General features: G+C 36.7%; 51 protein-coding genes and 3 pseudogenes (1 of these 54 running past the window's edge). 12 read left to right on the top strand and 42 right to left on the bottom strand.

Annotation, left to right across the window (positions count from 1 at the left end; all coding sequences use genetic code 11):
* The 9 genes from PG766_RS10250 to PG766_RS10210 all read right to left on the bottom strand — a co-directional run.
* Positions 1–791 carry the 5' portion of a site-specific integrase gene (locus PG766_RS10250; RefSeq protein ID WP_111919587.1) on the bottom strand. It extends 412 nt beyond the left edge of the window, so 791 of the gene's 1,203 nt are visible here — the first part of the coding sequence; the start codon lies at positions 789–791; its stop codon lies off the left edge, out of view.
* An 82-nt stretch (positions 792–873) separates the two neighbouring features.
* Positions 874–1,080, bottom strand: a complete 207-nt coding sequence (locus PG766_RS10245; RefSeq protein ID WP_111919586.1) for an excisionase — start codon at positions 1,078–1,080, stop codon at positions 874–876.
* Between the two features lie 301 nt (positions 1,081–1,381).
* Positions 1,382–4,375 carry a DEAD/DEAH box helicase gene (locus PG766_RS10240; protein ID WP_270590783.1) on the bottom strand — a complete coding sequence of 998 codons (2,994 nt, stop codon included), beginning with the start codon at positions 4,373–4,375 and terminating at the stop codon, positions 1,382–1,384.
* Positions 4,375–5,349, bottom strand: coding sequence for a hypothetical protein (locus tag PG766_RS10235; RefSeq protein WP_270590782.1), 975 nt, complete (start codon positions 5,347–5,349; stop codon positions 4,375–4,377). Before PG766_RS10235 ends, PG766_RS10240 begins: the two co-directional genes overlap by 1 nt.
* 89 nt (positions 5,350–5,438) lie before the next feature.
* A complete protein-coding gene (locus PG766_RS10230; protein WP_270590781.1) occupies positions 5,439–6,905 on the bottom strand; it encodes a PcfJ domain-containing protein in 1,467 nt (488 codons plus the stop codon).
* A 589-nt stretch (positions 6,906–7,494) separates the two neighbouring features.
* Positions 7,495–7,743 carry a hypothetical protein gene (locus PG766_RS10225; RefSeq protein WP_147344965.1) on the bottom strand — a complete coding sequence of 83 codons (249 nt, stop codon included), beginning with the start codon at positions 7,741–7,743 and terminating at the stop codon, positions 7,495–7,497.
* A gap of 89 nt (positions 7,744–7,832) precedes the next feature.
* Positions 7,833–8,156, bottom strand: coding sequence for a hypothetical protein (locus PG766_RS10220; protein ID WP_021740638.1), 324 nt, complete (start codon positions 8,154–8,156; stop codon positions 7,833–7,835).
* A gap of 28 nt (positions 8,157–8,184) precedes the next feature.
* Positions 8,185–9,294: a DNA polymerase III subunit beta gene (gene dnaN, locus PG766_RS10215; protein ID WP_151165072.1), complete on the bottom strand. Its 1,110-nt coding sequence runs from the start codon at positions 9,292–9,294 to the stop codon at positions 8,185–8,187.
* A 284-nt stretch (positions 9,295–9,578) separates the two neighbouring features.
* Positions 9,579–10,292 (bottom strand): hypothetical protein, encoded by a 714-nt coding sequence (locus PG766_RS10210; protein WP_118145129.1) that lies wholly within the window; start codon positions 10,290–10,292, stop codon positions 9,579–9,581.
* Positions 10,293–10,677: 385 nt separating this feature from the next.
* On the opposite strand from PG766_RS10210, the gene mgtA reads away from it, so the two are divergent.
* Together mgtA and PG766_RS10200 are read left to right on the top strand one after the other, a co-directional pair.
* Positions 10,678–13,341 carry a magnesium-translocating P-type ATPase gene (mgtA, locus tag PG766_RS10205; protein WP_334304425.1) on the top strand — a complete coding sequence of 888 codons (2,664 nt, stop codon included), beginning with the start codon at positions 10,678–10,680 and terminating at the stop codon, positions 13,339–13,341.
* Between the two features lie 12 nt (positions 13,342–13,353).
* Positions 13,354–13,533 carry a hypothetical protein gene (locus tag PG766_RS10200; protein WP_270590780.1) on the top strand — a complete coding sequence of 60 codons (180 nt, stop codon included), beginning with the start codon at positions 13,354–13,356 and terminating at the stop codon, positions 13,531–13,533.
* 145 nt (positions 13,534–13,678) lie between these two features.
* Here PG766_RS10200 and PG766_RS10195 read toward each other — a convergent pair whose 3' ends face one another.
* From PG766_RS10195 to PG766_RS10125, 15 genes and pseudogenes are all read right to left on the bottom strand, one after another.
* Entirely contained in the window at positions 13,679–13,978 is a 300-nt protein-coding gene (locus PG766_RS10195) for an AAA family ATPase (RefSeq protein ID WP_270590779.1), read from the bottom strand.
* A 126-nt stretch (positions 13,979–14,104) separates the two neighbouring features.
* Positions 14,105–16,483 carry an ATP-binding protein gene (locus tag PG766_RS10190; protein WP_270590778.1) on the bottom strand — a complete coding sequence of 793 codons (2,379 nt, stop codon included), beginning with the start codon at positions 16,481–16,483 and terminating at the stop codon, positions 14,105–14,107.
* Positions 16,480–17,112: a hypothetical protein gene (locus PG766_RS10185; protein WP_270590777.1), complete on the bottom strand. Its 633-nt coding sequence runs from the start codon at positions 17,110–17,112 to the stop codon at positions 16,480–16,482. Before PG766_RS10185 ends, PG766_RS10190 begins: the two co-directional genes overlap by 4 nt.
* Positions 17,113–17,114: 2 nt before the next feature.
* Positions 17,115–18,668, bottom strand: coding sequence for a hypothetical protein (locus PG766_RS10180; protein WP_270590776.1), 1,554 nt, complete (start codon positions 18,666–18,668; stop codon positions 17,115–17,117).
* Between the two features lie 597 nt (positions 18,669–19,265).
* Positions 19,266–20,519 (bottom strand): SEC-C metal-binding domain-containing protein, encoded by a 1,254-nt coding sequence (locus PG766_RS10175; RefSeq protein WP_270590775.1) that lies wholly within the window; start codon positions 20,517–20,519, stop codon positions 19,266–19,268.
* Positions 20,520–20,542: 23 nt separating this feature from the next.
* The gene (locus PG766_RS10170) at positions 20,543–21,052 is read right to left on the bottom strand and encodes a YkgJ family cysteine cluster protein (RefSeq protein ID WP_270590774.1); all 510 of its coding nucleotides are present in this window, start codon (positions 21,050–21,052) and stop codon (positions 20,543–20,545) included.
* 77 nt (positions 21,053–21,129) lie between these two features.
* On the bottom strand, positions 21,130–21,873 hold the full coding sequence (locus PG766_RS10165) for a hypothetical protein (RefSeq protein WP_270590773.1): 744 nt from the start codon (positions 21,871–21,873) through the stop codon (positions 21,130–21,132).
* Positions 21,866–23,050, bottom strand: a complete 1,185-nt coding sequence (locus PG766_RS10160) for an ATP-binding protein (RefSeq protein WP_008975335.1) — start codon at positions 23,048–23,050, stop codon at positions 21,866–21,868. Before PG766_RS10160 ends, PG766_RS10165 begins: the two co-directional genes overlap by 8 nt.
* A gap of 842 nt (positions 23,051–23,892) precedes the next feature.
* The gene (locus PG766_RS10155) at positions 23,893–25,092 is read right to left on the bottom strand and encodes a site-specific integrase (protein ID WP_270590772.1); all 1,200 of its coding nucleotides are present in this window, start codon (positions 25,090–25,092) and stop codon (positions 23,893–23,895) included.
* A gap of 141 nt (positions 25,093–25,233) precedes the next feature.
* Positions 25,234–25,443: an excisionase gene (locus tag PG766_RS10150; RefSeq protein WP_195502183.1), complete on the bottom strand. Its 210-nt coding sequence runs from the start codon at positions 25,441–25,443 to the stop codon at positions 25,234–25,236.
* Positions 25,436–26,254: pseudogene (locus tag PG766_RS10145) on the bottom strand (ATP-binding protein). Before PG766_RS10145 ends, PG766_RS10150 begins: the two are co-directional and overlap by 8 nt.
* The gene (locus PG766_RS10140; protein WP_330610207.1) at positions 26,254–26,703 is read right to left on the bottom strand and encodes a replication initiator protein A; all 450 of its coding nucleotides are present in this window, start codon (positions 26,701–26,703) and stop codon (positions 26,254–26,256) included. Before PG766_RS10140 ends, PG766_RS10145 begins: the two are co-directional and overlap by 1 nt.
* A gap of 626 nt (positions 26,704–27,329) precedes the next feature.
* Complete coding sequence (locus PG766_RS10135) at positions 27,330–27,794, bottom strand: hypothetical protein (protein WP_270590771.1); 465 nt, start codon at positions 27,792–27,794, stop codon at positions 27,330–27,332.
* Positions 27,795–27,806: 12 nt separating this feature from the next.
* The gene (locus PG766_RS10130) at positions 27,807–29,825 is read right to left on the bottom strand and encodes a HaeIII family restriction endonuclease (RefSeq protein ID WP_270590770.1); all 2,019 of its coding nucleotides are present in this window, start codon (positions 29,823–29,825) and stop codon (positions 27,807–27,809) included.
* A gap of 4 nt (positions 29,826–29,829) precedes the next feature.
* Positions 29,830–29,997: a type II toxin -antitoxin system TacA 1-like antitoxin gene (locus PG766_RS10125; RefSeq protein WP_118001180.1), complete on the bottom strand. Its 168-nt coding sequence runs from the start codon at positions 29,995–29,997 to the stop codon at positions 29,830–29,832.
* Between the two features lie 599 nt (positions 29,998–30,596).
* Between PG766_RS10125 and PG766_RS10120 the strand changes: the two genes are divergently transcribed.
* A complete protein-coding gene (locus tag PG766_RS10120; RefSeq protein ID WP_195502180.1) occupies positions 30,597–31,040 on the top strand; it encodes a transposase family protein in 444 nt (147 codons plus the stop codon).
* Positions 30,985–32,001 (top strand): transposase, encoded by a 1,017-nt coding sequence (locus PG766_RS10115; RefSeq protein ID WP_270590769.1) that lies wholly within the window; start codon positions 30,985–30,987, stop codon positions 31,999–32,001. Before PG766_RS10120 ends, PG766_RS10115 begins: the two co-directional genes overlap by 56 nt.
* A gap of 57 nt (positions 32,002–32,058) precedes the next feature.
* On the opposite strand, the gene tnpC is transcribed toward PG766_RS10115, so the two are convergent.
* The 3 genes from tnpC to PG766_RS10100 all read right to left on the bottom strand — a co-directional run bounded on the left by tnpC (position 32,059) and on the right by PG766_RS10100 (position 34,688).
* On the bottom strand, positions 32,059–33,678 hold the full coding sequence (gene tnpC, locus PG766_RS10110) for an IS66 family transposase (RefSeq protein ID WP_270590768.1): 1,620 nt from the start codon (positions 33,676–33,678) through the stop codon (positions 32,059–32,061).
* Positions 33,679–33,970: 292 nt separating this feature from the next.
* The gene (gene tnpB / locus PG766_RS10105; RefSeq protein WP_195502179.1) at positions 33,971–34,333 is read right to left on the bottom strand and encodes an IS66 family insertion sequence element accessory protein TnpB; all 363 of its coding nucleotides are present in this window, start codon (positions 34,331–34,333) and stop codon (positions 33,971–33,973) included.
* Positions 34,323–34,688 (bottom strand): IS66 family insertion sequence element accessory protein TnpB, encoded by a 366-nt coding sequence (locus PG766_RS10100; RefSeq protein WP_270590767.1) that lies wholly within the window; start codon positions 34,686–34,688, stop codon positions 34,323–34,325. The genes tnpB and PG766_RS10100 overlap by 11 nt, the downstream gene beginning before the upstream one ends.
* 84 nt (positions 34,689–34,772) lie before the next feature.
* On the opposite strand from PG766_RS10100, the gene PG766_RS17125 reads away from it, so the two are divergent.
* Positions 34,773–35,078: a transposase gene (locus tag PG766_RS17125; protein WP_243271966.1), complete on the top strand. Its 306-nt coding sequence runs from the start codon at positions 34,773–34,775 to the stop codon at positions 35,076–35,078.
* Between the two features lie 138 nt (positions 35,079–35,216).
* Here PG766_RS17125 and PG766_RS10090 read toward each other — a convergent pair whose 3' ends face one another.
* The 7 genes from PG766_RS10090 to PG766_RS10060 form a co-directional block, all read right to left on the bottom strand.
* A complete protein-coding gene (locus PG766_RS10090; protein WP_270590766.1) occupies positions 35,217–36,593 on the bottom strand; it encodes a restriction endonuclease subunit S in 1,377 nt (458 codons plus the stop codon).
* A 10-nt stretch (positions 36,594–36,603) separates the two neighbouring features.
* Positions 36,604–39,360, bottom strand: a complete 2,757-nt coding sequence (locus tag PG766_RS10085; RefSeq protein WP_270590765.1) for a restriction endonuclease subunit M — start codon at positions 39,358–39,360, stop codon at positions 36,604–36,606.
* Between the two features lie 610 nt (positions 39,361–39,970).
* A complete protein-coding gene (locus tag PG766_RS10080; RefSeq protein WP_195502174.1) occupies positions 39,971–41,527 on the bottom strand; it encodes a hypothetical protein in 1,557 nt (518 codons plus the stop codon).
* 57 nt (positions 41,528–41,584) lie between these two features.
* Positions 41,585–42,223: a PBECR4 domain-containing protein gene (locus PG766_RS10075; RefSeq protein WP_243271965.1), complete on the bottom strand. Its 639-nt coding sequence runs from the start codon at positions 42,221–42,223 to the stop codon at positions 41,585–41,587.
* A gap of 683 nt (positions 42,224–42,906) precedes the next feature.
* The gene (locus PG766_RS10070; RefSeq protein ID WP_270590764.1) at positions 42,907–43,281 is read right to left on the bottom strand and encodes a hypothetical protein; all 375 of its coding nucleotides are present in this window, start codon (positions 43,279–43,281) and stop codon (positions 42,907–42,909) included.
* Positions 43,282–43,335: 54 nt separating this feature from the next.
* On the bottom strand, positions 43,336–43,653 hold the full coding sequence (locus tag PG766_RS10065; RefSeq protein ID WP_270590763.1) for a hypothetical protein: 318 nt from the start codon (positions 43,651–43,653) through the stop codon (positions 43,336–43,338).
* Positions 43,638–44,597, bottom strand: coding sequence for a hypothetical protein (locus PG766_RS10060; protein ID WP_270590762.1), 960 nt, complete (start codon positions 44,595–44,597; stop codon positions 43,638–43,640). Before PG766_RS10060 ends, PG766_RS10065 begins: the two co-directional genes overlap by 16 nt.
* A gap of 370 nt (positions 44,598–44,967) precedes the next feature.
* Between PG766_RS10060 and PG766_RS10055 the strand changes: the two genes are divergently transcribed.
* Entirely contained in the window at positions 44,968–45,438 is a 471-nt protein-coding gene (locus PG766_RS10055; protein WP_270590761.1) for a hypothetical protein, read from the top strand.
* A 21-nt stretch (positions 45,439–45,459) separates the two neighbouring features.
* Here the strand turns inward: PG766_RS10055 and PG766_RS10050 are convergent, their stop codons facing one another.
* The 7 genes from PG766_RS10050 to PG766_RS10020 form a co-directional block, all read right to left on the bottom strand.
* Entirely contained in the window at positions 45,460–46,458 is a 999-nt protein-coding gene (locus tag PG766_RS10050) for an alpha/beta hydrolase (RefSeq protein WP_270590760.1), read from the bottom strand.
* Positions 46,459–46,634: 176 nt separating this feature from the next.
* Positions 46,635–47,402, bottom strand: coding sequence for a carboxymuconolactone decarboxylase family protein (locus PG766_RS10045; RefSeq protein WP_270590759.1), 768 nt, complete (start codon positions 47,400–47,402; stop codon positions 46,635–46,637).
* Between the two features lie 28 nt (positions 47,403–47,430).
* On the bottom strand, positions 47,431–47,901 hold the full coding sequence (locus tag PG766_RS10040) for a flavodoxin (protein ID WP_270590758.1): 471 nt from the start codon (positions 47,899–47,901) through the stop codon (positions 47,431–47,433).
* A gap of 126 nt (positions 47,902–48,027) precedes the next feature.
* Positions 48,028–48,906 carry a LysR family transcriptional regulator gene (locus PG766_RS10035; RefSeq protein WP_118198983.1) on the bottom strand — a complete coding sequence of 293 codons (879 nt, stop codon included), beginning with the start codon at positions 48,904–48,906 and terminating at the stop codon, positions 48,028–48,030.
* Between the two features lie 76 nt (positions 48,907–48,982).
* The gene (locus PG766_RS10030) at positions 48,983–49,153 is read right to left on the bottom strand and encodes a hypothetical protein (protein ID WP_243006410.1); all 171 of its coding nucleotides are present in this window, start codon (positions 49,151–49,153) and stop codon (positions 48,983–48,985) included.
* 74 nt (positions 49,154–49,227) lie between these two features.
* Complete coding sequence (locus tag PG766_RS10025; protein WP_044998576.1) at positions 49,228–50,262, bottom strand: alcohol dehydrogenase; 1,035 nt, start codon at positions 50,260–50,262, stop codon at positions 49,228–49,230.
* Positions 50,263–50,317: 55 nt separating this feature from the next.
* Positions 50,318–51,061, bottom strand: a complete 744-nt coding sequence (locus PG766_RS10020; RefSeq protein WP_118198984.1) for a TraX family protein — start codon at positions 51,059–51,061, stop codon at positions 50,318–50,320.
* Positions 51,062–51,275: 214 nt separating this feature from the next.
* On the opposite strand from PG766_RS10020, the pseudogene PG766_RS10015 reads away from it, so the two are divergent.
* The 6 genes and pseudogenes from PG766_RS10015 to PG766_RS09990 all read left to right on the top strand — a co-directional run.
* Positions 51,276–51,401, top strand: a pseudogene (locus tag PG766_RS10015) (helix-turn-helix domain-containing protein); the annotation flags it as partial.
* Between the two features lie 223 nt (positions 51,402–51,624).
* Entirely contained in the window at positions 51,625–52,317 is a 693-nt protein-coding gene (locus tag PG766_RS10010; protein ID WP_117447642.1) for a response regulator transcription factor, read from the top strand.
* Positions 52,314–53,345, top strand: coding sequence for a sensor histidine kinase (locus tag PG766_RS10005; protein ID WP_117447643.1), 1,032 nt, complete (start codon positions 52,314–52,316; stop codon positions 53,343–53,345). Before PG766_RS10010 ends, PG766_RS10005 begins: the two co-directional genes overlap by 4 nt.
* 26 nt (positions 53,346–53,371) lie before the next feature.
* Positions 53,372–53,791 carry a nuclear transport factor 2 family protein gene (locus tag PG766_RS10000; RefSeq protein WP_044946403.1) on the top strand — a complete coding sequence of 140 codons (420 nt, stop codon included), beginning with the start codon at positions 53,372–53,374 and terminating at the stop codon, positions 53,789–53,791.
* A 189-nt stretch (positions 53,792–53,980) separates the two neighbouring features.
* The gene (locus PG766_RS09995) at positions 53,981–54,646 is read left to right on the top strand and encodes an ABC transporter ATP-binding protein (protein WP_002586595.1); all 666 of its coding nucleotides are present in this window, start codon (positions 53,981–53,983) and stop codon (positions 54,644–54,646) included.
* 14 nt (positions 54,647–54,660) lie between these two features.
* Complete coding sequence (locus PG766_RS09990) at positions 54,661–57,039, top strand: ABC transporter permease (protein WP_117447644.1); 2,379 nt, start codon at positions 54,661–54,663, stop codon at positions 57,037–57,039.
* A 224-nt stretch (positions 57,040–57,263) separates the two neighbouring features.
* Here the strand turns inward: PG766_RS09990 and PG766_RS09985 are convergent.
* Positions 57,264–57,671: pseudogene (locus tag PG766_RS09985) on the bottom strand (hypothetical protein); the annotation flags it as partial.

Here is a 57,671-nt window from a genome sequence, read left to right as displayed (position 1 = left end):
GTATTGATAACCTTATATACCATCTGGCTATTTCTTTGCAACTGATGATCTATAGTAATGGTTCTGTCTCTCAAGTTGATATCTGACAGCGTCAATCCTACAAATTCGCTGATTCTCATTCCTGTATGGAATAAAATATATATCCCTTCATAATAACGCGAAAAATGTTTATCATTCTTGATGAATTCTAAGAATTTTTTTTGCTGCTTTCTTGTTATGGCATCTCGGGTAACGCTATCATTAACTACTACCGTCGCCAACTGAAATTCAAAAGGGTTTTTTAATAAAATATCATCGTCTACTGCCATTTGAAAAGCAGGTCGAACAACTCCACGCACTGAATGTATCGTACTATATCCTCTGCCATCTACCTGCTGAAGCTTGATTAACCATGCTTTTGCATCTGACTTTTTTACCTCATTTATTTTCAGTTGTCCAAAAGGCTCCTTTTTTATGATATTTATTACAAAATTATAGTTATTTCTGGTATTATCTTTAACACCTGTTTTCTGTCCTATATATTTTTGTACTAGCTGTAGAACCGTCATATTCTGCCCTGTAATAATGAGCTCTTGTTCTAATTTTCGCTCAATTTCTTTTATTTTTTCTCTAAGTGAAACATCCTCTCTCTTTCCCGCTGGAACTTTATCTGTTGTTACCAATTTCCAGCTATAGATTACCTTTCTCTCCCCAAATGAATTCGTATACTGGTAAATGTATTGCCCATTTTTCTTTTGGCTTTCTCCTGTTTTCAGAATTCTTCCTTTATTATCTCTTCTCTTTTCGGACATATATTCTCCTTTCATAATCCAAAAAGAGCCTTGAAATGATATTCAAATATTATCATATCAAAGCCCCTTGTTTCAATGACTCTTATAAACTTTCTGCATGTTCTAAAAATTCTTCTAGCTTCTTACGTTTTATTAATCTTTTAGAACCTATCCAAAGAACATATTCACATCCATCTTCGTCTGTTAACTGCCTCAATTTGTTTATTCCTATATTAGTAAAAGCTGCCGCTTCTTCCAAAGTAAGGTTTGCTTTTTCCCAAATTGGAACATTTTGATGTTTCTGGTTCATACATCCTCCTTTCCTATAAATCTCTACTGACAAATCCTCAAAATACAAGAACCAGAAAAACAAGTATTTTTTATATCTGTCATTGCCACGCTAGGGAGACTTTGCGTACTATTGTGCTAAGTTCTACACTAAATATAAACAGACTTTTAAGCCTATTCTGTATTTTCTAATAAACTTTTCAATACTTTCTCAAAATATATATTGTTCTGCTATAAGCAGAGTAAAAGTATCGTAGTTTGAATTTCTTTGAGTAAAAATTCTGCCATAAATTATCATTACGTATGTTTCTTTTTCAAACACTCTAACTAATTTTTTGTTCGCCCCATTGAATCTGAAGTTTTCCTTCCTGATCCACACTGGTTGTCATCAAAAGGGAAAATATCTGGGGATTGATGCCGAATCTTTCATATAGTTCTCCGTTTTCTAGCAATTGATTTTTCATAAACAGGTTAAGTTTCTCCTTCGCCAGTATCATCTTTAGCAGGTTCACTTCAATGGAATTTTCATAAATTAAAAATACCACCTGCTTAAAATTTCTGGACGTATACCGGATAAACCGAAAATAATACTGTTCCATAGCCGCATGATTGTAATGAAGCTCTGGTAGGATAATTTTATCCACATCATCTATATTCATAGATTCTGACAAGCTTTGCTGCGTAGAAAGTAATATCCCATTTTCTGTCTTTCTTAGTTTTTCTACAATCCTCTGCCGCTGCTTGCATGGAACTTTATCCCCTGTGATATAAAAGATCTGCCTTTCTGGAAATGCCTGCTTTAAATATCGGTAATAGGAATCTGCCACTTCTATTCTGCGTACTCCAATCGCAACCTTCTCATACTTCCACATCTGCAAAAGACGGATTGCTTTTTTTACCTTCGTAGGTACTTCATTGCTATCGTATTCGTATGCAAGAGAAGGATCTGCACATATCTTCAGAAGGAGCAGCAGTTGCTGCAAAATCCGAAACATGGAATCCTTTCGTGCATTGCCGTAAGCTGCAAAATACTTCCTGCGGATTTTATCAAACTCTTTTACTGCTATTCGATACACTTCTTTTTCCCTTTCGCTAAAAGAACAGGTTCCCTGGTAAATCTTATAAATTTTCCTTCCTACCACTTCTTCAAAATTTTTTGTTATGACTGTTTTTTCTAATAATTCATCTAAAAATGATGCATTATAAATATCCTGATTTGCCTTCTCCAGACCAAACACTGTAATCTTCTTTGGTAAATAGGAATAAGAAAACAGTTCATACCCTCTTTTATAAGCTGGAAATGGCTGATTCAAAAAGAAGTTCCTATTTTTTTCCATCTGTCCGTTTTTGAATCGGTAGATCCATTCATTCTTTGCCAGATAATGAATAGAGTTGTTATAAAGCAGTTCTAATTGAGGTGCTGCTTCTACCACGTTATTTCTTGTCAGTGTTCCTGTTGCCAGCACTTTATATCTGCATTTTCGAAAAACAGAAAGCATTGCTTTTGTACGTTTTGAACTTCCGTTGGTAATTGCATCACTTTCATCAAAAATCAACATGACTTTCTGACAGCGGATACGTAACAGTTTTTTCATCTCCCTTTTTAATTCCGTAAGCAGATTGATAGTCAAGAGCACAATCTGTCCTCTCTGTACCCTTTTTATGTCCTCCCTCTTCCGAATACGGTAAAAATCAATCTGATAGTCTTCCAATATTTCTTCCCATGTATTATTGATTGCCAGGGCTGTGCCGACAATGAATATATTCCGGACAGGATTATATTTCATTCTGTACTGCGCCATTGCCAGTGTACAAAGGCTTTTTCCAGTTCCCATAGAAAACTGTAGGGCAACGTATCGTTTCTGCAGCAGTTTATTCACTTCTTTTTTCTGTACAGCATTCAGATATTTGACCTCCCCTGTCATTTGACTTGTTACATGCCAATTTTCCAGATATTCTGCAATTTTGTCATCCTGCTTCATTTTCTCAAAAGATGTTTCCTGCAATGCAAATTCTCGCCGTTTCTTCTTTAAGAACTGCTCAAATCCAGGAACTTCTCTTTTGGATAATACAAAAGAATTGATAGAACCCAAATTCATATCGGTCCCATTTTCCCGATAATCCTTTTCTTTAAATCCATAAGTTGTCTTTACAACCCGGATTTCATTCCTGTATGTCATATTCGCAGAAGATAAAATCCCCTTTAATTTCCGTAAAACATCTTCCGGCTGTATTTTAATTTTTTCCCACTCCTGCCAGGAAAGTTCCTCCGGTTTCGTCTGCTTCAGGTATTTCTGCAAAATCGCTTCTGCCAGTCCAGCTTTATGAGCGATATTTCGATTTCTTTTGATATCAAACAAAAGTTTCACCGTTTTTTCCTGAAATACCTGTTTCTGCTTTGCCTCTAAATCTGTATTCTGACATTCAAAATAGATCTTGGCAGTATGCTTTTTCCGTTCCTGAAGAACCGGTAACACATAAGTTTGATAAATTTCCTGTGGCCGCTTCAGAACTTCCAACTCTGTAGTGTATGGTCTTTCTGTTACATACTGACTCTTTTTCTGCAAAATCATTGCTTTTGTCCGAAAAGATGTCACACCATACTCTTTGAATGCATCTGCCGGCAAAGAAAATTGTACAATCAAATTAAACATGTGATTGATTTCTTCAATATCCCCTTTATTTGAAAAATCATCTGAAAGGAAACTTTCCGGGACCAGCAAAACCAAAAGACCCCCGTTTTTCAGTACCTGATATGCTTTTTTGCAGTAATACATCTGGGAAGATACCGGTGCTTCTTTTGTTCCCCATTCCAGATGAAAGGGCGGATTTCCAAACACAATATCCCCGCTTAAAACAGGGGAATACTGCCGGATATCGCCATATTGCAGGTTTGCCTTCGGGTAGAGGTACTGGGCAATCTTCACCGCTTTCATATCAATTTCTGTTCCATAGATATTACTTTCTATGGGAAGATAATTAAAAAAATCTCCTTTACCATAAGTCAAATCATAAATTATATCCTTCGGTTCCGGTTTAACGCAGGCAACAAGAAATTCACATATTTCCGCTGGTGTAAAAAACTGTCCCTGCTCTATTTCTTTTTTCGCTTCTGTATAAGCATGAAAATTTTGAAAGTCTTTCCTGTCCAGTTCATGCAGCCCACCATTTCCCATATACACATTAAAAATATCCTCTGGTGTGACCCCATATAGTTCTGTTTCATGGTTTTCCACTAGATACAAAATTTTCGCATTCAAGTTTTGTCTTTGCTCCATTGGTATTTGAAGTCCCTTATCTCTTTTGTATTTTCCCATTAGGCCGCCTCCTTATAGCCGAGATACTCTTTGACAAAAGACAATGCATGTACACCACTGGCAAAAACAATATCCCATCTGCCATTTTTGAAATACTTAAATTTAACAACTTTCTTTCCAAGCGCAGGGTGTTCATCAAAAATCCCTTCTTTCTCCTTTTTCCCGCTATATGAAAAACTTACAAATCTTTCCAGCCAGCCATCATAAATAGAAACTTGTTCTTTACTGGAGTCAAAAAAAGTCAATGCCCGTAAAAGTGCTTTATATTTTTCACTATCCAGACAGATTTCGTATTCTCCCCAAAGATCTGTTTTGCTGCATAACAGGTTTTGAATGGACAGTTTTTTACTTTGCAATTTATATTTTGCATAGGTCACCCCTGCTTTTGCGTCTGTTTTAATCTCCTGCTCCACTTTCTCCTGAAAACTAAAACCGCCCAGATAAGAAAAAATATCATCCAAAATCAACGGATACTCAATTCTGGCAAACAAAACTTCATGAAGATTTTCTTCTTTCTGTTTACAGCATTTCTTCCTTTCTTCCCGATAAATTTGCTTCTCTTCTTCTGTTAAAGAACAAATCTGCTTATGTAATACGGGTTCTGCCAGAGTCTGTAAGGAAATATAGCGTCCATACGAATGGAGCTGTATAGCAAGACCATATTTCCGGTTAAAGAAGGAAATAATGGTTCTGATAAAATGATTATGTACCTTTTCCATCAGTTCTGTTTGTTTCTTTTTATCCATACAAATCAGGTTCTGTTGGTACACCCTGTCTGCATATTTCTGTACCTTTCCATAAAAGGTCAGTTCCTGCTGGTGCAGTGTTTCCATATCTACAAACATACTTAAAAAATGATTTCTGGTACTGTCATATAATTTTTGCTGTATCTGACAAAATTGCTGGTCTTCTTTGGACAGCCTGGTCTTATTTTGGATTTTGACACGTTGTAATTTTTCCAATACATCATTCATATCTCTGTTCCTTTCTCTTCATAAGAAAAGGCAGAAGAATGTTCTAATCCTTCTGCCTGTGTTTCTATTCTCTTAAAATTTTTATATTTCTATGCAGCCTTTTTTTCTTCTTCTCCTTTTAGAAGCCTTAATTTTTCTTCTGCATAATGAACAAATTCTACCATTTCCTGCGGATAACAAATCCGCCCTTTCCCCTGACATTGCACAATCTTCCCTCTTCTCCAGTCAACCGTAAAAAAAGGCTTATCCGGGTCGGTCTTTTTCCGGATAAAATACACATCACATTCCCGATTGGCAATATGAGGGATATAACTTCCTACACAATGTCCTAACGCCTGCCCTTCTTTTCGGATTTCCTGACAATTTTCAGGAACTTTTAAAAGATAATCCTTATCCTGAATTTTGGTATCCAGTAGTTTTATATCTTTCTTTAAAAGTTGGTTCACGGTTCTTCTTTCTTTTGCCTGTTTTCTTCTTTCCATCTTATCTTGTTGTTTTTGATACTCCAGGAAAGTCTTGTCGTGAACATCTTTAAAGTTTTTTGGAAACAGAACGTATCGGCTTTTCAGATCATATTCCAATTTTTCTGCCCACTCAATATAATCTTTCCAGCTTCTTATATACGTCTGATAACATTTCATTTCTGCATGACTGATACCAGATACATCACCGGACAACTTATATGCCTTTCCTTTTTCTTCTTTTTCAATCTGCTTTGCCAGATAACTCACAATTTTCCGAATAGATGCATACTGGTTTAATTCCAAGAAATCTCTATTACTCTCAAAAATTTTACAATATGCAAAAATTTCCTGTTCCGACAAATGGATTTTTAATTTTTCCATTTTCTGTAAAACGCCCCATTCTCTTATCCCCATATTATACTTACTTAGGATAGAGCAATATCGTGAATTTATTCCTAAGAAATGTCTTGTATTCGTTTCCTTTGTTTCTTCCCATTCGTTTGGAAGCTGATATAGGCATTCCAAAGCGATATAAAACATATTCTGCTTCACGAACTGTTCAAGCAATGGGAATTTTAAATATGTCTTCAGATAATATACAACCGGCAGCTCTACAAAACGATTATTTTTGACAAAATAATCTAAGGAGCAATATTCAAATGGTGTTCCTTTAAAAACATTTTTCAAATTATATGGATACACCATTCCAGGCATTTGGGTTATCGTCTGATATGCTTTTATCGTATAATTCAAATGATATCTGTAGTGAAAATACGGATCTATATATTTCTCTTTCCATACATTCTTATGAGCCAAACAGCTATAAACCGGGTAATAAAAATGGAATTTTTCCTGAAATACAGCCCGATAGTCTTCATGATAGGATAATGTATATTCTCCCGTACCATGCGCAGCATAAGATTTTCTAACTTCAAAATGACGTAGTATGATTCTATCTGATGCTTTTTCAATTTTAACTGCTTCTGAATAATCAGAAAAATATCCTGATTTTCCTTTTGCTTTAAAAATTGATTTCCGCTTGCAAATGGGACACACATATTCTTTGTTATGCCTTGGTATAGATCTCTCCAATTGATATTCCGATTTACAATGACTACATGTGCAATCTATCATCTTTCTTCTGGAATACTGATAGAAAATATATTGACTTTCTTTTAACACCTCGTATTCCAGCCATTTTTCAAATCTCCCAGTCACTGGTTTCACACTGCGAAATAGAGACTCTATATCTTTTATCCTTCTTTTTTTTCTTTTTAACGACTTTTCTGCTTTTCTTTTCTGCTGTTCTATCTGTATCAGTTGTATACTGTCTACGGCATCATCTGTACAATGAAAAAACTGTTGAATACTCCTTTTTTCCTTATATGTTCGTATCGCAATCTGAGATATAAATTTCTCCTTTTCAGCTTCCAAGATATCCAAAGTTTTTATAGACCAACGGTTTTCTTTTATAAAATATGTAATAAAGTCTCTATTAGAAAAAAAGATGCGACAGAACGGCTGATATTGCTCCTTTATAATGTTTTCCGCGTCATAAAGATTTAGGATTAAAGTCCGTTTATGTGCTACCGTAGCCTTTTGTACCTTCATCAGATAGTTTTGTCTGCAAAGTTCCATATATTGTTTATCCTTAATACCGGCTTCCACAACAGGTATCTTTTTAAGTAGTGCTTTCTTCATTTTCCTTCTCTCCATTATTATGAAATATATCATCTTCCAAATCTTTTTTTACAGGAATTGCTTCTAAAAAACAGGCTGGTATCTTGAAATATTCTGCAATTTTCTGAAGTTCCCTTTTTAATTCTTCTTCTGCACAAGCCATCTGACATAAGTAAGCAGAAACTTCTGCATTTTTCCAGTATCTTTCAAACTCACAGGACTGAAAAATATCGATATCATCTAAGTTCAAAATTTCCTGTTCCGTCATGCTTTCCGGGCAAAACATCTCCGCATTACGTATATAAATGCTTTTTACCGTAATAATATAATTTTCTCTTTTCATCCTTTACTGTTCCTTCCTTTTTCTTCTACAAGTTCTGCTTTTTCTGCATCAAGAAACTTTTTCGCAGAATCGCGGATTGCCTCTTTTAGTGCCACATCATATTCCATATGATAATCCTCATAATATTTTTGGAATAAAGTGATGCTTCTTTCCTTGTAATCTTCATTTGCTTTCAATTTGCTATACATCTCTTTTGGAAGACAGTCTTCCATATTTTCCAGAACGCTTTCTTTTAAGTACAAATACTTCTGTTCTTCATACGCCTGAAATAATTCCCACTCTGTCAACAGAATTTTCTGCCCATTTCGAACAATTTCCATACCTTCTTATTCACCCTCTTCTCTCACTTTACGCTGCGGCACTAAGGTTGACCGGAAGAACCAGATATACATAACTGTCTTTTTCATCTCTTACAGTACATGGCGTTTTTGCACTCGTAAAATACATGAAGACTTCCTCATCATCAATCACCCGCAGCATCTCCAATAAGAATTTGGGATTAAACCCAATTCGTAATTTCTCTCCCTCTTTTACAACGAACATACTTTCATTCATAGAGCCCATGTTTGATACTGCTTCCAATGACAAAATATTTTCTTCAATATTTAGAATAATTGGCTTTTTTGCATCGTCCTTCAATAACAAACTTGCTCTGTCAATACATTCCTGTAATTCCTTTTTCTGAACTTTGATTTTTGTTCCATAATCTTTTGATAATAACTGCTCCACTTTTAAATATTCTCCCTCAATCAACCGGGAGATTGCTCTGGTATTTTCTATCTCAAACTGAATATGGTTCTCTGTAAAGTAAACTGCAATTTCCTTCTCCGGATCTCCGCCAATAATCTTGATGATTTCTGCCAGTGTTTTTCCTGGAACAATGACCTTTCGCGGTTCATATTCTTTTTTCAGTTTGATTTTTCTAAGTGAAATACGGTGTCCGTCCAGCGCTACAATTTTCAGTTCTTTTCCATTAATTTCCCACAGTTCTCCTGTCATTGCCTTCTTTGAGGAAGTATCTGCTACTGAAAAAATCGTTTGCCGGATTGCCTCTTTTAAGTCAAACTCTGAAATCGTGACATGATTCTTCCGTTCCATATCGGGAATACAGGTGTACTCTTCTGCTGACTTTACAGAAAGATTATACTTCGTCTTCTTACAGCGTACAGTCGCCTGATCTTTTTCCCCTGTTTCCAGTACAACATCTCCCTCTGGAAGTTTTCTTACAATCTCCCCAAATACTTTTGCCTGGATTGCAATACTGCCTTCCTCTTCAATGTTTCCCGGCATTACTGTTTCAATCCCCAATTCCAGGTTATTCCCGGTAAGGGTAATCTCCTCTTTTTCTGCCCGGAGCAAAAGACACTCCAAAATAGAGGTGGTTGCTTTTGCAGGAACTGCCTTTGATACAGTCTGAACTGCCTTTGCTAAATCTGTCTTTTTACAAATAATTTTCATAAAATAGTTCTCCTTTCATACAACGATAATGTCTGCTTCTAAAAACTGAATTTGTCCTCCTTTCCATTTCTGCATACAAAAAAAGACACAAAAAACCATACGATTATTCATGTCTTTCTTTCTATTTCTCAGGATATTCCTTAAAATACTGCTTTTGGCTTCTGCCAAAATGAAATACTAACTACAAATTTTTCCATTTGTAAAAATATATTCAACAATATATTAACACAATATATAGTTTTTTACAATCCATTTTTTCTATATATTGTATGCATAATATTCCCTTATAAAAACTCTTTTTGTCCCATGTTCCAAAGGAACTCTTTAATCGTATCCATCTCCTTTTCTTTACATAAAATGCTTTTATTCTGATATAGGTAAATCATCTGCCCAGTCACATCTATTATAAAATCCTGATTGACAAGATATTCTCCAGAAACGTTCAGAAAAGAGGTCTTTTTTCGTATTGTTTCCAATACTTTCTCTGTCAGTATATAACCCGATTTTTTCTCTCCTTTTTCTGTACAAATATCCCCGGTTTTTAAATCAATATAAACAACTTCGGATAAACACATAGCCCATGCAGAATCCATGCTTTGATCAAACAGGAAAATCGTTTTCTTTGGAAAATACTTTCTGAAAAAATGCTGGTAGATATTTAAACTTTCTACCTGTTCTTTTTCCGTCAAATAATGTGCTGCCTTATATTCATATCCATAAAAAGCCCGATTCGTAGACGTTCCGAAAAAGTAGAGAGAAGTTTTTTGTCCTGTTTCCCGGATATATTTGGCGGCTGTCAGTCCACAATTATCTATCGTATCTTCCAAAAACACGATATCCATAGGACTTTGTTCATTTGCTTTGCGCAAAGCCTTTATCGTAGAATATTCATAAATCGCATATATGTTATCTAGCTGACACGCTTCCTTTCGGATCTTCTTTCGTATATCATCCAAAAGCTTGCTTTCTTTCTGGTAAAATATCGCAATTTTCATCATTTGTATTCCCTCCCCTTTTTCTTTTAGAATAGCATGCTCTGGTAAAACCACAAGGTTCTTTGTTTAAATTGCCTTTTTTATTGCGTAATTGGCTGTTCATGGTATTTTTTAGGGGGCATGTCACCGACACACCCCCGCCATCATCAAATTTCTATGCTACAAATGTGAAAAATTTTTCTTCCACATTCACACGACAGACTCTGTCATTTTCCAGTTCACGATACAGTATGGAAAATACTTCCACTACTTCCTGAATGCTCAATCCTTGAATTTCTATGTTTCGAAAAATCTCTCCCAAACATACATCGGAATCTCTATATGCTTGCCGTACAAGGTTACAGGCATCTTCTATCGTCTTCACCGTAATACAGATTTCTTCCACTATATGCTCACCCTTTCTTTTTACTGCCAGCTCTGTTTTAGGGGGTTAGAAGCAGATACCGTATCCATAAACCGTTCCAAATACGGTACGAACAAAGTCACCCACGAAAAAAAGAAATCCCTGGCAAAACGTGTGGCGGGTGCATTTATCAACCCTTTTACTGCTATTTTATTTTGCCTTGCTTTTGTTTCCACGATTACGGATATGATTTTCCCGTATTTTTCACTCTTTGGAAGCGTACCAGAGGACTTTGATTTTTTGACAGTCGTTATCATTTTAACTATGGTATTTATTTCCGGTACCCTTCGCTTTGTGCAGGAATCCCGCAGCGGAAATGCGGCGGAAAAGCTGCTTGCAATGATCACAACCACCTGTACCGTCACCCGCATAGGGCAGGAAAAAACAGAGATACCCATGGATGACCTGGTGGTAGGTGATATTGTCCATTTATCTGCTGGGGACATGATTCCGGCGGATGTCCGTATCCTGGATGCAAAGGATCTATTTGTCAGCCAGGCAAGCCTTACCGGAGAAAGTGAACCGGTTGAAAAGATCCCTCATGTAAGCCCACATAAGGACAGTGTGACGGATTATACCAATATTGCATTTATGGGCAGTAATGTAATCTCCGGAAGTGCAACGGCTGTTGTTATCTGTGTTGGCGATCATACGCTGTTTGGCTCTATGGCCGCTGCTGTTGCCGGAGAAGCTGTGGAAACCAGTTTTACGAAAGGTGTCAATGCTGTGTCATGGGTACTAATCCGTTTTATGCTGGTCATGGTTCCGCTGGTATTCTTTGTGAATGGCATTACAAAGGGGGATTGGCTGGAGGCTTTCCTATTTGGGATTTCCATTGCAGTGGGACTCACACCGGAAATGCTTCCGATGATTGTAACCACCTGTCTTGCAAAAGGCGCTGTTTCCATGAGTAAAAAACAAACCATTGTAAAAAACCTCAATTCCATTCAGAATTTTGGTGCTATGGACATCCTCTGCACAGACAAGACAGGGACACTGACACAGGATAAGGTGGTATTGGAATATCATCTCAATGTAAATGGAGAAGATGATACCAGAGTCCTTCGCCATGCCTATCTGAACAGTTATTTTCAGACAGGATATAAAAATCTCATGGATCTGGCTATTATCCATAAAACAGAGGAGATGGAAGCGGCAGATAAACGTCTGATTGACCTGTCCGAAACCTACGTCAAGGTGGATGAGATTCCCTTTGACTTTAAACGCCGCCGTTTATCCACTGTGGTACAGGATAAAAACGGAAAGACACAGATGGTAACAAAAGGTGCTGTGGAAGAAATGCTTTCGATCTGTAGCTTTGCAGAATGTGACGGGCATGTACAACCTCTGCGTGATGAAGTGCGGAGCCGGATTTTGAAAACTGTAGATGGATTAAATGAAAAAGGCTTTCGTGTTTTGGCTATCGCCCAAAAGAGCAACCCATCTCCAGTAGGCGCTTTTGGTGTTAAAGATGAATGCGATATGGTGCTGATTGGTTATCTGGCATTTTTAGATCCACCGAAAGAGTCTACTGCCGATGCTATCCAGGCATTGAAAAACCATGGGGTCCTTACCAAAATCCTCACAGGTGATAATGAAAAAGTAACCCGGACCATCTGTAAACAGGTCGGGCTGAAGGTTCGCAATATGCTCCTGGGTTCTGATCTGGAACACATGAATGATGCGGAACTTGCCAGGGCGGCAGAAACCACCGATGTCTTTGCGAAACTGACACCGGAGCAGAAAGCCCGTATTGTTTCTGTTCTTCGTGAGAATGGTCATACGGTTGGATTTATGGGTGATGGAATCAATGATGCTGCTGCCATGAAATCTGCGGACATCGGCATCTCCGTAGATACAGCGGTAGATGTGGCAAAAGAATCCGCAGACATCATTCTTTTAGAAAAAGATCTGATGGTCTTGGAACAGGGCATCATTGAAGGGCGAAAAACTTATGCCAACATGATCAAGTACATCAAAATGACGGCTTCCTCCAATTTTGGAAATATGTTTTCTGTACTGGCTGCTTCTGCTCTTCTGCCATTCCTGCCAATGGAAAGTGTACATTTGATTTTCCTGAACCTGATCTACGACCTGTCCTGTACGGCAATCCCACGGGACAATGTAGATGAAGAATTTATTGCCAAACCACGGAAATGGGATGCCTCCAGTGTAGGCAGTTTTATGATCTGGATCGGACCAACCAGCTCCATCTTTGATTTTACCACATACATTTTCATGTACTTTGTATTCTGCCCATTCTTTGTATCTAAGGGTATCCTGTTCAATGACCTGCCGACTCATTTTAGCGGAACAGAGCTGACGGCGATGCAGACACAGTATATCGGAATGTTCCAGGCTGGCTGGTTTGTAGAATCTATGTGGAGCCAGACATTAGTGATCCACATGATCCGTACACCGAAGCTCCCATTTATCCAGAGCCGGGCATCTGCTCCTGTGACATTCCTTACAATGACAGGGATTACGATTCTAACCGTCATACCATTTACGATATTTGGAAAGCTTCTTGGGTTTGTGGCACTGCCAGCAGCATACTTTGCGTATCTGCTTCCGTGTATCTTATTGTATATGGTTTTGGCAACAAGCTTGAAAAAAGCTTATGTCCGTCACTTTGGCGAATTGCTTTAAGGAGGTGCAACAATGAACTGGAAAGAACTTTGGATGACACTTTTTGGAACTACGGAATGGCTTGGTCTGAACATAGGATTCTGGGTGGCTTTAGCTGCTGTATTACTGATTGTAATTCTTATGAACGTCCTATTTTGGTCTATGAAGCCGAAAACAGACACCCAAAACTGTCCTAATAAAAAAGAGGCATAAAAGAAACGTAGGAATTCACTACGTCGGACCTTTAAAAACAACACAATTGAAAAATTTAATCCCCGTTTTGGAAAGTCAAAAAATCCAAAACGGGTTTCTCTAGTATGACAGTTTTTTTAAATACTGCATCTGCCCATAATTATGTTTAGTCCTTAGTAACTAAAATGAATTTATTTCTATAGTAAAAGAGTAGGTGATATGCCAAATAACATCCTGTGAACACTGCAAGTTTCAGATTATCGTTAGTTTTCAATGCCTGTTCAAACAAACTTTTCATCAGTATAATCATCGACTCATAATAGTCTTGTTCAAAAGCCTGCACAAGCGGCATATTATATTCATCAATCAAAAGGATTACTTTTCTGTTATAATGCTTTGTGAGCAATGCTGATAAAATTTTCAGACTGCTAATATTGACAATATCACAATCCATATCTTTGCACATCTAATTATAATACCTTCTCCATCGTTATAAATTTTCCCCAAAGTATCTTTATAAATCCAGAATGCAAAACTTTTATCACTTCTGTTTTTACTATCATATTAAAGTATACTTAATATATCTCCACTCCTACGCAAAATCTGCTTCCAAAAGTTCACATAGTTCTATCCCACGTCCACTTAACTTATATTTTAGCAACTTACTAATACGTTCATCACAGGTTATGAAAAATAATTGCTCCATAGTTGCTTTTGATGTCATTTGATACTTGAGCAAATCCATGAATGCAAGCATATTTACATCATCCATACAAGCTGTTAAGTCATCGATAAAGTATACCTTCATCTTTTCACAATCATTTCTTGCATTGATACCAGCAAAAAAATGAGCTAGCATAAAGACACTGATTTGACCATTGCTCAAAATATTAACAATATTTTTATCTTTATCATCAACTAACGATATCCCCCCATTTTCCTGAACAATATTGATTCCCTCACTAGAATTAAATCTTGCCAGTTTATTATAGAACTTACTAAGAGCCGGACCTACTTTTTTGTACTCATCTTGTGAAAGTTCCTCCACAAGCATTCTGATATCTCTTGCTCTCTGAGTTGCAATATTTTTCAATGTCTGAAGTTCTTTTATCTCAGAATCAAGGTTTTTATTATTCTCATTACCTTCCTTCAATTTCTTTTTCAGATCACATAAAATCTGATTTGCCAAAATACTATCAATAGAATTAAGCTTTGATACAAACAACTCATAAGAAAAATTTGTTACCTCATAAGATCTGGTAATAAGATTTTTTACTTTTTCATATGTCTGTTGTATCGTCTCATTTTCAAACTTGTACCCTAAAACCATTAGAATCTGTTGATAAGCATCCCTCACTTCTTGCTCTTCAGTTTCCCTCAAAAGCTTTTTCTCTACATGTACCAGTAATTCCTTTACCTTTTCTTCTGTTATTTCTTCTACCTTGATTTCTTGTCCAGACTGCTGTAATACCTTAACCGCATCAAAATATGGTTGCGTTTCATCCTTTAGAATTTTCAGATTGTTAATTTCTTTTTCTAACGTTTCCTTCACTTTGTTTACTACACTTTTTGTACGATTAATGATTTTCTGATAAAGAGTTTCAATCTCCGTCTGTAACAAAGTTTTATTCGCTTCTTTTTCCTTTACAACTTCTCCATTCTGCTTGATATACTCATCAGCTTCCTTAAGTATCAAAGATTCTTCCATGGTAGAAAATGTCTTTGAACCACAAACAGGGCATCGAACAGAACCATTTTCTTTGAAAGTATCATTTCTATATTCAATCACCGTTTGTTTATTTGCGGAAAGAGAAGATAGCAGTTTCAACATCCTATTATTCTTGGAAAGTAGTTCAATCTCGTCGGAAAGATCCTTCACATTTTTTTCTTTCTCTTCAATTGTCTTCTTATCCACATCGAAATCAGCTTTCGTAAATCCATCAATTTCTAAAGTAAGCAAGGTTTCCCCATCTCGAAAAATCGTATCCTTTAAAAAAGACAACTCTTTTAATTTTCTAAGCTTCTTTTCACGAATTGTAATCGTATCCATATTTTTCGAAAATCCTACATTTACTGCACGTTGAATAGACTCTCCCTTCGTCTCCCAGCAAGAAATTATTTTTTTTATAACAGACTGCCGACTCTTTAAAGCCTCATTTTCTACAAGTTTACAAAGTTCTTCTTTTACTATATGGTAACCGCAATTTTCCACTTCTGCTTTTTGCGCCCTTAACTCCTCTTTATTAAGATCCGTAATCTCTTTCTTTTCATCCGGATAGAAAATCGTCTGGGGATACGAAACCACTTTTGCATCCTCATAAGCCTTTTTTAACTGCTCTTCGTAATTTTTAATCACTTCCTGCGGTACCTTCTGTTTTCCCTTATCCTCAATATAGCGCTCCACGTCCTCTGCAAAAATATCCAGATTCTCTGCAATCTGTTTCTGTTCATCGTAATTCGTTATAAACTCACCAAAGAAATCCTTCAAATCCTTTCTCTTTCTGCTTTGGACATTAATTGCTTTCTGAACATCACAAAAATGAAAATTATAGAAACTATCTCCTACATATTCCTGAATAAATGCTTTCGCCATTTCTTCATTCTTATCAATCATAATCTTAGATAACTCAGGATTTAATTCATCCTTTGTCTGCTCTCTGCAAAGAATTCTCTCCTTTTCTCCGTCCAATAACCAGAGAATTACCTTGACTTTCGCTTTTGCTCCAGCATCTCGGTTCTTTAGAATTCCTCTAGTATTCATCCTACGTTCATCGCCGTTAGTACTTCTAGTATCAAAAGCAGTTTTTAATCTTCCGATATTGCCCGTCAGACACCACTCAATCGCATCGACAGTTGTCGTTTTTCCAATTCCATTTGCAGCGGAAAGTAGCACAACCGATTTATCCTGAAAATCGATAGTTTTATCACAAAATCCTCTAAAATTTACCATTTTTAACTTGCGGATTATCATATTCTCAGCCACTCCTTAATTTTCTCAAAATCCTGTCCTTTAAAAGATTTATCCCATATACCTTCTCTTTCTTTTTTTTGAACTTTTTTCTGCTCTTTTTTCATTAGTGCTAAAAGTTCCTCATCCTCTGGAAGCAACTGTCTCAATCGTTTTATCTGCTCCACATCTGGTGCAAATGCATCTACCGGAATCATATGGAATGGTAATTCAATCACATCATCATCATCAATTACAATCTGATCCCTATCTGTCATATCGCCCTTGATAATGATCTTTCTTGATATCAACAAATTGCCTTCTCTGCTCTTATCTGGAGTATCACCAGAATAAACAATCAATTGCACAATATTATATTTTAACTTATGAATTGTTTCTGATTTGCCATTGATAATTGTAAATACACGGATACAATCATCCCAGTAATCGCATAAAGTATCTATTTTCATCAAGTTTCCATCGAGAAGGAAAAACAATTCATCTTTTTGATTGCTAATAAAAATGCTTAATAACTCTTCTGGCTTTTGATCTTGATCAAAAATATCATCCAAATCAATATCATATTTTGAAGCATTATCTTTAACGAGGATATCCTTATATCCATTTTTCTTAAATTCTTCCTGCAAAATCATGTCTACACCTCCTCTTTCACACATTTCTCAGAAAAAATACAATCGCTACAATTTTCCTTTATGCTCCACTCAGTCTCATCAATTCCAATACAATCCATACACTCGATATAAAAACTATCTTCTCCAAGATCAGCAACCGTAGGATTCTCATTTACATTTGCTGTGCTATAGTTATAATAGTTTTTACCTTTCGTAAGTTTAGTATTTTCAAAAAACCATTTTCCGGGTTTTGGTGAGCTCTTTACCATACGTTCTACAATCTTTCGTTTTACACTATTAAACTTTCCACCCACTGGTGGGAGAATCACACTACGGTCTATATACTTGTCTTCAGTAAAATTTAAACAAACATAGTCAGTTACCGATAAAACCATGTAATTAACAGGATTAAGCCATCTCAAATGGTCAGAAATCTCTGTCTCATCATTTATCCTTTCCTGACAAATGTTTAGTATAATCTTCCACAGATAATCTAAAAAAGACTGAAAGGCTGATTTACACTCCGCCATATAAATCAATCGAGCATCTACTGTCGCTTTTCTGTAACCAGAAACCTCATTAGCATCTCCTATGCTGAATGTATTCAATAATTGATATTGACCATCCACCGTCTTACCAATTTCCTTTATCCAGCGTACTGTATTCTTATATATCACATTCAACATATGAGTTTGTAGTCCTGAAAGATCATTATTATTGATAATCTCTCCATATTCCTCACACGCAACGCCAACCAGATAATTTACGATAGTCTGTTCCGTCTTCGTCATGGTAGAAGTTTTCATATACGAATCAAAGCTCTTTTTATCTACTCGTAACTGTGAAAAATCCGGATCATCTAATACATAACGCTGTTGCAAATATGAAATTGCAAGGCCAAGCAGGATTAACTGCCGATGTTCTTCATCACTCCCCTCCTTATCAAAGCTTGGATAAGCTTTACTTAACGCTTCCATCAAGTCCTTTTTGTATTGTTTGATATCCTGTTGGGGAATAACATCAAAATTAGTGACAAACTCTTTCAGTGATGACTCTGATGCCATCTTTTTAAAAAGTCTCTTTTTCTGTTCCTCTTTTATATTTATTGAATAAATATTCGTTTTCAGCCAGATAACCGAATCCTCAGCATTTGGATAAATCACTGACTCTGGAAGCGTATTTTCAAGTTCTATATTTTTTTTCATCTTATCAAGCGTCAGTTCCTTAACCTCAGAATTTGTATGAATATAAAGTCTAGGAGCTGCTATCAATGTGCTCTGAAGCATCTGAAGACGAAGATACTGATAGTAAAGATCTGTTGAAATTTCTTTCATTTTCGGACTTGCCTTTGGATAATACTTTACCTGAATAATCTCAAATGTGCCATCCTCAAAAAACACGTCTACATCCTCTAGGCACTCTAAGCAGACATACTTTACTTGTTTCTTAAGAAGACTCATAATCGCAACATAGTCTTGAAATAAAAACCCCCTAATTTTACTCGAGGCATCTCTATTTTTATCTCCCTCATACATGACTGATAGTTTTTCAAGTTCCGTTCTCGTAAGTACACTCACAGATTATTTCCTCCTTTTATTGCTCTAAAATAAGATCCGAAATTTACCAGAGCTGAAAAACGGTTTTTGAAAAATTCAAAACGAACAAAATCACTGTGCGATGGCCTGCTATAGGCTGTGGCGCAGTTTTTCTATTAGCAAAAGCAGTAGACGTTTGTCTAAATTTTATCATTATATTACTCCTGTATTCAAACAGAACTCTATCAAAATCACTTTGATACGATTTATCCTGCTCCCATGGCTAGATGTTTCTTTTTTGTTTTCTTCCATTTTTCATGGTATTTTCCATTCCCATGCCTAACTATAAACACACTCTCAGCTCAATTTTCATGATACTAAATTGCAACTGCACCTTAAAAATCTCCTATTTTCTTCTCAAGACCCTCTGACGAATACAAAAATAATCATCTCTATGTACGAATCGGATCACCTGTCCATCTATTTTTATTATTCCATCTAGTATTTTCTGTCCCTACAGTCCGCAGAAACAGTTTAAAAACGAACAAAACAGCTCTCAATACCACTCATTTTCTGCCTTATAAATAGTATGACACGAAATATTGCACTCTCGTAACTGCTCCAAAGCCTTTCTTAGCATCAATTATTCTTTCCACAACATTTTTTATATTTCTTTCCTGAGCCACATGGACATGAATCATTTGGATATATTTTCTTTTCTACTCGTATTGGTTCCTCGTTCAGCCCTCTCGGAAACATTGTTGTTTGAATAACATCCGTATTTCCATTTAAGTCGACCTGCACTCCCATAGCTTGCAACTGTGGTGTGGCATCCTTTAAAATCGCAGCCGCATTAGAACTAGCCGGAACAATTGTTGGCATTTTATCGATAGGCATTTTTCTCGCCATTTCACTTGGTTTGTACCCTCTGTTCTCTTTCATTCGGGTATTGTTGTGTGCCGCCACAAGTAACTCTAGCAATTCATTTATCATCTTCTCTTCAAATTCAATATTGGCTTTCGTCATTTTATTGATAATCTTTGATGGCGATTCGCTTTCATAACTATTTGCCCATACTTGCAGACACCATGTCACTGCTTGTTCATAAGGAAGCCTTAATTTCTTAATGAAAAAAGATTCCAACTTTTTATATTCAGAGGAACTTGCCTCATATCCAGTTCTACATATCTCATCTATCTGCTGTGCCGATGGAATATAAAAATCTTTATCCATCTGTTGTCGAAGCAAGTAACCAAATTCTTCATCCTCAAACAGCTGTAAATGCACAAATATTCCTTTTTCTGAGTATAATGGATTCTCTTTTGGCCATCCTTTCATCCCAATTCTGTCCATTGTAAAAAGACATGATTCCACAATATCAACCGGCATTTCCCAAAGCATTTCTATCATTTCATCTATAGAGCACTTCACTTTCTGCCTATACATTTCATAAATAACTTCAATCGGTGCTATTCCATAATATTGTATAAAAAAATGTATGCACTTTACCATCCAGCCTTTTCTGCATTGCTTCCGTCGAAATGACTCATCATCTACTTTGGAAAAGGCAACAGCAACATCTTCAAATACACAAAATCTGTCAGTAGGCTCTTCAAAATATCCGATCCAGTATCTGTAAAGCTGCATCGCATCTACCACTTCATTTACAGAAACAGCTGTAGGAGAAATACAAGCTTTCCGAAATAAGTCCATCTGTTCTTTTGTAAGGCATGCTAATCTGCTTCTAAGCATTTCCTCTGTACAAAAATTATCAACAATTCTATCTATTAAATCAGCTTTTCGGAGTCCTGAACACTTTCTGATTTCAAAACTTCTTGCCTGATCTAAGAGTTCTTCTTTTGTATATTCTGTCAAATATTCTCTTAATAACATTTCTGCTCCATATCTATAATAATTTATCTTCTATAACAAAATCCATATTCTTTTTTTAATCTCTCATATATTTCAAATGCGATCGGACAGACTTCTACTGTTTCCAATACACTGTACAAACTATGTAACCTCTCTGGTTGATCCGTATATGGATATTTCCTGCAATTCTCAGGTTTATATTCTCCCAGCTTACAGTTTCCGTCTTTTTCCAGAAAATCACATGGATGATGCTTAGTTACATATATGTTTTCACTTTCTTTTTTCATCAAATACGACTTTATAAACTCTTCTTTCGTAATTCCCAAATATTCTGCATCTTTCTCCAAATCTTCTTCCGGAATACTTCCGCAGTACATCTTACAACAGTTCCTACATCTGCTGCAGTCATAATTTGCAAACAACTCTTCATGAAGTTTTTTGAACCGTTCGTCCAATTCTTTTTCATCTGCATTACATTTTAAAAATGTACGGAATTCAATATTTTCATTTCCCTTTTTCTTCGCTTCAAATTTTACTTTTCTTGGTGCAATCATATTATCACCTCATTTTTCTCATCTTTTGCTGACACTGAGCCTTTTCTCACCCAACTCTGTCCCGTCAAATTTATCCTTTACATATTGACAGGTTGCAAAATAATAATCCTGACTTCCTTTCTATCAAAACTCCTGTTAAAATTTGTTTCAAAAGCATGCCTGTCTTTTATAATTTTTTCTTTGTCGTAGATATAAAAGAATATATAATCCGCCTTATAATGTACAATATCAGCTTCTATTTCTTCTGTCAGCTTTTTTAAGTTTGTTGATGTTCTTGTACACTTTGCTTCTATGATTGTATTTAAAGAAAGAATTTTTATATCGCTTCTAACAGTTCCAACTCCCGAATCATCACTTACCTCTCTTCTAGCATCCGGATACAATGGCTTTATAACTGCATAAAGCAAATGCTGTAAATCATATTCATTTTCAATCTGTATTTTTTTCAAGTTTTCAGACGTAAGTGATGCCCTCTTATCTGGTTTTACTTCCCTAAACGCTTCTAAGAAGAAATAAAAATTTCGCAGATACCTTTCAATCTCCTTTTGAATAAATTGTGATGACTCCTCATATTCTTCACATAAAATACTGTCCAAATAGATCAACAGATTTTCTTTTGCCTTTAACATATTTTCACGGGTAGATTCTTTTGAAAATTTGTTCACCATATATTTCTGTTTATTTCTAATATTTTGAACAATATCATTCTTATATGATTCTTGTTTCATCATCTGGTGCAGCTTCAATATAAATGCCTCATATTCCTCTACAGTATCCACTAATTTCAACTTTTCGATATATTCTTTCAGCATATTATCCATTCATTCTCCCCCATCTCAGATAAAACAAAAACAGCGGATCCAAAACATACACTTTTCCGTCTTTCCATTCTATTGCTTTATAAATTTCTTCTTTTTCTTTTAGGATTGTTTGTAAATTATTTAAATGACTTTTTACAGAATTTCTATCTGGTTTTCCTTCTGTTTTAGGAATAAGGTTTATGATTCTATCATAAACTGTGTCAAAATCTAATTCCATAATTGGAGGATTTTTGGCTAACGATTCCACGATCAGTCCATACAAATCCAATTCTTTTCCATCTAATGTTTTGTATAAATTTCTTTTCTTTCCACGCGGATTTGGACCTTTAGACATTACATTTACCACATCGTAATAGTTAAAGTTAACCGTTGTAAATTTATATGCCATTTCCAACATATCAAAATTTACAATATGCTCATTTTTGTCTTCCAACAATGTGCAAATGCTCAGACAAATATACTGCATTAACTGTGGTGATGTAAGACATTCAACTGCCAACTGTTCTGCAACTTCATCTGTTATCTTAATGTCAAGCTGCTTAAAACCTTTTAAAGCAATCTCTTTTAAATCCTTTTTTTCCCACGCTTCAATATTAATTAAACTCAATCTTCCCGATAAATCTGCATTCTGTCGAATTGCATCGTCTGCCCTATGCGGAAGAGAAACTACGACTACCTTTAATTCTCTTCTAATTGCATCTTTGAGCTGTTGTGCCATTTTTGTCTGCATCTCTTTTGAAGCATAATGAAAATCATCAATTACTAATACTTTATCGTGCTCTTTATAATATTGAATAACGGTATCTTTCGCTAGAACATACTTTTCACTTTTACTATCTGTTTCCTTACTATTTCCTTCATTAACCTCTCTTTCTGTTGTCAATTCTCCTTTATAAGGCAACCCCACTTTTGCAGCAACAATTGCCCAAAAATCTGTGTTGCTGTTAAAATCCGCACCAGAAATTTCAACAATGTTGTCAAATCCAATTACCTTCTCGCATAAGATTGTCTTTCCCATTTTTGATGGTCCAATTAATGATGTAAGGCAACCCGCTGTTCTCAATGCCTGCTTTAAACGCAATTCATATGATATACCTGTATTTTCATAATTCCTGGAGACATATGTATATTCCGGATACGCTCCAGGTTTAAATACATTTTCTGCTTTTAGTCTCATATTAGCACCTCCAAATATTAATTACTCTAATTATAACACATTTTATTACTTTTTAAACATTTTATTACTTTTTATTGGTCTAAATATCATTTGACCATAATATAACTTCATTGTTATACTCCAGCACAAATGATTTTGTTCTCTAGCATACTTAATAGAAAACAAAAAGGCTGAAGCCCATGATGCGACTCCAACCCTTTAATTTCTCTCGACAAAAGAAAACATATAACCCTTGCATTTATATTTAATTATTCTGAATGATATTCACTCCAAATTACCATTTTTGCGTAACAAATTCAATTTCGTAACAATATCATTCTTTCATTTTCAGTTTCGTTTAGTTTCATCCAATCCATACATCTCGTACTTCAAATCACAGAACAACACTATATATTGTTCTTTAGCACTGCTACATTATAGCACTTCAGAAACATCCAGAAACAAAATACTCTATCTAAAATTGTATTATACTGTTTTACTTCCATGTTACACTTTTATCTACTAGACTACTTTCCAATCAATCATTTCAAGCACTCTCTAGGATTTCAAATGATATATTTTTGATGTAAATTCTCACTTTCAATTTTAAATCCCCTTATAAATTAAGGTTTTTTCAAATATGTTTGTCTGCTGCCGTGGCAGATAAAAAGTACTTTTATCATTATTGCATAACCTCGCATTTCTTAGTTTTTCTTGGTATTTCGGGCTTTGTAAGCCCTTGTAAAAAATTGCTTTCTGACATAAATTGGTGTGTTATGGCATATGTTATACCGCAAAAGGTGTAAAATAAGGTGTAGATTTCACGGTTTTACACCTTACTATTTTAAGCTTTAAAAACGTAATTACACAACCCGAAGTCTGGCGACTTCTTCTCTGGCATCCTCAAGATTTACATGTGTATACGTATTCAATGTAACACTTATATCTGAATGCTCCATCAAATATTGTAATGCCTTTAGATTCATTCCCGACTTCGCCATATGGGAACAATAAGTGTGTCTGCATACATGCGGTGTAACATTTGGCATCTGAACCTTGTAAATTCTATTATACTTCTGAACGATATGTTTAAAGTAATGCTCCCAGTGTAAGGAATAACATATACTTCCATCTTTATCAAAGTATAAAAATCCGCTTTTTCCATCTATCATAGGTTCTGCTTTTGGTGGATTTCGTTTTTCTATAATCTTCTGAAAACATTCTTCCACATCCGCAGTCATAGGTATCTTTCTTGTTCCGCTGGTTGTCTTCGTTTCTTGAATGTAATATCCGATTTTTGATTTCTTCTGCAATTGATGGTCAATATTGATTGTGTGTTCCTTAAAATCAATATCAGAAACAGTCAGCCCACAAAATTCGGAAATACGAAGACCCGTCTTAAACAGTATATAAATGCCTTCGTAGTATTTACTGAAATGTGGATCATCCTTCACAAATCGTAAAAGTTTACGTTCCTCTACTCTGCTGATTGCTTCTCTTGTCACACTGTCATTCACAATCACTTCCACCAGTTGAAACTGAAATGGATTTTTCCTAATCAGATCATCGTCTACTGCTAATTGAAATGCCGGACGAAGAACTCCACGAATAGAATGAATGGAACTGTAGCTTTTCTTCTCAACTTTTTGAAGATGGATCAGCCAGCATTTCGCATCAGAAATCCGAACCATGTCAATACGTTTTCTTCCAAATGGATCTTTCTTCAGAAGATTGACGACCGTCCCATATCCAGCAACCGTTGTCGGTCTGACACCAGTTCTAGTCGAAATATATTTTTCAACCAGTTCCAGCACTGTCATATTTCCGCCATTTGTTACAATCTGGTCAAATCGGTCTGCCTGGATTTTCTTTTCCATTTTGCGAAGTGATGATGTACAACGTTTTCCTTTGGGAGTCGCATCATTGTGGTCCAGTCTCCAACTATATACGCAGCGTTCTTTTCCCATCCCATCTACATACTTAAATCGATATCTGCCATCCGATAACTGCATTTCTCCATTGTGTAATATACGTCCTCTATGATCTCTCCTTTTTTCACTCATAATATTTTAGTCTCCTTCATCAAATGTTCATTTAACTTGGAAGACCGTCTCGGTAGTATTGATTATATCACAAGACACTCTCTTCGCTAAGATAAAATGAACATTATTTTCGCCATTGATTTCTGCCTTATCGACTGTCTTTTAAACCGTGCTGGATAAATCCAGGTACTTCTCAAATAATCTTCTCTTGAACCGAATATGTGAGCCAATTTCCAGAATAAAATCTGCTCCCACATTTTCATTGGCGATCTGTCTCAGCCTCTTCTCTCCAATCCCGTAATACTCTGCAGCCTCCGGAATGTTCAAAGAATATTTTTCCCAAACAGGTACCGTCTTGTCCACATTACTCATTTGCATTCAGCCTCCCTTCGGCTCCGTCCAATAGCTTTTTTGCTTTATCCATTTTCATATTTGCGATTTTCTCCCGTTTACTTGTCCCTCCCACATATATCGGTGTACACATTTCCAGAATACGATCATAAATACGCTTTTTCTCTAACATCGTTTCATTTTTCAGTTCTTTCAACGGAAGATTGGTTGTTACAATCAATGGTCTTCCAGAGCAGATTCTCCGGTCTATGACGCTAAATACAATTCCCAACGCATATTCTGAATTACGTTCTACGCCCAGATCATCGATAATCAAAAGTTCATAACCAGCCAAGGCATCGATGTATTCTGTTTTATCTGCCAATGGAAATATATCATCAATAATCGTATTGAAATTTGTCATCTTGACTGTTACTTCCTGTTTCAAAAGGGCATTGGCAATACAACCGGAAACATAGCTTTTTCCAGTGCCAATCGGTCCCCAGAACAATAACCCTATATGATTTCGTTTCATCTCATTCCAATTTTCAACATAACTTTTTGCTCGATTCATAACCGCATCCGACATATCCGCATTTTCAAACGTCCACTCTTCCATTCTGGTTTCTTCAAAACAGATTCTTGTATTTCTACTGACTAATTCCCGGTGTTCTTTTTCCTTAAAATATCTTTACTTTTCTTCATATTCTTTTCTGTCGCAGGCACATTGTCTGGAATGTTTCTTCATCCCCATAAATCCTCCTGCCGGGAAATACGCCTCTTTCGGTTCTCCACAGACTTTGCAATACTTCAATCCATCTTTAACCCAATACATTGTATCTTCTTCTCTCATCACAGACTTTCTCCTTCTCCATAGCAATAATTTACTTCATGATATTTATTTCTTTTATATTTCTCAGTTACTTTACTAGGTGCCACATTCCCGACTTCTGGACAGCCAGTTTTACGACCAAATGGAGTATTCTTTTCCAACTCTGTCATAGCCATCTTCTCGTCCGCTTTATTATCAACTGGCTGTAAACTTATCTCATCAGATGGAATTCTCACATATAAATGATTTGGTTCTGAAAATCCGCCGGATCTGCGAACCAATAATCCTGCCTCGTCTAATTCCTTCAATACTATTTTTACAGATGATTTGCACTTACCAATCTGAGCAGATAATTCATCAATAGGAAATATCAGATATACATTTCCTTTGTTGTCTATCCAACTATTCTTCCTCGATATCCGTGCACGATCATACAAAATCATATAAAGAAATTTTGCATTTTGAAAAATTTAAAGATGTAACAAAAACTTCGGGAACTGGAAATACTGAATTGTCTGCTCTGACTCCGTCATGTATTCATATTTCATTTTCTCGCCTCGTTTCTAATTAAATTTACTGTAAAGATGTTTTCTAAGCCGGCTGAAAAAATGTCCTTACATATATCGAAACGCTGGGAGGCATAAATACAGGGTGTGAACAAAATTTTTTACAAAAACAAAAGCACTCAACTTATTAGGTTGAATGCCTTGTTAAAATATTCATTATTTTGTTGTCTGTGACTCCCTGATACGCTTTGCGTATCTGCTAAAATATATATGCTTGCAAATATATTTTTATGTGAGTATGGGGAAACGAATTCCCCCATCAAGTTCTTGATCCGTGAATAATATAGAATTGGCAAACTGGCGATACTGTATTACACGGGTGGATCTTGCTCTGGTGGTTCTTCTTTTGAAAAGAACTAAATAGTGTTTGAATTCTATTTTGAAATATTGCGGTAACCACCGATCATTATCCATTTTTTTCATTTTATGCTTAATATTTATTGGATAAATGATTTTCATCCTTTTTTCCCTTATGATGATAAAGGAATTTTTATAAGTTTTCCGTTAAAGTCTTATCCTTTTATTTTATATTAATGAACACAAACCTGCTCCGACACAACTTCGTTAAAAGTATGTGATAAATTCACAGTTCCCATTTTAATATGTTTATCAATATACTCAAGTAACTCTGTTCCATCCAAATATATGTACATCTGTGGTGCAACAAATCTCGGCACATCACGCCTTAAATCCTCAAGTGGTATCTCTGTGGTTTCTTGGAACTCATCAATCTCCATAGCATATCGATATGATTCTTGATATTTTTCAATACGGGCAACGGCATCCCTATCGTTTTTAAATTCTTCTCTCCAGTCAGACAACAAATGACGCTTACCAAGATACACAATGCCTGTGATTGCCTTAACAGGTGCACTCTCATACATATATGCCATGATTGGTTCATCCGGGAAATTTCTTCTATGTTCAAATATTTTTTCCCCAGACTTTATTTTTTCATACACTTCTGGTTTAAAACTTAAAAGCATTTTTCTCACTTAGAACACCACCTAATTCCATTTACATTCCATATGCAACACTGTCGGTGGCATACCCTCAAATTTTATTGCAAATTTCAAACTCGGTTCAACCTTTGAATCCGCACTATGAATTCTGAAACTTAATTGCCAACCGTTATTTAAATACATCTCAGCCGTATTATCACTGTCTTTTTTCATTTTTAAAGCAACCAATTCTGTAGGAAGTTCAACAATTGGAACTGTAATCGCTGATACCTTTACTTTACTTGGTTTATTTAAATTCCCATGAACATTAAATGTATAAATCAGCGTTAAATGCTTATTATCTCTACTAACAATCTTATAATAATCTTCAACCCCAATTAGATATTCTAATAATTTTTGCGGCAAGTCCTTATCAATTGAGTATGAACGATTAATCTCGTTCATAAACGCCTTTAATATTGGAATGTATACTTCCGTTTCTTTATTTGGAAATTCTGACCATTTTTCACCATTAGCTTTTCCCGCTTTTAATCTATCAAATATTGGTGATACCGTTTCCCAGTATTCCTGACTACATGGAATTCCAAACCATGCTTTTCCAAAATCTAACTTATGGCTCAATCGACTATGTTTAGCATCTTCATGCTTATGCTTAATACTAAGCCCAATTTCCCATTCAATATCTTCTCTTTTTATTACAATATCTCTAACATCTCCTGCAACGCCTTTTACGTCTTTTTGAAATTCAATAGTAAGTTCATCTTTATCTGTTTCAGACAATCTGGGTTCTAATTCTAAAATCATATCAATGGCGGCACTAGCAGAAAACATAAACAAATCCTGAGTTTCCTCATCCATACGTAACCATGCTTTTTCATTTGCAACTAAACTGGAATTTTTCTCAATTCTTGTTTTTCTCAATTCAGATAATGTTTTATATAAAGTTTGCATCCAAGCATATTCATATGCTCTACCCTGATCATTACTCTTTGTACTCACTTTCTTTTCATTAACCTCCTTGGCATCAATAGCATCTCTATCAATTTCGACGGAATCACCTTTTCCTTCAAGATACAATTTTATTGCTGTTGCAATCTCATATGCCAAATTCACAGGAACTGCATTTCCAATCATCTTATATGCTGTATTTGTATCGTTGTATAAAAATTTGAAATCATCTGGGAACCCTTGTACTCTTGCAACTTCACGAATTGTCATTCTTCTATAAAGATACTCTTTTCCTTCCACAAATCTGCAATCATTTTTTCCAACTTTTACCATTTTAGGCGCCTGTGGATGCAACTGACACTGCCTCCCAGAGGCCTGAACTGTAAATGCTTGTTCATCCCAACCTTTAACACGATTACGACTCATGAATATCGGTGAATATGCACCCGTGAAATACTCATTATTATTTATCGCTTCCGGATTATGTCGATTTTTTTCTCCCGAAGGAACTGCTGTATCTTGCAAATCCCAAATTATATCACGTAAAGTAATCTTCTTAGAATTATCCTTAGTAGACCCCTTAGGAAAACCAAAATCTATGTTCAAATCTTTTCTGAAACCTATATAAAATACTCTTTTTCTTTCTTCCGCAACGCCATAATCTTTAGCATTAACCAACGTAAAAGAAACATCATATCCTGCTTTATCAAATAATTCCAAAATATTTTGAACGGCAATTGAATGTCTATTGGCAAGCATTCCACTCACATTTTCTGCCAAAAAAAACTTTGGCTGAAATTCCTTTAATATTCTTATGTAATCAAAAAATAATTGACCTCTTGCATCTTTAATTCCTTTAAGAGAACCCGCTTCTGACCATGACTGACATGGCGGTCCACCTATGATACCATCCACTTCTCCGTCTATATATTGGGCTATATCATCCTTTGTAACTTGCCTGATATCACCCTCAATTAAATGTGTATTAGGATGATTAACCTTGTAGGTTTCCCATATTGTTTTGTCAAATTCATTTGCTACAGGTATATTAAATCCAGCTCTCTCAAAACCTAAATCAAGTCCCCCACATCCACTAAACAAACTAATTACATTCATTAAATTATGCTCCTTCATTCTCGTTCTTTTTTATTATTTTTGCAGCTTCAATAAGTGCTGTTCTTCGCACAAATTCACTATAAGAAGCATATGCCTCTAATCTGGCAGCCTGCTTGAATTTATCTAATTCTTCTTCGCTCACTCGTATGCTTATTGATATTGATTTTTTCACTCTTGAACACCTCCAACTACTATATAAAATAAAGCATTCGTGCACATATGTCAATACATTGTTGCACGAACGCTCGTTCTGTTTTTTCTATGATCATCTGACAATTTATAAAATTATAATGATTATTAAGTTCTGGGTAATCTTTGTTTTATATAACATCTAGAATATTACTCATCATAATCTTTTTCTTTCTGCTAATGTGATTTATTTGTTCGTATCACAATCTACTTATCTCCTTCAAGTTGCATCTTTGTACTGGCAAACTATATTTCTTATACTTATATCCAATGTATCCAGCAAAACTATTTTCATGTGTAGAAATCAACAATTGAATATCTGGAAACTCTGTTCTCATTAATTCCACAAACGAAACTATATTCAAATCATCCATACACTGAACTGGATCATCAATTAACATTATATTTAATCCATCATTTACAAATATCTTATGTAACGCTAGCGAAAATGCAAGCAAAATACCAGATAATTGTCCTGAACTCATAGTATATAAGTAAACGCAAAATAGGTTCTTTCCATTGTTAGTTGAATTCAAAGTATTAAATTGATATGATATGTATATAGGTGGAGGTAGCAAACAAATGAAAGATTTTATTACTGCATTAGATCCGAATTATCAACTTGACAAATATCATATCAAAAATAATGTTGTTGTATTTTATATTAGCTCCAAGATGAGTGAAGTAAAATGTCCTTATTGTGGTACTCTTTCATCAAAGGTACATTCATCTTATGAAAGAGAAATTCAAGATCTTCCTATGCAAAATAGAAAGGTAATACTTCTTGTGAAAACTAGAAAAATGTTTTGTTCTAATTGCAAATGTGAAAAGAAAACATTTTCTGAGTGTCATCCATTTGTAGAAAATAATGGAAAGAAAACCAGAAGACTTGTTCAGAATATATTATTTACATCAGCACAGCTTAGTTCTGTGAATGCAGCAAAGATTCTAAAATCAAACAGTATAGAAGTTGGAAAAAGCAGTATCTGTTCTTTGCTTAAAAAAAATGCCATCAATTGTGGATAAGTCTTCTGTAAAAAAAGTTTGTGTTGATGACTTCGCGTTGCGCAAACGGTTTTCGTATGGAACAGTGATGGTTGATTTGGAAAGTCATAAGATAATCGATTTGATTCCAACTCGAAATACTAATGAAGTAAAAGAGTGGTTGTCAAAATATCCTAATATTGAAGTTATTTCTAGAGATGGTGCACAGTTGTATGCAAATGCAGCAGAAAGATCGCATCCTGGTATAACCCAAGTAAGTGACAGATTCCACATAATAAAGGGACTGACTGAGGCTATAACAAAGTATATGATAAGAACATTTCCTGCACGTATAGAAATTCCAGCAGTAAGCGCTGAAGCTGATGAAATTTTAAAATTACATAACATAAATAATCACAAAGAACGTGTTAGTTTTGCTCACCAAAAACGTTCGGAAAATATGACAGTCAATGAAATCGCATTATTATTGCACTCCTCCGTAAAAACAGTTCAAAAATATTTGATGCTCGATCCTGATGAAATTGAAAATAGGACAATTGTAAAGGAAAAGAAACATCTATTAGCTATGAAACAGAAACAAAATGAAGTTAATGAGGCAAGAGCATTAGCAAAAAAAGGTGTGCCTATAGAAGAAATAGCCAAGACTATGCATCATACCTGTAAAACGATACAAAGATATTTATCTCCAGATTATTCTGTTGAAGATGGACATTATAATGCTCGTATTCCAGGAAAGCTTGCACCATATGAAGCTGAAGTAATTAAGTTAAGAAGCGAGGGAATGACTTATCCCAATATTCATAAAATTATTACCGAAAAAGGTTATAAAGGTTCAGTTGCATCCTTAAGGATGTTCATTCAAAAAGAACGTATTCGAAATGAAGCACATTTAAGTCAACAAGAGACCTGCTCGGATTATCAATCGAAAGAATACATTCAGAGAAGATCTTTGATACAATTAATCTATAAGGGATTAAGGTAAACGCAAAATAGCGAGTACCTTGACATTTTTAGGTGGCTGCTTTGCAGCCACCGATATTTAAGATTTGCGGATCTCTGCTGGAAGTTTTTCTGACCAGGGCAGAAGATCTTCCAGAAAAGAACAATCCTTATCATTCATGTGTTTCGGAATCTCTTCCAAGAGATGCTGCACATAATCAAAAGGTTTCAGATTATTGGCTTTTGCAGTTTCTACAATACTGTAAATGATTGCGGAAGACTTAGCACCATGGATTGTATCGATCATCTGCCAGTTCTTCTTTCCGATACAGAAACCCCGGATTGCCCTTTCGGATGCATTATTATCGATTGGGACATCTCCATCTGTAAGAAATACCCGGAGATATTTTTCCTGATTCTGCGCATAGCCAACAGCATCACCAAATTTATCCTTCTTAGACACATTTATAGTTTTTAGGTACGCAAAAAACGCATCCACAAGCGGTTTGATAACCGCTTGCCGTTGCTTAAGCCGTTCATCAGAAGAAAGGTCATTCAGTTTCCCTTCTTCCCGATAGATCGCCTGGATCTGTTTCATCAGAAGAAATGCATGGGATTCCTTTTGATAGGATTTTGGGATCAGCTTTAAGGCTTCATCAAATCTGCGGCGACAGTGTACCCAGCATCCAGCAATGGTCAGTTCTTCCAACTCTTTTTCTAAAGTATGGTAGACCTGGTAACCGTCTGTTACACAGATACCGTCGTATCCTTTTAGGAATTCCCGTGGATGGGATGCATTTCTCGTCTGCTGGTATTCATACAGGACAATCTGCCGTTTTTGATACAAATGTCCGGAACGGTATACCCACATCCAGCTTTTACTCCCGGCTTTGCGTCCGTCATGGTTTACAAGCACCGGCGTCTCATCTGCCTGGATGACGTGATAGAAATACAATTCTTTATGAAGATGATTATAAAGGATGGATAGATATTCCTCTGCCAAACGTATGCACCAGTTTGCCATGTTCTGCCTTGTGATCTGCAGACCATAACGCTGGAATTCCTGCTCTAACCGATAGAGAGGAACTGCATTCACATACTTTCCATTGATGATTGCAGCACCCAGAGATGGTGATACCAGGCTCCCATGCAGTAACGCCTTTGGATGATCCGCCTTTACCATGTGTTCATCTGTTTTGCTGGCATACACGCCGATGTGATGTTCTTCCACTTCTACCTTCGCAGGTACAAAATGATACTTCCTGGAAATGGCATCCGGTAACTGTTTCCAACCTTTGACACCGAATTCTGCTTCCAATTCCTCTTCGGACAGATAATGGTCGATCCGTCTGAATGAAAGGCCGGAAAGATCTACTTCTTTCTTTCCCTTACGCTTCGGCTGCTTTGGAGCCTTCCGTTCCAGATCCTCAGGCTCTGCCGCATTAAGATCACAGACAACTTCCGCTTCATTGAAAAAGACAATCGTTCCATCTACTTCACGGAAACAGATCTGACTGGTATCTTCCATTTTTTCAGAAGACCTGCCAAAACGGTTCTGCTTACCAAGGATCACCTGTTCCATCAGAAGCTGCATTTTTTCATTCGATGCGTGAAGCTCTTTTGTTATGGCTTCCAATTGCTCCTGCTGTTGTAAAAGAAGCTGGATAAGAAACGACTTATCAACACTGTTTAATTGTTCCTCCGTATACTTAACTGCCATAACCAAACCTCACTTTCCTGAGTGCTATTATAGCAGAGCCAACGGTTTTTGACTATTTTTGAATTCTGTCACCCTCGTCATTTTGACGGTGGATAACAGTCATGAATACCTGAAAAGAAAAGCCTGGATTTCAGATATTTATGACTGTTATCCACAATCTGAAAAGTTTTGGAATCAGGAGTATATAGAAACTCACAGAAAGCTTTCAGAATGTGAATAACTTTAAATTTTATATCGCACAGGATAACCTGACATGGATGAAAATGATTTTATTTTCTACGTTTTGCACAAATCACAAGGAAAATTCAGGATCCGGAACTTCTTCTATTGGGCGCCGGGCAACGATTTCCAGACCCTGCATCAGCATCTGATACTGGTCTGTGGTGATCTCCAGCGCTTCCTCTTTTGTACGGGGCCATCGGAAGTTCCCGTTTTCAATCCGCTTGTACAGAAGGAGAAATCCGTCTCCTTCCCAGATAAGTCCTTTTATGCGATCCGTGCGTTTGCCACAAAATAAGAATAATGTATTCTTATCGTAAGGATCCAGCTGGAACTGAAAACGTATAATTCTGTCTAAGCCATCAATTCCTCTGCGCAGATCTGTAAATCCGGTCGCCAGATACACTTTTTTGAACCCAGGGCCATCATTGAGCATTGCTGATCACTCCCAAAAGTGTTTTTAGAAATGAGGCAGATGCCTGTTCCGTGATTTCCAAAGTAAGGTGGTCTCTACATCTAATCACGGCAGCAATTTTATGTTCCGATGTCATATTCACCGGATGGATTGCAGGAGAAGGAACTTCTACAAATGTTTGTGTCTGCTCCGCAGTTTCCAGGTAAGCCTCACGGACTTTTCGGAGCCTCCAGTAATAACTCGCTTTTGTAATGTCATGCAGCTGACACCATTCATCGATCTTCATTCCTTGCGGACAGTTTTGACAGTCTCTGATCAGATCAGCCCATTCACTCAGACGGGTTTGCTGTGCAACTAAACTTGTGTGAGATTTCATGACTTACCTCCTGTGATAAAGTCTAAAAAGTTGAGTACTAAACTATTTGGACTTTGTAGTGATGAGTCTATTATCTCACATTGAATGATTTTGAACAGGTACTTGCTATTTTGCGTTTACCTATATTCAAGGCGCGACGAAAGATTAGAAACATGGCTTGAAAAAATAGAAAATTTTAACATACCTGAGCTACAGACCTATGTTAACGGCATAAGAATTGATATTAATGTGGTAAAAAACGGGATAAAATTAAAGTATAATAATGGACTTGCCGAAGGAAGTGTCAACAAAATTAAAGTAATTAAGAGAATTATGTATGGACGAAATAGTTTTGATTTATTAAAAGCAAAAGTGCTTTTACACGAGCAATTTCGCTGTGAATTCAACTAACAATGGAAAGAACCTATTTTGCGTTTACGCTAAAACGATTGTTGCCCACCTGCACAATTTTGCCAAAATATACATAAAATGGGCATCGGTCATCCATTAAAAATGGATAGAGATTTACGATGCCCCTTTTCTATTCAATCAACATATTTGCTTTAATATTTTATTTCTAACTGAATCTATTTGCTTCCTAATTATAAATTGTTGATCCATATTCTTTTTAATTTTTGAAACAATGATTTCTTGTTCTTTAAGTGATATATTTGGTATCGGCAGATCTTTGATAACAGTAGGAAAAATATTTGTATTATTTCCCAATCCTTTTTTATAAATCTCTACCAAATATTGAAAATAGGATGTCCTAAAATAATAATACGCAAAATAAGGATTATAATCTTCTAAGCGTATTCTCATTGTAAAATCCGCAAATATCCCTTTTAAATCCTCTTCAATCAAAGCAACTTTCCCAATAGTTCCTTCTCCGGAACGCGCCATAATAATATCATACTTCTTTACACTTTTATTACCATTCTTACTCGAATATGACATATCTACTAATGCAGCCGTTTCTGAATCAAATCTCCATTTTTTTATTGTTGCCATTGATATATATACATATTCTCCATGTTCATTGTAATCTTTGGTCGATATGCTTGCTCCAAGCTCAATCGGCTCACTTAAAAAATGCTTTATTGATAGATCACTCATTTTTCTTAACTGTTGCATCACAAAACGCCCGGCAGGTCTATGATACTTAACACTAAATCTCATATCTTGGTTGTTAGAGAACATACTTTGCATCAAACAGTACGAGTTATTTTTCTTTAGTGTTTCAAAAGTTTCATAATCAAACTCAAACTTTTCACCAAATACAGTATCAATTACTGCTGTCTCATTTTTTAATGTTTTTTTTAATTTTATAATTTGATCTTCATATGTCAATAAACGCTTGACTATTTCATCTTGCTTTTTTTTGTCTATTTCTGGAATACGTATTCTTGATAATTCTTTCTTGGACAAATATTTTGACGAAAAAACTTTATCAAACAAATCTTTAATAACGCAATTGAAATACCACAGTAAATATTTTTTATTTACCTTTGTTTCATCCAACTTTACCCAAAATACGTTTTGATTAATATAAACGTCTCTATCTACAATAAAGGCCAATCCAACCGTCATCGCATTTGAAATCAATAATGAGCCTTTTGGCACTAATACCATATTGCCACATTCCTCTATCGCTACGTCGGTTATTTTTTCTTCAGCATCTGGATTAAGCATATATAAGTCAGTATCAACATCTGCCAATGTTATAAAATCATAATCTCCCCCCCAATAGTCAACTCTAAATTTTGAAGGTGTTCTACCAGACTTAATATCCGTTTCATAATTTTTATTTTCCAGAAACTCCTTTAATGGGATACCATTCTTATATAATCCTGAATAATCTTTTAACCCCATTTTGTAATCATCTGAAAATTCAAATAAATGAATAGACTTCATTCTTACACTCACATCTGCCACCTCAATCCCAATTAAGTTTTCTAAGATAATCCAAAACAGTCAATAAAGTGGACTCTCGCAAAGCTATTTTTTCGCTTTTATATTTTTTTAATATACCAATCCTAAACATATCAATAAGATCTTTATCTATTCTTTCTGCGTATTCTTCCTTTAGTTTATAAGATTTATCATAGTATTTTTCTACAAACAACTCTATTCCCTTCAAATCATCCTTAATTTTGTTTTCCTTATCAATAACATTTTTTATTTTCTTATTTATGCTACTAATTTTCTTATCATCTTTTTCCTTACTAAGTTTATTTCTCTCCTTTTTTATTAATACTTCCAATTCGTTTATATTGTTCTGATACTCATCACGAATATATTCAAAATCTATTATTTCCGGTGCATATTCCAACGAATACAAATCGTTTTGTGTTTCCTTCTCTCCTCGTTTTGTACGTTTGTAGCCAATATTATCTACTTCTGCCATAAATACTTCATAATCAAAGTGCCTTGATACTTCATTGAATACCCACCATGTATTTACATATCCAAATGCATCAACTGTATCTTTATCATATGAACACAAATCACTCAACTCTAATCTATATTTTTCTATTAAGCTATCAACATCCAATTGCTTGTCCTTTTCTACAAGAAAATCCTTTAAGAATTCACATATTAATGTATGCTCTTCCTTCACGGTCATATCCTTTATAGAGGGTAATTTTTCTTTTTTCTTGAGCCCATCATGTACCAAAACTAAATTTTCAACTCTCGTTTTTTTATATCGATAATCATTTGAAACTTCATCCCATTTTTCATCCCACAAAGCAACATCTTCCGCTTTTTTCTTTTGCGCAAAAAGAATACTTGTCTTCGTAGATGTATATGGTTCAAAGGCAGTTTTAGGTAATGAAACAATAGCTTTTACATAAAAAAATCTATATATAAATAATCTAATATATTTATTTTCAGTTGTATCAAAAATACTATCCGGCAAAACAGCTGCCAATCTTCCTTCTTCTTTTAGAAGCTGATACCAACGTTCTATAAATAAGTTTTCTGAATTCTTTTTATCACTAAATAAGAATCTATTTTTATAATCATTTGCATCTTCTCCATCACCAAACGTTAAACTAAAAGGCGGATTTGTAATAACAAAATCAAATTCCTCATTTAAATAATATTCTTGATTACAAAATCTAACTTTCTTCTTATTATTCAACTTATTCTCAAATCCTTGTATAATTCGTGCCGGATCATGATAAACATCAAAATTGTGTAAACCATTTTTATTGAAAATATTTGCATTTCCGTCACCATGAAGTATCATATTGACTTTTGTTGCAGTAGTTAATTCAACATTGCTTTCTATTCCATAAATAAATCTATTAGCCCAGGTATTAATTTGATTTTTATCATCCTCATCTTCTATAAAAAGTTGCTTCTGTAAAACATTCTTTATAGGTTTCGCCACTTTGATCTCAGAACTTTTTTCAAGATAATATTCCGATATAGCCTTCATTGACTCTAGCAAAAATGTTCCTGATCCACAAGAAGGATCAATAATATATGGTAACAGCGTATCTGGACTTTTTTGCGTGGTAATTCTATCATACGCAACTTCCTTAATCCCAAGCGCTTCAATAATAAAACGAACTATATTTTTATGTGTAAAAAATTGTCCTTTCGACTGTTTAAATTCATTTTCTATAATACTTTCAAAAAAATCACCTAACAAATCACTTTGATTTTTATTTTTCGTAATAGAAATGCCTTCTAAAATATGTACAACTCCTATTATTTTAGACATCTCTACTTTATCTAAATCAATAAAATTTGATTTTTCAATGATTTCTTCCGGCATATTTAATAATGATTTCTGAGCCTCTTTATATTTATTCTCAAGTCTTGAAAAAGTCGTTTCAGCACTTTCTAATACTGTCTTTTTGCTCTTCGAATCATATTCATACATAAACTGAAAGGCATATTTTTCTCCATCTACGCACCATAGTTCGTCATATATTTTTGCAAGGAAAATATGCATTAAATAAAAAAAGATATCGTTATAACTAGTAGATCCTCCTCCCCATAAAACATTATGCAATTTACTTTGTAGCTTAACGAAATCATTTTTCTCCAATTCCATATCAAGTGGCTTATATTCTTCATTTTCATCCGATACATTGGCATAATATGCATGTTGAATCATTCCATAATTTGAAGGAATTCTAAATGAATCATCTAAAGGATTGGTCTCTTTCCATTTTTTATATGAAGAAGTTTCCGCATAATCTATTACATAAATCTTTTCATGTAATCTGTTTTCTTCTAAACCATAATAAACTAAATAGCTTACTTTTCCTTCTTGATTCTGAATAGCTGCCATATTAAATAACTGAGTTTCAATCTTTGCTTTATTACTTTCATATGTTTCAGGTGCTTTACATTCAATAAACAGGAAAACATTTTCAGGTGTTTTTTTATCTCTAACAATAATATCTATAAAAGCATTTTTATCCTTCGGTTTTGACCCAATATTATAGTGTTTCTCCAACTCTATACATTCGATTGGATATTTCATTTCAATAATTAACTTAACAACCAAATATGCTCTTACATAACCTTCATTTTCAAATTTAATTGGATTATGACAAACTATTTTATCCGAATAAACTATTTTTTTGTTCACTTCATCTATTGTCACAATTTTATGACTAGGATCATTTCTTTCGATATACTTTAGTATTTTTCTTTTTAATTTATCTTCCATATCTACTCTCTTTCTCGGATTTGTTATCGAATACTTTTTCTGCCTCTTTCAACGCTGTTCGTCTTACAAATTCACTATAAGAAGAATACGCTTCTTTTTTTTTGCAACCTGTTTCAATTTATCTAATTCTTCTTGACTTACCCTAATACTCATTGAATATGTTTTATTCATGTAAAGTTCCTCCCTATGATAGAAACTCATATCATTTGAGTGGAACATTTGCAATGCAGAGTTCCACTCATCAAACAGTATTCTTGCTGATCATAACATCCATATACTCCTCAAATCTTCTAACAATCATATATTTATTATCAATAAAAACTGTAAATCCACCTTCGTTAGTCTCTTCAATTCTACACATATATTTTATTTTCAAGCTAACTGCACCAAAAAACGAAGTGATTACACACAATTTTCTATATTTTTAATATTTAAAACCTCATTCGTAGCATCATATCTTTTTATATGCCCTGTTTTGCAAGGAATTCCAGTGATTTGTGAAATGTGTGATTTGCCTTGCATCTTGGCAAAGCAAGGCAAGATGAGGCAAGTTATTGCAGGCTGTCAGTAGTAAAGTTGGTAATAAACGAAAAATGTTTACACTAATTTCTTATATTTTACTTGTTATAAAATTCCACATCATAGCTATAACATCTGCTATTTCCTTTGCCTTATCCGGAAAAATAACAAAAAATAATGTCATTGTTGTTAAGATTGTCATTATCAAATTCAATCGTAAACTATTAGCTGTATTTTTATAGTCTGCCAAGTTTTGTAAAATCATTTTCTTCTCTTCAAATTCAGCAAGCATCATACCTATATCTTCATCAATTTTTCTTGATTCAGAAATAGCATTATCGCAAAAATTTGTATAAGAAATAAAAAATTTTCTCGATGCTAACTTAGCCACCGTATCACTGTACACATATAAATCTTCAAATCTTCTCTTAGATTTATCCCAGATATCATCTCTTTTATATCTGTTAAAATCATCTATCTCCCTTGAAAAATTATATTTAAGCTTTAGTAACAATTCTAAATTATTTCTCTTTAGCTTAATTTTATCTAACTTATGTTTGTAGTCTACAAGTGTCTTTCCAGCTTCTCTAGACAACATATCCAAAAACATAAATTTAAAATAATCAATAGCATACTCATTGATATGATGATAAACCTTATCCTTTATTGATTTAAATTGGCCTATTTCAATTCCGTCGTCCTTGAATATATAAAGAAGCCTATTGTTTGCATACAACCTACCATATCTTTCCGAAAGAGTATTCTCATAAAACATTTTGTGTCGCTCATCTATAAATTGGCCTTGATATTCTTCAACCCCTATGGAGTGCCAAAAATATCTATTATCATCACGCCAATCAATATTTGTACTATACACCTCTATTCTAGGAGGTGAAATATTTCTATTGTGAAAAACAAACGGAAATAATGAACTAAGTTCTTGCAAGAATTCCCATTCTATATAGCTTATAAATTCAAATATCCTATCCGCCTTTAAAGAATTGTCATTATATCGAGCAACGAAATAGTTTTTAAATGCACCTGTAGTTTTACTCTTGCCAGTCAATGTTTGATGTGCATATCCTCTAGTTTCATAATAATTATTTTCAATAATATTTTTCAATTCTTCCTTTTTTCCACTTTTTAGTTTAATATCGAAAACTAAAGAAAGATATCCAGAATTAACATTACATATTTTCACTGTAAAATAATCTATAATCTTTTCAAGTGGATGATTTTTAAACTCAAACACTCCACATTCCACAACATTATACCAAGCAAGTAAGGATGCATCCATCTGCTCAATTCTCTTACAAATCTCATCTAATCCTTCTATCGGTGCTGTCAGAAAACGATTAGAACGTCTTTTTTGTAATAATACTCGTATTCCTTTTTGTAGTTGATTAATATCTTCTCTTCTAATCAAATCCGCTACAACAATTGAATACATATCAAAAACTGAATCATCTGGCAAAGAATTGTCATCTCTTAACCCCCAATGATCACATTCAAAAATATTATCATAATTACTTTTCCAAAATTTTCTTCTCTTTCCTGGCAAAATCGATAATAATTTTGCTCTTCTTTTTGCATATAAATAAAGGAAATCTTCTTTTTTAATTTTATCTTTCAATCCATAATATTTCAAAGTACAAACTCCTATCACAAAAGCCATCCAATGATGCTCTGATTGTTCTATATGTAATTATTCATTTGCTTCATAACAAAAGCTGTCACTAATCAAATGCCTTATACAATCTGGAATTTTCTTATCCTTATCTTCAACCAATAAAATATCATACTTCGCTACACTGGCGTCCTTTGAAAAAATGAAATCTATGATTTCTCCATCGTTACTTTTTTCAACAGATGAATCCTTAACTCGCAAAGACATTGGCAAGAAAAAATCATTAATCTTGTTTCCACTTCTATCTGTGTTTTCTGTCAGCCCCAATGTAAATTCCAAATTTGTAACGCTGAGCTTACATGTAATTGTCATAGTCTGCATATCCTTAAGAACACAAACCATCTCATTTGTTAATTCTGGCAACCGCTTCAAACATGGCAGTTTCTTTTTGGCATTTGCATATATATGTCTTGCATCAAAATAGAACTGATTATTTGTAAGAATAGCCTTTTTTGCATTCCTATAAAAATCCTTTGCAGAAAGTATTGTCTCCACTCCTGTTAAATGCAGAAAATGATCCACCGGAAAAGAAACTTCAAAATATTCATCTCCATATACATACAGAAACGTTTTACCCGCCAAACTCTGGCTATATACAATTGCCGCCTCTATAATACCATGTCGTATTGCGTTTTTCTTATCTACCTTTGTTGCCATTTACACCTCATACATAAAGAGGAGTGTGATACTTAACCACACTCCTCTAGGAATTTCTTTTATAAAGAGTTTTCTGCTGGTTGTCAGCCTCGATATCCAGTTAAGATATCAATAATGACGTGAAAATCATTAAGTCCCCCACGTGGACTACAACTTTATCCAAGTTGCCAAGCTCGATGCCCAGTTAAGACATCTAATGAGATGGAATTTTATCCTGCTCCACCTGCAGCCCAACTTTTAACGATGCTCTTACATCGAGAACATTTCTGTTCTTACTTTCATTATACTCAATCAATCAAAAAAATCAACACGGTTCAGCAAATTTTAATTATTTCCAATATGACAAAATTACTTCCTGTTATATTTATCTATTTCTTTATTTTCTCTATTATTCCGATCCGGTCTTCCAAAGGTGTAAATAAGGTGCAAATTATTCGTCAATCATCAAAAAATCCTTTAAAACCAAGGCTTTCACGACATCCCTTAAACACTGCCGTGGCAAATGAAAAGTACTTTTATCATTGTTGCATAACCTCGCATTTCTTAGTTTTTCTTGGTATTTCGGGCTTTGTGAGCCTTTGTAATTTTTTGCTTTCTGGCATAACCTGGTTTATTTTCGCATAATATCGTCCGCAAAAGGTGTAAAAATGGGTTAAAAATTAACTGTATAACACATCACATTTTTATCCGAATACTTGCTTCAACACTTCTACAACATTCTCATTTTTCAGCCCAAATCTTTTCAATGAATTTTGATCAAATGGTTCCTGCTCCAACAAGTCAATAAAGCTATGTATATCGGCATCTACTGCTATCGGCAATTCTTCTACTTTTTCAAGTATAAGCTCCGAAGCAATACGCAAAACATCTTTCTTATGCTTCTTTATGTCACTGGAATCCACTTTTTCTCCTAAGTCTTTTTGCCTTTTTAAATCAAGATACGCTTTTGCTTTAAAAAGAATGATATATTCTGGTCTTAAAACAGAAAGGCCTTTTCTCACTTCTTTTCCATTGAGAAGTGCCTTATAGTAATCATCATTTAAAAGAATTGCTGACAAACTGGAAACTTCATCATCAATATGAATTGGAGTAATTCCTTTCGCATCTTTTAGTTAAAAATCACTTCTACAAAACAATTCGATCATTTTCGGAAAGTTATCGTCTTCTGGCTTATCAAATCTATAAAATTGAGGGTTGCTACCGTTTGTCGCTTTGTTTCTATATTTTCCATCAACGATAAACTTCCAAAATTTTTCTCCAAACTCCGGAGTTAATGCTTCAACAATCAAAACCATATCCAGATCTCTTGTAGCCCTGAAATTTACTTCATTGCTTTCAAACAGAATATCACAGGCTGCACCACCTATTAAAACATACTGTTCTTCATAATCTGCAAAGTACTTCTGAAATGTATCTAATCCTTTGACCATACATATTCCTCCAACATCTCATTAATAGAAATATCTACCCGTTCCTCTTCTTGCTCTTCTCCTGTAAGTGACAATACTACGCTCAAGGGATCTTGAAATCCTTTTCCTAAAAAATCAATGAAATATCCCAGTTCCAAAACAACACAACCAATTTCTTCCAATTCGCTCACTTGTTTTTCCACTTTCACTCCGCTAGCTTTCAGTTCTCTCTTTGTTACTGCATAAGTAGGATAAACATTATCTGACAAAAGAGAATACTCACACAAAGCAGAAATACCTGCTTTCTTTTCTATTTTCATATCTTCTCTCAGAACAAATCTTCGAATCACTGGATTTCTTAACACACGCTCAATCTGCTGCCATAATTGTTTTCGGTCATCCGGAATATTGATAACTCTTGATTTACCTTTCATGCCCAACACATCAATATTTAAATATTCCAGTTCATCAAAACACCGACTTGCAGATTTTGTTGACACTCCTATTCGTTTCGCTACATCAGATACTTTCACTTCATTCCATCGTTCATAAATAGCCATCAGGAGCATTTTTTGCGTCAAAAATGAAATCAAATGAACTGGTGCCAATTCTCTTTCATTTTCCTTACTCAGCAAATATCCAATAAATGGGAGAAATACCTGCTTCCCTTCTATTACAAAAGGAATTCCTTCTTCCATCATTTTTTCCTTTATATAAAATGTTGTTCGATCAAGAAATATTGCACAATTTAATCCTGTCATTTTTTCTACGCCAGCTCTGTCTCTACGTAACATAACAAGTCCGACATCATCTTTTGGATGAATAGCCATCCATAACGCACCATTCGTCTCTACTGTAAAAATATCATACCTTCCACGATATACTAACGGAAGCTTTTTATATGCCTCTTTATTCTTCGTCATTATTACATTTTGCCGTAATATTTTTTCCAAAAATTCTTTCATATCAATCACCTTTTTATAAATGTGACTCTTTTTACGTCGCATTTATAATTTATCATATGTTATTTGATTTTTCAAGCAACATGTAATTACACAATCTAAAAAAAGATGCAAGATTCATCCCACGTCTTTACTATTCTAACTATACCGATCCGATCTTCCAAAGGTGTAAATAAGGTGTAAATTCTACGTTTCCATCCAAGAAACCCAATAAAATCACAATGTCATTAACTTAAAATCAGAAGATATTTATTCCGAAATGGATTAGATATCTTCTGCTTTTTTTGATATGCTTATATTGTAAAAAGAAGCCATGAACCTGCTCAAAAAAAGGATGTGATTATGCATGAAGCATTCTCAGAAACGTATATTCATGGATATAGAAAAAATGACTTCTGATGAATTTAAGGCATTTTGCCGATCAGGTAATAAAAATTATTTTACCAGAATTCGAAAAATGCCTCTTCAGGATCTTTTTTTCACGATGATAAACAGAAAGGGGTTGACGTTGGCATTGGAACTGAGAAATTATATGAAACTTGCTCATCCTGGTGTGTCTATTTCAAAACCAGGATATCTGAAACAGCGTATGAAACTTAATCCAGATGCTTTTTTAGAATTATATAAATATCATAACCGTAACTTTTATGCAGATTCCACCTTTTCAACTTACAAAGATCATTTAATATTAGCCGCTGACGGCTCAGATATTAATATTCCTACCACTGCTGAAACACTGAAACTATATGGTTCTGCAAGCCGAAAAAACACAAAGCCCCAAGCTCAAATAGGATTAGGCTGTATTTATGATGTAAGGAATCGTATGATACTGTTGTCGATATGATCAATACTTTTTTTACCATAATTAACCAACTCCGTTTTCTTCAAAAAATTTCTGGATTTTATCAAATGGGATTACATCCAGATTATCGTAAAGATCTGTATGAACAGCCCCTGGAATTGTCAGCAGCTCTTTATTGGATGTGTACTTGCTGTCCTTAATCATATTTTCATAAGCATCTTTTCCAAAATAATAGCTGTGTGCTTTTTCTCCGTGAACAATGAGGACTGCACTTCTGATTTCATTACTGTACTTTAATATTGGCTGATTCATAAATGACATACATCCAATACTGTTCCAGCCATCATTGGAATTCAGGCTTCTTTTATGATAACATCTGCCTTTATAATACTCACTGTAATCTTTTACAAAGAAAGAGGCATCCTCTGGAACCGGAAGAGAAACACAACCACCAGCTCTGGAATATTCGCCTTTACAGTATTCTTGTGTTCTGAGGGTATTCAGCGACTGTTTCTTCGCATAACGTGCTTCTTCACTGTCCTCAGAATCAAAGTACCCATTCGCATTTACCCTTGTCATATCATACATGGTAGATGCAACCGTTGCTTTTATTCTTGTATCGAGTGCAGCTGCGTTAAGAGCCATCCCACCCCAGCCACAGATTCCAATGATTCCTATTCTATCTTGATCTACCTCTTCCCGAACAGAAAGGAAATCAACAGCAGCCATGAAATCTTCTGTATTAATATCCGGAGAAGCCATGTATCTTGGATTGCCTCCACTTTCTCCCATAAAAGAAGGATCAAATGCAATAGTAAGGTATCCTTTTTCAGCCATCGTCTGCGCATACAGTCCGGAACACTGTTCTTTGACTGCACCAAATGGTCCACTTACAGCAATCGCTGGATATTTCCCAAATGTATTTTTCGGCTTATACAAATCTGCAGCAAGTGTGATTCCATAACGATTTACAAATGTCACTTTCTCATGATCTACTTTTTCACTTTTTGGAAAAGTTTTATCCCATTCAGATACTAGTTTTAATTCTTCTGTTTTCAACATAAATATAACCTCCATATGCAAATTGTCTTATAATTCAAGAATGCCTCGGCATTCTTGCTGCGAGGTGCGCGTCATGCAATTGCATGACATACTTCTACAGCGCACCTCTGCAATCCTGCCGGAGGCTATATCAGCTGGGGGATTGACTCCCAGCTGATATACTTTTTTCACCCTTCCTATTTTAGTTTTCTATATTCTTCATCACTTACCGGTTCAAGCCATTCATTGGAACTATTTTCGCCCGGAACTTCTATTGCCAGATGTGAAAACCATTCATCCGGTGCTGCGCCATGCCAGTGTTTTACTTCTGACGGAATATTGATGCAGTCGCCTGGCTTCATTTCTACAGCTTCTTTACCTTCTACCTGATAATATCCTCTTCCGGCAACGCATACCAGAATCTGTCCGCCTCCACTTTTTGCATGATGGATATGCCAGTTATTTCTGCATCCTGGTTCGAATGTCACATTGAAAATTCCAACCTGAGAAGTAGAAATCGGTGCAAGAAAACTTCTGCCCGAAAAATACTGTGCAAAGCCATCGTTTGGTGCACCAATTGGAAATACCATCCTTTTTGCATGCGCCCGCATCGCTTCCTCTTCGTATGACAAATCTCCTTCGCCTGTTTCCCACACTTCCTTTGCAAGATTGAAAACAGCCCATGCTTTTGGCCAACCTACATAGAATGCGGCATGTGTGATCACTGCAGCAATCTCTTTTTGTGTCACACCATGATTTTTTGCATTTTGAAGATGATATCTTAAAGAAGAATCCGTAATTCCGGAAGCCATCAAAGCAACCACTGTAATAATGCTTCTTGTTTTTACGTCGATGTCCTGATTATTCCAGTTATCGCCGAAAAGTACATCATCGTTAAAATGTGCAAATTCCGGTGCGAATTCACCAAGTATATTTCTCCCTGCTGTCTGTACTATTTTTCCCATATTCTGTATACCTCCATAACGCTGTTATTTATAAAGAGTTTACCCATTCAGTGATTTCCTGTTTCGTTCCACAATTTAACAGTCTGCCTTCTGTAATAACTGCGTCTGATGCAGATGACTGCAATTCTTTCACAGTGTTCCCAAATCCACTTCCTCCGGATGTTGCAAAAAGCACAATCTTTTTACCACTGAAATCGTAAGCTTCTAAAAATGTATTGATGATTGTCGGAGCCACATACCACCAGATTGGGAATCCCAGAAGGATCTCGTCATAAGAACTCATATCCATCTCTTTTTTCATAATCTCCGGTCTATATTTTTTATCACTCATTTCCACACTGCTTCTGGATTTTTTATTCATCCAGTCAAGATCAAGCTTTGTATATGGAACTTTCGGCTCAATCTCAAACAAATCCGCTTTTGCTTCCTCTGCGATCATCTGTGCTACTTTTTTTGTTGTTCCGCTTGCACTGAAAAATGCCACTAATTTTTTACTCATAATAAAAAGCCCCTTTCTATACGTATTTTTCACAAAAAAATAGATGTATAAGATTTACATTCATCTTACACATCTATTTTAAGCTCTATCGCTTCATTATGTCTAATGCTTATATTGAATTTTGTTTTATGCCTGAAAAGCATTAATCTCCTCGATCATTTTACGGACTGCCAAAGAATATGGGATATTCCGTCGCCAGGCAATCACCGTACTGGTCGTGATTTCAGGAGAAATTCTTCGCTGTACAAGAATATCCTCTCGCCAATACTTTGCAGCACCCTCAATTGAAATTGGATACCCCAATCCATTTGCCGCCATAACTCCGGCATTCGTTCCAAGATTACTCGTAAAAGCAATCTGTAATTTTGAAAAGTCTTTCCCAAACCAGTTGGCAAGTTCACTTTGAACGTTCATTCTTTCCGGCAGGATCAAGGGTTTTCCAATAAGATCTTCTTTTTTTATAAACTCTTTTTCTGCCAGCGGATCATCTGGCCGCATTCCGACACACCAGTGATCACAATCTGTGATTCGGATATAATCCAGCCCTTCGGTGTCCACCGGCTCCATGAATAATGCAATATCTACAAGTCCTTTGTTCATCATCTCATACACTGCATCTGCTGTTGCAGTATGCAATACAATCTGAACCAGCGGATATTTTTCTTTATATGTTTTGCATATCTTCGCCAATGTTTCCACTGCTGCAAATTCACCGCATCCAATGGTTATCGTGCCCTCTACAACCTCTTCTTTTCCTTTCAGTTCCTCAAGCGTCCTTTCCTCAAGATTAAGAATCTCCAAGGCACGCCTTTTTAATAAAATTCCTTCATCAGTGAGCGATATTTTCTTCCCGTTTCGAATAAATAATGTTATTCCCAGATCCTCTTCAAATGCCACCATTTGTCTGGATAGCGTTGGCTGGGTAATATGCAATTGTTCTGCTGCTTTTGTAAAGCTCTGTTCTTTTGCTACTGTTAAAAAATAGCGTAATAATCTTAATTCCATATCTTTATATTCCTACAAATTTTTCTTGTAACCATTCTATCATATTGCATCCCAGACATCATCTATATCTTTACCTTTAATAATAAATCGCACACAAATCAATTATATCAAGAAGTAAATTATACTGCTTCTTTGCTGTATCGTTCATTTCATGATTCATCGGTACGTTCTGTGAACACAACGTTGCTTCCGAAAGTTTTGATGGTGCTGAATGATATAACATCAAGTCTTCTACATGAATTTTCATTCTATTTCTGATATATCAAATTCAACCGCTTTCATTAAAATCTTACTCTGTGGCATCTTTTATTTCTATTATATTTAACATTCTACCGCCACCTTGATCACGCCGTTCCTCTTATTTTCAAAAAGTTCATAGGCTTCTTCGATTCTGCTAAGTGGATAGGTGTGTGTGATCAGTGGTTCCGTGTTGATCTTACCTTCCGCGATCAGTCTCAGCGTTTCTTCACAATCACAACCGTCTACTCCTCCTGTTTTAAAAGTCAGATTCTTTCCATACATATCCGGCAGAGGTAACGTCTGGGCTTTATCGTAAAGTGCCACCACCGTCACGATTGCATTTGGTCTTGCGCATTCCCATGCAAGACGGAAAGTAGATTCTGCTCCTGCAACTTCAAGAACAACATCCGCTCCACCATGCTCGCTGTTTGCCTGAACAAAATCAAAACATTCTTCCGGCGAAACTGTAAGAACTTCCGGATAATGTTCCCTGATAAAATGCATACGCTTTTCGTCTTTTTCACACATGATGATCCGCTTCGGATTTTTCAGCATAACAGACAATAAGGTACAGATACCTGTAGGACCGGCTCCAATGATCAGCACCGTGTCATCCTCAGTGATCTCGGAAATACGTGCTGCCCAGTAACCGGTGGCAAGTACATCTCCTACAAATAACGCCTGTCTGTCCGTAACTTTATCCGGAATCTTATTCAGCCCCTGATCTGCAAATGGTACACGGACATATTCTGCCTGACCGCCATCGATACGGCATCCAAGAGCCCAGCCGCCATTTTCATCAGTACAGTTATTCACATAACCTTTCTTGCAGAAAAAACATTCTCCACAAAAAGTTTCTACATTTACCGTCACCCGGTCTCCTGGCTTCACATTCTTCACAGCAGTTCCGACTTCTTCCACAATTCCAACCATCTCATGACCGACTGTAATCCCCGGCACTGCCCGTGGAACGCTTCCATGCTTAATGTGCAGGTCACTGGAACAAATACTGGCAAGTGTCACCTTTACAATGGCATCTCTTTCATGCATCAGCACAGGCTTTGGCTTTTCCATTAATTCAAATTTTCCTTTTGAAACATAAGTATAAGTCTGCATTCTTTTCCCCATCACTTTCTATAATAATTTATCCAGAATTTCCGCTGCTGATCTATTACCGAATACACCATTGCCAAATAACAACCAAGATAAGAAGGTGCACTGGATAAAACGCATAACAGAAATACTTGAACCACTTGCTATGATACCCCTGCTCTCCATGATATAACCAGATTGGAATCAGTGCCAGCAGTGCAAAGCTCTGCTGTGCAATCTCAAAATGATGTCCCAGAATCGTTACCGGATAATACAGATTCCCCAGCATAACTACATTCAAATAATACAGCCCGACAAGCTGTGCCGCAAAAGAAATCCAGGTTTTCTTGCGAAAAAAATAAAAAAGCAATACCGTCAGTATTCCTGCAGCATTGTAATCTACCATGGTTATGGTTCCAAGCAGAAAATCCATCAAAAGCACGAGGCAAACCACAAAAAACGATATCCTTTTCTTTTGTTTCTTCTTTGCTTTTTCAATGATCTGTATCGATAACACCCCTAATAAAAAGGTCCATAGTACATTTTGATGAAACGGGTAAAATACAGAACTTCCCATAATCAGGTTAAATGGTATTTCTGAAATTATGGCAAATAGAAAAAGACGCAGCATGTATTTTTTCACATTCGAAGTATAATAGCATCCTTCTGCGATCATAAATGCGAAAATCGGAAAAGCAAGTCTTCCTACGCATGTCATCCATTCCTGTGCTGGAAATAGTGTCGCCCACAAATGATCACATAACATAAACAGCATTGCCAGAATATGTAGTGTAAACGAATCAATTCCTCTTTTTTTCTCCATAGGTTCTTCTCCATCTATCCAGGCATAGATATCTGCCTTTTATTCTTTTCTTTTCATTATATTATGGAGCATTATCCAACGTCAATCAACTCTTGCGTCCTAATCTATCACTAATTCAGCCAGAACTCAAATACTCAACGCATTCTACTCATAAGGGGTGTTCATTTCTTATAATTTATATTATGCTTAGATTAAACAGAAGGGAGTGAATTATATGGATTTAATCAAAATCGGAAAATATATTGCAGAAAAAAGAAAAGCTCTTGGACTGACGCAGAAGCAATTGGCAGAAAAACTGAATATGAGTGACAAATCAGTTTCTAAATGGGAACGAGGAGTTTCCCATAGTTAAAGATACCACACCAAATATGATGAACCCACGCTTATACACTACCAGCTATAATAAACCGCAAGGACAGCAATTTGATGATACTGCTGTCCTTTCTTTTATAAAATTGCAGTACACATAAAAAAGCTGTAATATGATAAATATATTTGTCCTTGTAACAATTCTCGGACATTTGCCTGTTATACTATCTGCAAAAAGCAAAGGAAGTGAGGATATGAAGCAGATTTTAATTGTCGAGGACGACAGTTTTTTGAATAAGATGTTAGCCTATAACCTGACCGCAGACGGCTACGGCGTGACTTCTACTCTAAATGCCAGAACCGCAGCCGAAGCCATCCGCCAGCGGGAATTTGATTTAGTGCTGTTGGACATTAACCTGCCAGATGGGAACGGTTTTGAGCTGTGCAAGCTGATAAAGCCCCAGCACCCGGACACCATCGTAATATTCCTGACCGCCAACGATCAGGAGAGCGACCAGATACGGGGCTATGAGGTGGGCGCGGTGGACTACATCACAAAGCCCTTTGTGATCGGGGCCTTGCAGCGAAAAATCAAAGCCATGTTCGCTATGCTGGAACACCACAAACCGGCCAAGGACATTTACGACGACGGGCGGCTGTTTCTGGACTTCTCGGAGCAGACGGCTTCCCTAAACGGCAAGCCCCTGACCCTATCCCCGATGGAGTATAAAATGCTGAACCTGTTCCGCAAAAATCCCCGGCAAGTGCTGACCCGTGGGCAGCTTTTGGAAAAGCTGTGGGATATAGACGAGAGGTTTGTAGACGAACACACCCTGACAACCTCCATCAGCCGGATTCGCAGCAAGATTGAATCTGACGGCGGCGCACCCTACATCAAGACTGTTTACGGCATGGGTTATCAATGGACGGGAGGCGAGGCAAAATGAAGTTTCAAAACCTCTCGGTAAAGCGGCTGTTTGGCCGGGTGGCAATGGAGCTTGTCCTCTCCATGTCCGGGATCACCATAGCCCTGTTTCTTGTGACAAAACAGATTGCGGTGCTGCTGACAGGCGGGACGCTGCTGCTGTGCGCCCTTGTGGGGATTTTTGTACTGACGCAGGCGTTTGGAAAGCGGCTGTCGCAGTTTACCGCTGACCTGTGCCAGACCTTAGACCACATGATCGCCGGGAATGAAGCGCCCCAGCGGCCAGAGGACAGCGAAACCCAGCTTGCCAGAATCGGACACCGGCTGGCAAGGCTTTACCAGATCATGCAGGAGAACCGCCGCCGGGTGGACGAGGAACGGCAGGAGTTACAGACCCTTGTATCGGATATTTCCCATCAGGTGAAAACGCCGGTAAGCAATCTGAAAATGGCGACGGACACCCTGCTGGAAAAGCCCATGACCGAGGCGGAGCGCACCGACTTTATCCGGGGAATCCGCAGCCAGACGGATAAGCTGGACTTTCTCTTTCAGGCCCTTGTGAAAACCTCCCGACTGGAAACAGGCGTGATCCAGTTGGATAAGAAGCTGGGCCGTCTTTTTGATACTGTGGCGCAGGCCATGAGTGGGATCGTGTATGCGGCGGAGAAAAAGGAAATCGCCGTGTCCGTGGACTGCCCGGAGGATTTGACCGTTTCCCATGACAGCAAGTGGACATCGGAAGCCCTCTTTAACCTGCTGGACAATGCGGTGAAGTACACCCCGGCAGGCGGGAAAATCGCTGTGTCGGTGGTGCTGTGGGAAATGTATGTGGAGATCAAAGTGACCGACACCGGCAAGGGCATTTCCGAAAGCAATCAGGCTGCCATCTTCCGGCGCTTCTATCGTGAGGAAGAAGTACACGAACAGCAGGGCGTGGGCATTGGCCTGTATCTGGCCCGCGAGATTGTAATGCGGCAGGGCGGCTATGTCAAAGTGGTTTCGGAGCCGGGCAAGGGTTCGGAATTTTCCATTATGCTGCCTACAAAATGAAAGTAAACAAGCGAGGTGTTTCTATTATGAATGAACGAGAAAAAATAATCCGACTGTGGTTTGATATGTGGCTTTATCAGAAAGATATGGGCATTGATGATATTTTTGCGGAAGATGTACTCTATACAGAAAGTTGGTGTCCCCAGTATAGCAATCGTAAAACAGTAAAACATTGGTTTCAGGAGTGGAATACCCGTGGAAAGGTGGTAGTTTGGGAAATCAAGCAATTTTTCCATAAAGAAAATCAAACGATTGTAGAGTGGTATTTCAAAAATGGAATGAACAATGGGGATATAGAGGAATTTGACGGTATTTCTTTGATTGAATGGACAGAGGACAATAAAATAAAATCATTAAAAGAGTTTGGGTGTAACCGTAATACCTACAATCCTTATCAAGAAAGCGATACTCCTCAATTTAGAAATCAAAAGGCGAATTGGTTTTAGAACAGATCATGAGCTACGGCGGACGGCCATTTCCGGCTGCCCGCCGTAAATTTTTTTGAAATGTCCGAGCGCTGTAACATTTCACCCCGATTTTCAATGAAATTTTTTGGCCGCTGTAACATTTCGCGGACATTTGGGTTTTACAATGACCTTATCAACAGGCAGAAAGCCTTGAAAGGAGTTTTGAGTATGAGCGTTTTGCAGACGATTGATCTGAAAAAGTATTACGGCACAAAGCCGAATATCACCCGCGCCCTTGACGGCGTGAACTTCTCCGTAAATGACGGTGAGTTTGTGGCCGTTGTGGGAACCTCCGGCAGCGGCAAGTCCACCCTGCTTCACATGATGGGCGGGCTGGACACTCCCACCAGCGGAACAGTGATTGTCCGAGGCGAAGAACTGGCAAAGAAGAACGACGAGCAGCTTACCATCTTTCGCCGCCGCAACATCGGCTTTATCTTCCAGAACTATAACCTTGTTCCGATCCTGAATGTGTATGAGAACATCGTCCTGCCGGTGGAGCTGGACGGGGACACGGTGGATCAGAAGTTTTTGGACGAGATCGTTCATCTGCTGGGGCTGGAAGATAAACTGAAAAATATGCCGAACAATCTTTCCGGCGGACAGCAGCAGCGTGTGGCTATCGCCCGCGCCTTGATTACCAAACCGGCTATTGTGCTGGCCGACGAGCCGACCGGCAACCTTGACAGCAAGACCAGCGCCGAGGTGCTGGGGCTTATCAAGCGCACCAGTGCAGAGTTCCGGCAAACTGTTGTGATGATTACGCACAATGACGACATTGCCCGCCTTGCAGATCGGATTGTCCGCATTGAGGACGGCAAGATTGTGGAGTAAGGAGGTGGCAGGCTATGACATGGCCTTTTGAGAATGATACCAGCGCCATTACAAAGAAGCTGGCAAAGAAAAGTTTGCAAAGCGAGAAGCGCCGGAATCTGATGGTGGTGATTGCCGTTGCGCTGGCGGCATTTCTGATCTGCTTTACGGGAATTGTGTCTACCTCCCTGACACAAATGCAGCGCAATCAGGTTGTCGATACTTATGAGGCGGTCTGGCTGGGCGTAGAGGAAAACGACATTGAAACCCTGAAAGGACTGCCGGAGTTTGAGCGCGTAGGCGGCTACTATATGCTGGGTGAGGAGCTTTCAGAACAGGGCTATCATGCGTCTTATGTGTATTGCGACGCGCAAATGATGGAGATTACCAAGGCGCAGATGGAGTTGTTAGAGGGCCGGGTTCCTGAAAAAGCAAATGAAGTTGTTGTAAGCGAATACTTTCTTTCCACCTATGGAAACAATGCCAAGATCGGGGACACTGTGACCTTAGATACAGAGAGTTTTCATGGTGATTATGTCGTTACCGGCATTATGGACAGCGTAAATGAAAAAGAAGCGAATACCTGCGCTATCATTCTTTCCAACGCTGCCCTGACAGGATGGAAAGGGTTTGACCCGACTGGCTATCGCGCCTATGTCCATTTCAAAAACAGCGACCAGTTGGGCGAAGAACTGATGACCTCTTATTGCAGGGAGATTGCGGAGGAATATCAGCTTCCTATGCCCAAAATGAACAGCAAGTATTTTGCCTATGCTTCTAAATCCTTTGATTTTGCACTGATGGCTGGCGTGATTGCCATTGTTCTGATCGGCGGCTATATTGTGATCCAGAGTATCTTCCGTATCTCCATCAATGACAAAATCAAGAGCTACGGGCAGCTACGGACGATTGGTGCAACGCCAAAGCAAATCAAGCGGATTGTAAAGCGGGAGGGGCGTAAACTCGGCAGTATCGGGATTTTGATTGGTACAGTGCTGGGTGTATGCGGCGGTTTTCTTTTGTTTCCCAAGGGATTTAATGCTGTTTCCTATGTGGCAACGATTATTTTGACACTCATAAGCAGTTGGATCATGGTATCTGTTTCCATCCGTAAGCCGATAAAAATTGCGGCAGGGATTTCCCCGATTGAAGCCGTCCGTTTTACCCCGGCACAAAAGGACATCCGAAGCCGAAAAAAGAATATCAAGCTCAATCCTGTTTCAATGGGAATTGCGAATTTTAAGCGTGACCGAAAAAAGACCGTTGCTATTGTAGCCTCATTGAGTTTGGGCGGAATTATTCTGCTTGTGGTATCCTCCATTGTTTTGCTGCGTTCTCCAGAGGCGCTTGCAAGACGGTTTTTCCCGGACGGCGACTATAAAATTTATTTGGATTCTGAAATGACAGAAGAAAAGGTTATGGCAGCGGGAAATCCGTTGAATGAAGAATTAAAACAGGAAATCTTATCTATTGATGGTGTTACAGATATAATTTCAAGCAGACAATCTCTCTATGCAACCCTTAAGACGGACATTTACCAAAGCGGTGGTATGTGTGATATGCTGACCGACCAGAATTATGCAACAGTTGAAGCGGCTCTGACAGCAGGAACGATGCCAAAAGATTCCCGTAGTATTGTAATTGACTATAATGTGCTAAAGCAGAATGAGGATATGGGTGTTGGTTCAACAGTTGACTTTTATTTTGGAGAGGGGCAACCGCCTGTTTCCGTCACTGTATCAGGATTGTTTGATTCCAACAAGACGCCTTCCGGGCATGGAAAACTGGCCCTCGATGGAGTACTCTTTTTCGCACCAGAAGCATTGTTCCATGAACTGCACCCGGAAATCGCTTCTTTCGACTATTCATGGAGCATTGTAAACGATCCGAAAAAAACGGACTATGTGGGAGCTGAATTGAAAAATATTGTTGCCAGCCATAGTAATATTGCCTTAGATGAAATCAATACAGTGATTGAATATGAAGAAATGACAAATTCTTTTGCGTTTGGCAGTATGGAGATACTTTCATGGTTGGTATTTCTCTTTGGCGTTATCAACCTTATCAATACGACACTCTCTAACCAGATAGCCCGAAAGCAGGAAAACAGTATTCTGCGTTCTATCGGCCTAACACAAAAACAGCTATGTGAAATGAACATCTGTGAGGGGCTGTGCTATGCGCTCTTTGCAACATTGGCGACGCTGATCGTTGGGCTTCCGGCTTCCATCTTTGCTTGCAGAAAAATGAGTATAGGAGCTTTTGCCGGAAATGTAGTGCCTTACAAATTCCCGGTTTTGGAAATGGGACTGTTCATTCTGGTATTGTTCGGAATGGAACTGATCTTGTCTGTATGGACAATCCGCAGACAGAAAAAGCAATCCCTGATCGAACAAATGCGGGCGATGGAATAACCGTATGGGATCGGCGGGGCGGCGTGTGCTGCCCCGCTTTTTTCGCCATTTCTCAAAAAATTTTTGAAATGTCCGAGCTTTGTAACAATTCAGCCTGTTTTTTTGTCGAAATCAAAGGCACCTCGGACATTTATAGTTCTTCCAAAAGTTTGATGATAATATTACCATTCATGGAAGAAGCAATCTGTTATTGCAATAATGCGAAATTGACGATAGAAAGTTTTTCATATCTCGGTCAGCTCAACAATTACATCACTCTGTTGATACAGCCAGTCCGTAAATTCTTTCGGGCTGGCTGTTCCTGTTTTTACAGCCTTTTTTCTCTGTAATGCTTCTTTCTTAAAGTCGGCAAAGGCAACCTGTATTTTTTCCAGACGGTCAGCCGGAAAGCCTGCGGTATTTTTTACCCGGTTTATTTTGTTGCGCCAGTTCTGGCATTCATTTTTATAAAGCAGGTCATAGTTATTTTCTCTTGCCCTCTCGTCAAATTCCCGCTTGTTTTGAAGCGCCTGTGCTTTGCGGCACTTATCGCTGCACAGCCCATACCGCTGGCTCTTTGCCAGAAAATATTTCCCACAGACCTTGCACTGTCGGAAGCAAAGCCCCCAGTCATTCAGCCTGTTCAGATAATA

Source organism: Coprococcus sp. LG101-27 (genome assembly GCF_027695515.1).
GTDB lineage: Bacteria > Bacillota > Clostridia > Lachnospirales > Lachnospiraceae > Allocoprococcus > Allocoprococcus comes.
Note: the sequence above shows the minus strand (reverse complement) of the source record. Positions and strands in the feature narration are given on the sequence as shown.

Coding starts and splice junctions, on each gene's coding strand:
- PG766_RS09995 (WP_002586595.1), top strand. CDS start 53,981: ATGAGCGTTTTGCAGACGATTGATCTGAAAAAGTATTACGGCACAAAG.
- PG766_RS10240 (WP_270590783.1), bottom strand. CDS start 4,375: ATGGGAAAATACAAAAGAGATAAGGGACTTCAAATACCAATGGAGCAA.
- PG766_RS10010 (WP_117447642.1), top strand. CDS start 51,625: ATGAAGCAGATTTTAATTGTCGAGGACGACAGTTTTTTGAATAAGATG.
- PG766_RS10075 (WP_243271965.1), bottom strand. CDS start 42,223: ATGGCAACAAAGGTAGATAAGAAAAACGCAATACGACATGGTATTATA.
- PG766_RS10130 (WP_270590770.1), bottom strand. CDS start 29,825: ATGAATGTAATTAGTTTGTTTAGTGGATGTGGGGGACTTGATTTAGGT.
- PG766_RS10165 (WP_270590773.1), bottom strand. CDS start 21,873: ATGGATAATATGCTGAAAGAATATATCGAAAAGTTGAAATTAGTGGAT.
- PG766_RS10155 (WP_270590772.1), bottom strand. CDS start 25,092: ATGAGTGAAAAAAGGAGAGATCATAGAGGACGTATATTACACAATGGA.
- PG766_RS10085 (WP_270590765.1), bottom strand. CDS start 39,360: ATGGAAGATAAATTAAAAAGAAAAATACTAAAGTATATCGAAAGAAAT.
- PG766_RS10195 (WP_270590779.1), bottom strand. CDS start 13,978: ATGTGCAAAGATATGGATTGTGATATTGTCAATATTAGCAGTCTGAAA.
- PG766_RS10200 (WP_270590780.1), top strand. CDS start 13,354: ATGAACTGGAAAGAACTTTGGATGACACTTTTTGGAACTACGGAATGG.
- PG766_RS10245 (WP_111919586.1), bottom strand. CDS start 1,080: ATGAACCAGAAACATCAAAATGTTCCAATTTGGGAAAAAGCAAACCTT.
- PG766_RS10210 (WP_118145129.1), bottom strand. CDS start 10,292: ATGATGAAAATTGCGATATTTTACCAGAAAGAAAGCAAGCTTTTGGAT.
- PG766_RS10040 (WP_270590758.1), bottom strand. CDS start 47,901: ATGAGTAAAAAATTAGTGGCATTTTTCAGTGCAAGCGGAACAACAAAA.
- PG766_RS10220 (WP_021740638.1), bottom strand. CDS start 8,156: ATGGAAATTGTTCGAAATGGGCAGAAAATTCTGTTGACAGAGTGGGAA.
- tnpB (WP_195502179.1), bottom strand. CDS start 34,333: ATGCTCAATGATGGCCCTGGGTTCAAAAAAGTGTATCTGGCGACCGGA.
- PG766_RS10100 (WP_270590767.1), bottom strand. CDS start 34,688: ATGAAATCTCACACAAGTTTAGTTGCACAGCAAACCCGTCTGAGTGAA.
- PG766_RS10065 (WP_270590763.1), bottom strand. CDS start 43,653: ATGGTCAAAGGATTAGATACATTTCAGAAGTACTTTGCAGATTATGAA.
- PG766_RS10120 (WP_195502180.1), top strand. CDS start 30,597: ATGAAAGATTTTATTACTGCATTAGATCCGAATTATCAACTTGACAAA.
- PG766_RS10000 (WP_044946403.1), top strand. CDS start 53,372: ATGAATGAACGAGAAAAAATAATCCGACTGTGGTTTGATATGTGGCTT.
- PG766_RS10160 (WP_008975335.1), bottom strand. CDS start 23,050: ATGAGACTAAAAGCAGAAAATGTATTTAAACCTGGAGCGTATCCGGAA.
- dnaN (WP_151165072.1), bottom strand. CDS start 9,294: ATGAAAATTATTTGTAAAAAGACAGATTTAGCAAAGGCAGTTCAGACT.
- PG766_RS10030 (WP_243006410.1), bottom strand. CDS start 49,153: ATGAAAATTCATGTAGAAGACTTGATGTTATATCATTCAGCACCATCA.
- PG766_RS10045 (WP_270590759.1), bottom strand. CDS start 47,402: ATGGGAAAAATAGTACAGACAGCAGGGAGAAATATACTTGGTGAATTC.
- PG766_RS10170 (WP_270590774.1), bottom strand. CDS start 21,052: ATGATTGCACCAAGAAAAGTAAAATTTGAAGCGAAGAAAAAGGGAAAT.
- PG766_RS10005 (WP_117447643.1), top strand. CDS start 52,314: ATGAAGTTTCAAAACCTCTCGGTAAAGCGGCTGTTTGGCCGGGTGGCA.
- PG766_RS10190 (WP_270590778.1), bottom strand. CDS start 16,483: ATGATAATCCGCAAGTTAAAAATGGTAAATTTTAGAGGATTTTGTGAT.
- mgtA (WP_334304425.1), top strand. CDS start 10,678: ATGCTCACCCTTTCTTTTTACTGCCAGCTCTGTTTTAGGGGGTTAGAA.
- PG766_RS10235 (WP_270590782.1), bottom strand. CDS start 5,349: ATGAATGATGTATTGGAAAAATTACAACGTGTCAAAATCCAAAATAAG.
- PG766_RS10035 (WP_118198983.1), bottom strand. CDS start 48,906: ATGGAATTAAGATTATTACGCTATTTTTTAACAGTAGCAAAAGAACAG.
- PG766_RS10055 (WP_270590761.1), top strand. CDS start 44,968: ATGGATATAGAAAAAATGACTTCTGATGAATTTAAGGCATTTTGCCGA.
- PG766_RS10175 (WP_270590775.1), bottom strand. CDS start 20,519: ATGTTATTAAGAGAATATTTGACAGAATATACAAAAGAAGAACTCTTA.
- tnpC (WP_270590768.1), bottom strand. CDS start 33,678: ATGGCAGTTAAGTATACGGAGGAACAATTAAACAGTGTTGATAAGTCG.
- PG766_RS10185 (WP_270590777.1), bottom strand. CDS start 17,112: ATGATTTTGCAGGAAGAATTTAAGAAAAATGGATATAAGGATATCCTC.
- PG766_RS10025 (WP_044998576.1), bottom strand. CDS start 50,262: ATGCAGACTTATACTTATGTTTCAAAAGGAAAATTTGAATTAATGGAA.
- PG766_RS10020 (WP_118198984.1), bottom strand. CDS start 51,061: ATGGAGAAAAAAAGAGGAATTGATTCGTTTACACTACATATTCTGGCA.
- PG766_RS10050 (WP_270590760.1), bottom strand. CDS start 46,458: ATGTTGAAAACAGAAGAATTAAAACTAGTATCTGAATGGGATAAAACT.
- PG766_RS17125 (WP_243271966.1), top strand. CDS start 34,773: ATGATTTTGAACAGGTACTTGCTATTTTGCGTTTACCTATATTCAAGG.
- PG766_RS10060 (WP_270590762.1), bottom strand. CDS start 44,597: ATGAAAGAATTTTTGGAAAAAATATTACGGCAAAATGTAATAATGACG.
- PG766_RS09990 (WP_117447644.1), top strand. CDS start 54,661: ATGACATGGCCTTTTGAGAATGATACCAGCGCCATTACAAAGAAGCTG.
- PG766_RS10150 (WP_195502183.1), bottom strand. CDS start 25,443: ATGAGTAATGTGGACAAGACGGTACCTGTTTGGGAAAAATATTCTTTG.